General features: G+C 32.5%; 34 protein-coding genes, 2 tRNA genes and 1 pseudogene (1 of these 37 only partly in view). 8 read left to right on the plus strand and 29 right to left on the minus strand.

Features of this window, described 5'->3' with window-relative positions; translation table 11 throughout:
* The 6 genes in view from smpB to HMPREF1253_RS04525 are tightly spaced (at most 3 nt apart) and all read right to left on the minus strand, a layout consistent with a single transcriptional unit that may run on beyond the window.
* Positions 1–396, minus strand: the 5' portion of a protein-coding gene (gene smpB / locus HMPREF1253_RS04500; protein ID WP_023055601.1) for an SsrA-binding protein SmpB. The gene continues 60 nt to the left of window position 1, outside the view; 396 of the gene's 456 nt are visible here — the first part of the coding sequence; its start codon is at positions 394–396; its stop codon lies off the left edge, out of view.
* A 2-nt stretch (positions 397–398) separates the two neighbouring features.
* Positions 399–2483: a ribonuclease R gene (gene rnr / locus HMPREF1253_RS04505; protein WP_023055559.1), complete on the minus strand. Its 2085-nt coding sequence runs from the start codon at positions 2481–2483 to the stop codon at positions 399–401.
* A complete protein-coding gene (locus HMPREF1253_RS04510; RefSeq protein ID WP_023055478.1) occupies positions 2483–3655 on the minus strand; it encodes a D-alanine--D-alanine ligase family protein in 1173 nt (390 codons plus the stop codon). The genes rnr and HMPREF1253_RS04510 overlap by 1 nt, the downstream gene beginning before the upstream one ends.
* A 3-nt stretch (positions 3656–3658) precedes the next feature.
* Positions 3659–5182, minus strand: coding sequence for a UDP-N-acetylmuramoyl-tripeptide--D-alanyl-D-alanine ligase (murF, locus tag HMPREF1253_RS04515; RefSeq protein ID WP_023055576.1), 1524 nt, complete (start codon positions 5180–5182; stop codon positions 3659–3661).
* Positions 5179–5955, minus strand: a complete 777-nt coding sequence (locus HMPREF1253_RS04520) for an alpha/beta fold hydrolase (protein ID WP_023055539.1) — start codon at positions 5953–5955, stop codon at positions 5179–5181. The genes murF and HMPREF1253_RS04520 overlap by 4 nt, the downstream gene beginning before the upstream one ends.
* The gene (locus HMPREF1253_RS04525; protein WP_023055567.1) at positions 5952–6362 is read right to left on the minus strand and encodes a hypothetical protein; all 411 of its coding nucleotides are present in this window, start codon (positions 6360–6362) and stop codon (positions 5952–5954) included. The genes HMPREF1253_RS04520 and HMPREF1253_RS04525 overlap by 4 nt, the downstream gene beginning before the upstream one ends.
* Before the next feature lie 81 nt (positions 6363–6443).
* On the opposite strand from HMPREF1253_RS04525, the gene HMPREF1253_RS04530 reads away from it, so the two are divergent.
* The gene (locus HMPREF1253_RS04530) at positions 6444–6683 is read left to right on the plus strand and encodes a glutathione S-transferase N-terminal domain-containing protein (RefSeq protein WP_023055507.1); all 240 of its coding nucleotides are present in this window, start codon (positions 6444–6446) and stop codon (positions 6681–6683) included.
* Between the two features lie 41 nt (positions 6684–6724).
* Here HMPREF1253_RS04530 and HMPREF1253_RS04535 read toward each other — a convergent pair whose 3' ends face one another.
* The 3 genes from HMPREF1253_RS04535 to arcC all read right to left on the minus strand — a co-directional run bounded on the left by HMPREF1253_RS04535 (position 6725) and on the right by arcC (position 8778).
* Positions 6725–7264, minus strand: a complete 540-nt coding sequence (locus tag HMPREF1253_RS04535; RefSeq protein ID WP_036739417.1) for an amidase domain-containing protein — start codon at positions 7262–7264, stop codon at positions 6725–6727.
* Positions 7265–7483: 219 nt separating this feature from the next.
* A complete protein-coding gene (locus HMPREF1253_RS04545; RefSeq protein WP_023055487.1) occupies positions 7484–7717 on the minus strand; it encodes a hypothetical protein in 234 nt (77 codons plus the stop codon).
* A gap of 122 nt (positions 7718–7839) precedes the next feature.
* The gene (arcC, locus tag HMPREF1253_RS04550; RefSeq protein ID WP_023055616.1) at positions 7840–8778 is read right to left on the minus strand and encodes a carbamate kinase; all 939 of its coding nucleotides are present in this window, start codon (positions 8776–8778) and stop codon (positions 7840–7842) included.
* 299 nt (positions 8779–9077) lie between these two features.
* On the opposite strand from arcC, the gene HMPREF1253_RS04555 reads away from it, so the two are divergent.
* Positions 9078–9659: a DJ-1 family glyoxalase III gene (locus HMPREF1253_RS04555; RefSeq protein WP_023055482.1), complete on the plus strand. Its 582-nt coding sequence runs from the start codon at positions 9078–9080 to the stop codon at positions 9657–9659.
* Positions 9660–9689: 30 nt separating this feature from the next.
* On the opposite strand, the gene HMPREF1253_RS09905 is transcribed toward HMPREF1253_RS04555, so the two are convergent.
* The 18 genes from HMPREF1253_RS09905 to HMPREF1253_RS04645 form a co-directional block, all read right to left on the minus strand.
* Positions 9690–10601 carry a diacylglycerol kinase family protein gene (locus tag HMPREF1253_RS09905; protein ID WP_023055526.1) on the minus strand — a complete coding sequence of 304 codons (912 nt, stop codon included), beginning with the start codon at positions 10599–10601 and terminating at the stop codon, positions 9690–9692.
* Positions 10602–10609: 8 nt separating this feature from the next.
* A tRNA-Thr gene (locus tag HMPREF1253_RS04565) sits at positions 10610–10685 on the minus strand.
* A 146-nt stretch (positions 10686–10831) separates the two neighbouring features.
* Positions 10832–11083 carry a hypothetical protein gene (locus HMPREF1253_RS04570; RefSeq protein WP_036739424.1) on the minus strand — a complete coding sequence of 84 codons (252 nt, stop codon included), beginning with the start codon at positions 11081–11083 and terminating at the stop codon, positions 10832–10834.
* A gap of 32 nt (positions 11084–11115) precedes the next feature.
* Positions 11116–11511 carry a phosphodiester glycosidase family protein gene (locus tag HMPREF1253_RS04575; protein WP_036739426.1) on the minus strand — a complete coding sequence of 132 codons (396 nt, stop codon included), beginning with the start codon at positions 11509–11511 and terminating at the stop codon, positions 11116–11118.
* Between the two features lie 27 nt (positions 11512–11538).
* Positions 11539–12039, minus strand: a complete 501-nt coding sequence (locus HMPREF1253_RS04580) for a phage scaffolding protein (protein ID WP_023055572.1) — start codon at positions 12037–12039, stop codon at positions 11539–11541.
* A gap of 75 nt (positions 12040–12114) precedes the next feature.
* A tRNA-OTHER gene (locus HMPREF1253_RS04585) sits at positions 12115–12189 on the minus strand.
* A gap of 61 nt (positions 12190–12250) precedes the next feature.
* Complete coding sequence (locus HMPREF1253_RS04590; protein ID WP_023055499.1) at positions 12251–12502, minus strand: hypothetical protein; 252 nt, start codon at positions 12500–12502, stop codon at positions 12251–12253.
* 4 nt (positions 12503–12506) lie between these two features.
* Positions 12507–12971 (minus strand): ADP-ribosyltransferase, encoded by a 465-nt coding sequence (locus tag HMPREF1253_RS04595; protein ID WP_023055533.1) that lies wholly within the window; start codon positions 12969–12971, stop codon positions 12507–12509.
* A 190-nt stretch (positions 12972–13161) separates the two neighbouring features.
* Positions 13162–13776, minus strand: coding sequence for a pyroglutamyl-peptidase I (locus tag HMPREF1253_RS04600; RefSeq protein ID WP_023055486.1), 615 nt, complete (start codon positions 13774–13776; stop codon positions 13162–13164).
* Between the two features lie 10 nt (positions 13777–13786).
* Positions 13787–14731 carry a DUF979 domain-containing protein gene (locus HMPREF1253_RS04605; RefSeq protein WP_023055506.1) on the minus strand — a complete coding sequence of 315 codons (945 nt, stop codon included), beginning with the start codon at positions 14729–14731 and terminating at the stop codon, positions 13787–13789.
* Entirely contained in the window at positions 14728–15405 is a 678-nt protein-coding gene (locus HMPREF1253_RS04610) for a 5-oxoproline transporter, DUF969 family subunit (RefSeq protein WP_023055522.1), read from the minus strand. The genes HMPREF1253_RS04605 and HMPREF1253_RS04610 overlap by 4 nt, the downstream gene beginning before the upstream one ends.
* A complete protein-coding gene (locus HMPREF1253_RS04615; RefSeq protein ID WP_023055497.1) occupies positions 15402–18458 on the minus strand; it encodes a M14 family metallopeptidase in 3057 nt (1018 codons plus the stop codon). The genes HMPREF1253_RS04610 and HMPREF1253_RS04615 overlap by 4 nt, the downstream gene beginning before the upstream one ends.
* A complete protein-coding gene (locus tag HMPREF1253_RS04620; RefSeq protein WP_023055560.1) occupies positions 18449–18880 on the minus strand; it encodes a gamma-glutamylcyclotransferase family protein in 432 nt (143 codons plus the stop codon). The genes HMPREF1253_RS04615 and HMPREF1253_RS04620 overlap by 10 nt, the downstream gene beginning before the upstream one ends.
* Positions 18877–19479, minus strand: a complete 603-nt coding sequence (locus HMPREF1253_RS04625; RefSeq protein WP_023055491.1) for a peptidylprolyl isomerase — start codon at positions 19477–19479, stop codon at positions 18877–18879. The genes HMPREF1253_RS04620 and HMPREF1253_RS04625 overlap by 4 nt, the downstream gene beginning before the upstream one ends.
* An 8-nt stretch (positions 19480–19487) precedes the next feature.
* Positions 19488–20864: an MATE family efflux transporter gene (locus HMPREF1253_RS04630; RefSeq protein ID WP_023055569.1), complete on the minus strand. Its 1377-nt coding sequence runs from the start codon at positions 20862–20864 to the stop codon at positions 19488–19490.
* A gap of 2 nt (positions 20865–20866) precedes the next feature.
* Entirely contained in the window at positions 20867–21526 is a 660-nt protein-coding gene (locus tag HMPREF1253_RS04635; RefSeq protein WP_023055606.1) for a hemolysin III family protein, read from the minus strand.
* Positions 21513–22280: a type I methionyl aminopeptidase gene (gene map, locus HMPREF1253_RS04640; RefSeq protein WP_023055493.1), complete on the minus strand. Its 768-nt coding sequence runs from the start codon at positions 22278–22280 to the stop codon at positions 21513–21515. The genes HMPREF1253_RS04635 and map overlap by 14 nt, the downstream gene beginning before the upstream one ends.
* Complete coding sequence (locus HMPREF1253_RS04645; RefSeq protein ID WP_036739428.1) at positions 22274–23167, minus strand: lipopolysaccharide assembly protein LapB; 894 nt, start codon at positions 23165–23167, stop codon at positions 22274–22276. The genes map and HMPREF1253_RS04645 overlap by 7 nt, the downstream gene beginning before the upstream one ends.
* 59 nt (positions 23168–23226) lie before the next feature.
* Between HMPREF1253_RS04645 and HMPREF1253_RS04650 the strand changes: the two genes are divergently transcribed.
* The 6 genes from HMPREF1253_RS04650 to HMPREF1253_RS04675 are packed head-to-tail and all read left to right on the plus strand — an operon-like array spanning position 23227 to position 29163.
* On the plus strand, positions 23227–24135 hold the full coding sequence (locus tag HMPREF1253_RS04650) for a TIGR01212 family radical SAM protein (protein WP_023055481.1): 909 nt from the start codon (positions 23227–23229) through the stop codon (positions 24133–24135).
* A complete protein-coding gene (locus tag HMPREF1253_RS04655) occupies positions 24132–25637 on the plus strand; it encodes an ABC transporter substrate-binding protein (RefSeq protein WP_023055544.1) in 1506 nt (501 codons plus the stop codon). Before HMPREF1253_RS04650 ends, HMPREF1253_RS04655 begins: the two co-directional genes overlap by 4 nt.
* A 2-nt stretch (positions 25638–25639) precedes the next feature.
* Positions 25640–26584 (plus strand): ABC transporter permease, encoded by a 945-nt coding sequence (locus HMPREF1253_RS04660; protein ID WP_023055504.1) that lies wholly within the window; start codon positions 25640–25642, stop codon positions 26582–26584.
* Positions 26584–27396 carry an ABC transporter permease gene (locus tag HMPREF1253_RS04665; RefSeq protein WP_023055557.1) on the plus strand — a complete coding sequence of 271 codons (813 nt, stop codon included), beginning with the start codon at positions 26584–26586 and terminating at the stop codon, positions 27394–27396. The genes HMPREF1253_RS04660 and HMPREF1253_RS04665 overlap by 1 nt, the downstream gene beginning before the upstream one ends.
* Entirely contained in the window at positions 27393–28379 is a 987-nt protein-coding gene (locus HMPREF1253_RS04670; protein ID WP_023055621.1) for an ABC transporter ATP-binding protein, read from the plus strand. The genes HMPREF1253_RS04665 and HMPREF1253_RS04670 overlap by 4 nt, the downstream gene beginning before the upstream one ends.
* Positions 28372–29163 (plus strand): ABC transporter ATP-binding protein, encoded by a 792-nt coding sequence (locus tag HMPREF1253_RS04675; protein WP_023055529.1) that lies wholly within the window; start codon positions 28372–28374, stop codon positions 29161–29163. The genes HMPREF1253_RS04670 and HMPREF1253_RS04675 overlap by 8 nt, the downstream gene beginning before the upstream one ends.
* A 259-nt stretch (positions 29164–29422) precedes the next feature.
* On the opposite strand, the gene HMPREF1253_RS09910 is transcribed toward HMPREF1253_RS04675, so the two are convergent.
* The gene (locus tag HMPREF1253_RS09910; RefSeq protein WP_023055613.1) at positions 29423–38758 is read right to left on the minus strand and encodes an InlB B-repeat-containing protein; all 9336 of its coding nucleotides are present in this window, start codon (positions 38756–38758) and stop codon (positions 29423–29425) included.
* 1517 nt (positions 38759–40275) lie between these two features.
* Positions 40276–40633: pseudogene (locus HMPREF1253_RS04685) on the minus strand (elongation factor Tu); the annotation flags it as partial.

The following is a 40633-nucleotide window of genomic DNA, read 5'->3' on the forward strand; positions in this document are numbered from 1 at the left end:
TTTGTCGTAAAGTTTTTTACCTCTTGCTAAGGCTATCTCAACTTTTACCCTGCCTCTTACCAAATAAACTTTTGTTGGAATTATTGTGTAACCTTTTTGAGAAATTGCCCTGTCCAATTTTCTTATTTCACTTTTATTTAAAAGAAGTTTTCTTTCTCTTATTGGATCCACATTATAAATTCCCCCTTGTTCATAGGGGCTTATGTGCATATTTTCTATAAAAACTTCTCTATTTTTTATTTGGCAGTAGGCATCTTTTATATTACATTTTCCTTTTCTTATAGATTTAACTTCCGTTCCTACTAAAACTATTCCAGCTTCGTAAGTTTCATCTAAAAAATATTCATGTCTTGCTTTTCTATTTTGTGCAAGAAAATTTTCTTGTTCTTTTGCCATTTTTACTCCAATTCAAAGTCTATTGTCCCTGCAATCAAATCTGCTCCTAGACATTTTACTTTTACCTTATCTCCCATGTGGTAGCTTTTATTACTTTGTGTACTTTTTGCACAAAATTCATTTTCATCATATTCAAAGTACTCGTCCATGGACTGATAGGACACTAAGCCTTCAATTAAATTTTGAAGTTGGACAAATATTCCGAAGTTTGTAACAGATGAGATTATACCTTCAAAAGATTCTCCTATGTGATCTTTCATGTATTCAGCCATTTTAACTGCATCCACTTTTCTTTCGGCGCTTTGAGCAACTCTTTCCATCATTGAAGTTTTATCTGCTATTAAAGGCATTAGGGCTTCAAGACTTTTTATTCTTTTTTCAGAAAGTCTTCCATGAATTATATCTTTTATTACTCTATGAATTGTAAGGTCCGCATATCTTCTTATAGGTGATGTGAAGTGACAATAATATTTTGATGCAAGTCCAAAGTGTTTATCATTTACTTCCGAATATCTTGCCTTTTGCAAACTTCTAAGGGCAAGAGTTGAAACAAAAAGCTCTTCCGGACTTCCTTCCACTTTTTTTATAAGCTTTTGTATTTCTATAGGTTGCAGTTCTTGTGAAACTTTTACTTTTAAATCTAAATGTCTTATAGCTGCATTTAGGGTATCGATTTTTTCTTCTTCCGGTTCTTCGTGAATTCTGTATAAAAAGGGAACTTGCATCCAATAATAGGTTTCTGCAACTGTTTCATTGGCAAGTATCATAAATTCTTCTATAAGCTTATTGCCTATTCTTCTTTCGCTTATTTTTACTTCAAGAGGGTGGCCTTCCTCGTTAATGACAAACTCATTTTCTGGAAAGTCAAAATCTATAGCTCCCCTGTCTTCTCTTTTTTTCATTAAAATTTCAGCAAGTTCTTTTCCTAAATCCAGACTTTCATAAAGGCCTTCAAGACTTTCATGTTTTATTCCTTTTTCAAGATAGTCACTTACATTATCGTATACCAGTCTTCTTTTAGATTTTATTACAGATTCTTTTATTTCCGATTTTATTACTTTTCCTTTTTGATCCACTGTCATTAGACAAGATAAGGTGAGCCTTTCAACTCCTTCATTTAAAGAACAAATGCCATTGGAAAGTTCAACTGGAAGCATAGGAATTACTTTGTCTATAAGGTAATAGGAATTTCCTCTTTTAAAAGCTTCCTTATCAATATAAGAGGCTTCTTTTACATATTGACTTACATCTGCTATATGAACTCCCAAAAAATATGTCCCGTCTGTGTTTTTACAAACTTCTATAGCATCATCAAAGTCTTTTGAATCTTTTCCGTCTATTGTATAAATTGTATGGTCCCTAAAATCTGCCCTATCCTTTAAAGATTTTTCAGAAATTTCTTGGGGTATATATTTTGCTTCATTTAAAACTTTTTTCGGAAATTTTAAAGGTATATCAAAGCTTTGAGCTATGGAAAGTATATCTACTCCCGGCTCCCCCACATAACCTAAGATGCCCTTTATTTTTCCTTCAGGGTTTTTATTTTTTTCGGCCCATTTTGTTATTTTTACTACTACTTTTTGTCCGTCTTGAGCGCCATTTATTTCTTCTTTTGGTATATAAATATCACTACTATATTTAGGATCATCAGGTATTACAAAACCATAGTCTTTTGAGGCTTGAAGTACTCCTATTATTTTTTCTTCCCCTCTTTTTATTATTTTTAAAACTTTTCCTTCTGGTTTTTTATCTTTCTGATCCTTTTTTATTTTTACAAGGACAATATCCTTATTCATGGCAGAATTCATATCTTCTTTTGCAATATAAATGTCCTTTGCCATGTCAGATATTAAAAAGCCAAAACCTTTTTCGTTTCCCTGTATTTTTCCTCTTACATATTTAACTCCGTCTACTAAAAAAATCTTTTCATGCTTATCTATAAAAATCTTTCCATCTTTTTCAAGACCATCAATCATTTTTATAAATTCTTTTCTATTGTATTTATCTACTTGAAAGATTTTAGGAAGTTTTCCCAAACCAACGCCAGGATTTTCTTTAATATATTCTAAAATTTTATCTTCAATCATTATAATTTCGCCCCATAAGTGGTTTTATTAAATAGATCTGAATCATAAGAATAAATGTTTTTATTTCTTTGTCCATTTCTTTTCTTTCCAAACTCAATAAGTTTTGTTATGAGGTCTGTCATTTTTATTCCCATAGGTTCAAAAAGATAAAAAGAAATTGATCCAGGCAGGGTATTGATTTCATTTACATAAACCTTATCCTTATCAACTAAAAAATCCACTCTTGCAACGCCATTTCCGTCTATAGCACAAAATGCTTTTTTAGCAAGATTTTCTATTTCTTCCTTCATCTCTTGAGAAATTTTAGCCGGTAGATTTTTTTCTTGATTTTTCATTCCTCCACCGCTTTTAGTTTTTCCAGATCCCATATATTTATCTTGATAAGATAAAAAGTCCTTCCATCCTAAGGGTTCTTCACAAAGGGAAGTTATAAGGTCATTTTCATAACCTAAAACAGCACAGTTTATTTCTCTTGGGCTTTCTACAGCTTTTTCAACTAAGATTTTTCTATCATAATTTTTGGCAACTTCTATAGCTTCTATAAAAGAAGCTCTGTCCTTTGCCTTTGAAATTCCTACACTTGAGCCTAAGTTTGCAGGCTTTACAAAAAGAGGATAGCCTATTTTTTCAGCTTTTTCTATGATTTGGTCTTCATTAAAACCATCTCTGTAAAAATAAAAATAATCAGTCATGGGAATATTAAAAGAGCCGAAAACTTTTTTCATAAGAACCTTGTCCATACCCACTGCAGCTGCTGAAACTCCGCAACCTATATAGGGTATTCCAATAAGTTCAAAAAGTCCTTGGATGCATCCATCTTCTCCAAAAGTTCCGTGAAGGGCAATAAATACTCCGTCTATTTTTTTATAAATTTGAGTCGATTCAGTCTTTTTACTAAAAAGTCCTCCCTTTTCTTCCACTTGGGTATAAAGATTAAAATCTTTATAAATGGGCTTAAAAAATACTTCTTGAGTATTTTCAAATCTCTTATGTTTTATATTTCCGAAATCTTTAAGACCCTCTCCGCTTAAGAATTTACCGTCTTTTGTAATCAAAATAGGAATTGGATTAAATTTTGTCCTATCCATATTTTCCACAACTTGCATCCCCGTTATTACGGAAACTTCATGTTCTACGCTTCTTCCCCCAAAAATAACTGCAATATTTTCCATTTTTTACTCCTCATAAGTATCCGGCAAATCATTTTCAAAAAGCACAACATCATTTGGTCTTGTGATTTTTGAAAGCTCAGACATTGCTTGATTTAAATTCTTTACAACTATAATTTTATCACTTTCAACTCCCATTTCCTCGAGACCTCTTTTAATAGGAGCTGTTCTTTTTATACCAACAAGAATGGAATAGTCGCAGACATCAGCCATAACTTTTCCTATCTTATAATTTTCCTCTTCTTCCATATCTCCCAGTTCAACCATACCGGGAGTTATAATTATCTTTCGTCCATTTTTAAAGGCACCTAAGACTTTTAAAGCGGCACGAAAACCTACAGGGTTTGAATTAAAAGCATCATCTATAACTATTACTCCATTTCCTCCCCCTTCAATTAAATTAAGTCTATGTTCAACGGGTTCTACTTTTTTTATTCCATTCACAACTTCTTCAAGGCTCATTCCTAAAGTAAGAGCGGCTCCTGCAGCTCCCAGTAAATTTTGAATTGAATGTTCTCCCAAAAGTTTTGTTGTGCAAGGAAGAGATTTACCTTCATAGCTTAAATCAAAGCTTGAACCCCTTTCATCCAGGACTATATTTTCAGCCTTTAAACTTAATTTTTCATTGTCTTTTAAACCGTATCTTATAGTCTTTTTTAAAGTTTTATCTGCAAGAGGCTTTACATAGTCGTTGTCATAATTAAAAATTGCAGTCCCATCTTCCGGAAGATTTTCAATTAATTCATACTTTGTCTTTTGTATATTTTCAATGGTCTTGAAAGATTGCATGTGAGTAGGCCCTACTGCAGTTAAAATTCCAATATCAGGCATAACAAGTTTTGCACACTCATCTATTTCTCCAGGTTTATAGGCTCCCATTTCAGCAATAAAAATCTGACTTTCCTCTTCTAGGTCATTATTTATAACCTTTGAAAGTCCCATGGGGGTGTTGTAAGAAGAAGGTGAATTTTGTACCTTAAACTTTTCCCTTAAAATTGTTTCCAAATAAAATTTTACACTGGTCTTTCCAAAAGAACCTGTGATGCCCACTACTTTAAGACCATTTTTTTTATATTTTATTATTTTTTCCTGAGCGGATTTATAAAATCCCATATTAATTTTCTTTTCTAAAGGACTTCTTATTCCATTGGCAATTAAAAGAATTAAGGGTTGAATAAGAGCTATCAATAAAACAAGAACAATTATTACAAGACCTAAGTCATTGAATTTTGCAAATAAAAGACCCAAAACTCCTGCAAAAAGAACTGAATTTATAAATAAAAATAGTTTATATAACCTCTTTGCCCTGTCAGTCATCACAAGGGGAGTTTTTGCATCTGTAGTATTTGTAAAAGAAAAAACCTTATTTAAATTTTCTTTAAGCCATATAGCAAATTTAGAATTGTTATATTCTTCAATTTGCAACATATTAAGCATGTATCTTCCCCTTGCCAGGCATAATAAATAACCTAAAAAAACATATACCAAGTAAAGAGTAAGACGTAATATATCTAAAATTCCAAAATTCATTTAATTTCTCCTAAATAAGATCTAAGAACAGGACCGAAAGAATTAAAATCATCAAGATAAGAGTAGTGCCCCCCATCTAAAACCACAAGTCCTGAATTTTTTATTTTTTTATTAAAAACCTCCCCCATATAAAGAGGAGTTGCATCGTCATTTTTGCCCCATATTAAAAGAGTATCTGCCTTAATTTTTTCAAAATAAGACTCCGTAGACTCATTTACAACTTTTACAAAAATTTTTCTCATTATTCCCTGAGCCGCATTATAATCATCGGAACCGCGAGATTTTTTAAAACTTTCCAGTTTTTTTTCTCCAATAAAGGGTTTAAAAATCCTGTAAATATTTTTCATAAGCTTATAGGAATAAACTTTAAAATAATAGTCAAAAGTTCTCTTAGGTAAAACCCCTGAAGCATCAATTAAAACCAGCCCCTTAACTTTTTCCGGATACTTTGCGGCAAAAATGCTTAAAGTTTTTCCGCCAAAGGAATGACCTATAAAACTTGCAGATTTTAAATTTAACTTATCTAAAATTTTTTTTAAAAATTCACTATATTCATAAGTGCCCCAGACTTCATTAGGCGCATCAGAAGCCCCAAATCCAGGTGCATCATAAGCAAAGACATATCTATCTTCAATTAAATTAAAAATTGGCATTATAGACTCGATATAGGCGCCCCAGCCATGTAAAATTATAAGGGCATCATCTTTATTTTTATCTCCCTTATCAATATAGGCAATATTTATATCATCTATTTTTAAATTTTTCTTAATCATTTCAAATCTTCTTCATCAATGTAGATGTAGCTTTCTCTTTTATTTTCCTTATTGTAATTTTCTTCAAAGTGTTTGGAATTAACATCTAAGTTGTCGTCACTTATATCTGATTCCTGCATTGCCAATTTTAAAGAATTTTCAAGAGCCATTATTCTCGCAAGAATAGGTTCAATTTTAAGGGCAAGACCATCAAGATCAACTTCTTTATTATTATAAAACTTATCATAATAAAGTCTTCCCAATTCTTCATATGTATCTTTCAGTTTTTTTTCTTCTTTAACAATTTCCAAACGAATTTTACCGGTTTTCTTTATTTTTTTTGCATTATTTTTTAAATTCACACTTATTCCTTGAAGACTTTCAGTGATATCTCCCAAATTGTTAAAAAGTTCATCTAATAAACCCATAATTCACCTCTCTATCATTATATCAAAAATAAAACTTTTTAAAAATATTTAAGATGGGTATCATTAATTTAGGAGGTAATTATGGAAAATTTAAGATTATATGTAAGAACAGTTTGTCCTTTTTGCAGAAAGGTAGAAAAATTTCTTGAAGAAAAAAATATAAGTGCAGTTGAAATAATAAACATTGATGAAGATAAGGAAGCTGAAAAGTTTTTAGTTGAAAAGGGTGGCAAACGCCAAGTGCCTTGTCTTTTCATTGGAGATAAGCCCATGTATGAATCCATGGACATTATAAATTATTTAAAAGAAACTTTTGCTTAATTAAAAAACCCTAAAATACTAAAAAAATTTTAGGGTTTTTTTTAATTACTTTTTATTATGGGAGAATAAAATTTTACATCTAATTTTTCTGGGATTATCTCATTTAATTTTGCCAAGGTGTGGGCTGAATATTTTATTAAAATCGTGTCATTATAAGTTATTAATCCTACATGGGAAAAATTGTTCCAATATACAACTGAACCTTCCACTGCAAGAGATCTGTTTTTTATTAGGCCATGAATATTATTTTTTTCAAGATATTTAACCAAGCCTGTTTTTTCTCTTCCATAACCTGTAGAAATATAATTTATATGTTGAGGTTTAAAATCCTCATTTTCTTTAAGGCCTCCTGCAACTAAACATTGGGACACAAAATTTGCACAATCATTTTGGTATTGTGGCTCTCTATTCCAATTTTCTCTACAATATTTTACCGACTTATCCAAATTAAAGACTGGTTTTTTAAAATAAGCAAAGGATTTTACCGCCCTTTGACCCCTTTTATACAAAATATCATCATCTATTTTCAGATTTGTTATGGGCAGATAATCTTTATTTTTCTTAAGTTTTAAATCTTCCACCTTATTTTTTCCATAGGGCAAAAAGAAATTTATACTTGTTTCTTGATTTTTATTATAATTTTTATTTGCTAAGCTCAGAAGGTATTTTTTTATATTTTAAAAACTGGGGATCTTTTATTTTGCTGTCCTCTAAAGCTTTAAAAAATGGTAAGTCTTCCGGCTTTTTATTAAGGGTCATTTTAAAGTTTCCAGTAAAACTTATCCCTCCATCTTCTTCTTTTATTTTTTTATTTTTATATTTTTAAGGTCATAATAAGCCTTATAATTTTCTTTTAAATACTTTTCAAGAGGCTCTTTTAAATCTTTAAGGACTTTATGATTTTCTTTTCCTATATGTAAAAAATTTAAATTTCCTCTTTGTAAAAATCTTCCAGCATTTAAAATGAGAAAAATTAAAAATATTAAAAAGATTAATCTTATTATTGTTTTAAATATAAATTTTATAAATTTCATATTTTCCCTCCACAAATAATATAACTTAGAGAATTTAAATATTTGTGAATTAAATCTTAAGAAAATATAAAATCTTATTAAAAAAAAAGAAGGCTTTAAAAAACCTTCTTTTAAAAATTATATTAATTATTAACTATTGTTGTTCCTGTCTTGCCAGCAATTCCGTCTTTTGCAGATTCAAGGCTTGTGATTAGTGCCTTGTTTCCTTTTTTAGAGTTTACAAAGCTTAGTGCTGCTTCTACTTTTGGAAGCATTGAACCAGGTGCAAATTCTCCTGCTTCAATATATTTGTGTGCATCTGCTATTGTAAGTTCGTTTAACCATTCTTGATCTGGCTTTCCAAATCTTATGGCAACTTTTTCTACTGCTGTTAAAATTACAAGCATATCAGCATCTACAAGTTCTGCAAGTTTTGCTGATGTGAAGTCTTTGTCTATTACTGCTGCTACTCCTTCAAGTTGTCCGTCTTTTTTAATAACGGGGATTCCTCCTCCGCCACCGGCTATTACTACTTGATTTGCTTTTAAAATTGCATTTATTGATGCTTTTTCTACTATATCAACAGGCTTTGGTGATGCTACAACTCTTCTGTAACCTCTTCCTGCGTCTTCTTTAAAGGTATATCCTTTTTCAGCTACTATTTTATCAGCTTCTTCTTTTGAGTAGAATGATCCTATTGGTTTTGTAGGATTTGAAAAAGCAGGATCCTTTTCATCTACTAAAACTTGTGTTACTAAAGTTACTACAGATTTATCAACTTTTCTTTTTGCAAGTTCATTTTCAATTGCATTTTGAAGATGATAGCCAATGTATCCTTGACTCATTGCTCCACATTCAGGGAAAGGCATAGCAGGTGTTTTTGCTGCTGATTCGCTTGCTGCTGTCATTGCAAGATTAATCATACCTACTTGAGGACCGTTTCCATGTCCTATTACAACTTCATTTCCTGCTTCAATTAAATCTACTATTGATTCAGCAGTTATTTTTACTGCTTCTTTTTGTTCTTCAGGCGTATTTCCAAGTGCATTTCCGCCAAGTGCAAGTACTATTCTTTTGCCCATTTTATTCACCTCATATTATTTTTTAAAATGTAATAAACCGATTGAATTATTAATCGGTTTATTTTTATGAAAACATTTTAATTATCTTTTTTACATTTATATTATATTAAAAATATTAAAATTTTTCTTTCTTATTCTTTAAAATACTTATTGTTTGCAATTTTTTGGTATTAAATACAAAAATATTTTATGTTTTTCTCTGATTTTTTATTTTTTCCTAATTTTATTCTTAGGAAATCGTCTTTTTATTTTGTTTTAATTTTTTATTTTTGGATAAATTTATTACGAAAGGAGTTTTTATGAAAGATTTAATAATTTTACTTGCAGAAGGTTTTGAGGAAGTGGAAGCTCTCACTGTTTTAGACATGGCAAGAAGAGCAAATCTTATTTGTGATTTAGTTTCAACGGAAAAGGAACTTCTTGTTTTAAGCTCCCATAATGTTAAAATTAAGGCTGATAAGTTGTTGGAAGATATAAATCCCAATCATTACAGGGCTCTTTATATTCCTGGCGGTCTTCCTGGAGCTGTGAATTTATCAGAAAATAAAAAGGTCCTTAACTTAATAAAAGACTTTTATGAAGACGGAAAACTTGTTTGTGCAATTTGTGCCGGCCCTATTGCTTTAGATAAGGCAGGACTTTTAAAAGACAAAAGTTTTACATGTTTTCCCGGATTTCAAGAAAATTTAAGTATTAAAAATCCAAAAGATCTTCCAATCTGCATTGATGATAATATGGTAACTGCCATGGGCCCCGGTCTTGCAATTGCCATGGGAATGAAAATTGTTGAGCTTTTAAAAAATAAAGCTGAAATGGAAACGATGGCTCAGGGATTTTTAATTCCAAAGCTCCGTCAATTTATAAAAGACGATTTAATTTAAATTTAAAAAAATAATGCTTCAAATGAAGCATTATTTTATTTGGTTTTTATTTTTTAAATTTGCAAGGATAGCAAATTTTAAATTTTCTTTATTTAATTTTAAATTAAATTCTCTATCTTTTAAAAGCTCTCCATCAATATTTAAATTAATTTCTTCTGGGAGTTCAATTTTTACATTTTCCGCCTTAAAGATTTTAATTTTATCTTCATTAAAAATTTGACCTTTTTTATATTTAGGTATAAGTCTTATAATTTCAGGAACTTTTAAAAATTCCGCTAAGACTATTTCCATTTTACCGTCATTTAAAATACTATTAGGCGCAGGATTAAATCCTCCTCCATAATAAGATCCGTTACAAAAAGCACAAAGAGTATATGTCCCCTCAATTATTTTTTCATCTATAAACATTTTTATTTTTTGTCCCCTATTGTTAAACAATACTTTTAAAGTTGCAAGGTCATAAATCCTTTTTCCTAAAAATTTATATTTTTTTGCATATTCCCTTGCATATTCTAAAACTCTTGTATCCAGGCCCGTTGATGCAATATTTATAGATGTATGAGTTTTATTTATTTCTATTGTGTCTATTTTTTTTATTTGCGGATTTATTAAGTCGTCTAAGGTGAATTTTTCATAATCAAATATTTTCGAAAAATCATTTGCCGTTCCCATTGGTATAAGTCCCAAGGCTATATTTGTATTTTTTAAAACATTTGCTATTTCAGATAGGGTTCCATCTCCGCCGCAAGCATAAACTATTCCCTCTTTATTTTCAAGGGCAAATTTTTTTGCCGCCCTTCTTCCATGATTTTCATCTTCTGTAAAAACAAATTGGCAATTTTCTATTAAAGACTTTTTTATAAAAAAATCTTTAATTTCTCTATGGAACTTATTAAAATCATTTTTCCCGGCTTTTGTACTATATATAAATAAATATTTCATAACATTTTTGGAGCTGATGGGGGGACTCGAACCCCCGACCTGTGCATTACGAGTGCACTGCTCTACCATCTGAGCCACATCAGCATGTTCTAATTATAACATAAATGGGAGCTTTTATTTATTTTTATTTAAATATAACTTTTTGATTGAAATTTACACGTTTCTTTATTTTTGTATATCCAATCATATTTAATCATAATTAGGCTTCGGACAACAAATTGACAACAAAGCTAAAATTTTCTTCTATTAAAATACCTATCTTTTTTATCTAAGGATTTAAATTCTTCTTCAGTTAAAAGTCTTTTGACTGCAATTTTATAATTTTTATTATAAGGATATACCCAGCGATCAATTAAATTTCTGACTTTTAAAGCTTCTTGTTTTGTTCTCAAATGTGCATGTTGTTTATATTCTCCATCTTCACGGGCGATTAACCAAGGTCTTTCATCACAACGAGGTTTAAACTTAATTATTAGATTCATTTTCTTTGGCGCGTTTTAATGCAATTTCTCGTCTAAACATTTAAAAGCCTTATATGGTGATTTAGGGCCCTTACAGACGATATCAGCTTTTTGCCGCCAAAAGTCATCTGTGTTGAGCCTCCACCGTCTAAATTTATCAACCCATCAAAAGCAATTCGACTATTTAGTAAGCCTTTTCTAAAGTCATCTAATGTAAGACTTTTATCACTTGCTATTAAGTAGACCTTATTTCCTTTAAAGCCTATAGCGGTATGTTTCGTCGCTCTTAGTACATCGGCATATGCTCCGACAAACCCCTCCGACTTAGGATTATAGAATGGATAAAGTGAAATCCCACTTATTCCCCATTTGATTGGGTCTTTGATTTCAGTTTTTGCGTTATAGACCATGGCATGGTGTAAAGACTTCCGCATTAAAATATTTTGCATCAAAAATAGCTGGCATATTATTCCTCCTTAAATTTTAGCACCTGGATTCTTTTCTAAGTATTCCATCATTTGTGAATAAGTCATATCTTTAACATTAGGTTCATTTACAGAACCAGCACCACCTACTGAGCTTCCTTCAACTTCAAATAAATAATCATCTGATTTCTTGAGATTATTAATTTGAGTTTCTAAATCAACATCAAAATTTTTGGAATTCTTTAAAACTTCCATATCCAATAGTGCTTTAGCCGCTTTAGGATTCTTAACTTTAGATTTCATTAGAGAATTTTCAATAGAATGATTAAGCTTTAAATCAGAAATTTCATTTTTATATTTTTCTATTTCAGATTTGATTTCATCAACATTAATTTTTTCAAAATCAGAAATTTTATTATTTGCAACTTCGAGTTCAGACTTTAAATTGTCTCTTTCTGACTTAATAGAATTAATATCTTGACCATTTAACTTGAAAACTCCTTGAATCTGTTCTTCATTTAATCCTAATTCCAATAGTTCTTCTTTTTTCATTATTTCCTCCTCAGGTTAATTTTAAGTATCACCAATACTAATAGAGTTATGTAGGTTTAGGTCCTACAACCAAAATGGCGGGGATAACAGGATTTGAACCTGTGTTCATCAATAAAAGTTGATTGCTCTACCTAAATGAGCTATATTCCCACACAAAAAAGACCTTTTAAAGTCTTGTCCAGGACTAAAACAAAAGAGATTTTAAACAGTTTTACGACTTATTTAGGTCATTTAATTTTTTCTTATTGTCGTAACCAAATTTTTCCATTCCAATGGTTAATCGTTTTATTTCGTCTCCTGCTATAGAATCAGGTAAACTACAAAAATATTTTTCTTCTTCTTTTGATTTAAAATCAACATCATCACAAAATCTCGAATCAGCTAATTCCTTATTTGTTGCTTCAAATGGGGACTTTAATTTACTTTTTCTTTCAAAAAATTCTTTTACTGTTTCTTTTTTCATAAGATCACTCCTCAACTAATATCTTTAATATTAAATTATCATTTTCAAACTTAGCTTCTCTTAAATTAAATTTTACTCCAGTATTAAATATAATTTCACTTTCATAGTCATTAGGTGTTGCATAACAATGAGTTCCTTTTGGAACGTATAATTCTATTTTAATAGGTCTATCTGTAAACACGTTGTCTGTAGGTGTAACACTCGCAGAAATAAATCCTTTTTGTTGTTGTACATAACCAACATTCTTATTCAATTCTTCAGCAATATCCTCAAAAGCAATATTAGAATCAATACTTGAATCTGAAATAAAATTTTTGAGCCAATTTCCATCTACATATCTATCACAAATAAAATCTTTGTGAGTTGTATTAGAATTGATAACGTTCTTTAAAGTATTTATTGTTTTTAAATATTCTTCATCATTACCTTCAAATACAGATAAATCACCTGTTCTAAGATATTGATTCATTCTAAATGATCTCCAAGTACCAACATATCTAAATTCAGCATCATTAATTATAAAAGATTCCTCTGCCGAACATTGACCAAAATATTTCTGAGCTTCTTGAATCCCATTTTCAAGGTACTCATACTTATTTATATCATAATTCTTTTAAATTTATTAAAAAAATACCGGAGATACAAGTCTCCGGAATTTTTTATTTGTTTTCTTCTATTATTGTTTCAAGAGCTATTTCTATTGATTTTACAATATCTTCTTTGTTCATGAAAGGTGTTCCTGCAGGTTTATCTATTACTTGTTCTGCAATAAAAGGAACATGAATAAAGCCGCTCTTTAAACCCTTAAATTTTCTTTGACCTAAATATCTTATTGAATATAAAACGTCATTACATACATAAGCTCCTGCTGTGAAAGATACATAGGCAGGAAGTCCTGCTTTTTTTATATTTTCAACAATTTTAGGAACTGGTAGATTTGAAATATATCCGTCTTCTCCATCTTCATGTATCTTTTCATACATAGGTTCGTTTCCTTCGTTGTCAGGTATTCTTGCAACTCTTACGTTTACTCCTACATATTCAACGCTTACACAAGATCTACTTCCAGCTTGTCCTATGGATAAAACAACATCCGGATTTATTTCTTCTATCTTTTCTTCTATTTTTTTAGGTCCTTTACCAAATACTGTAGGTATTTGAAGTTTTACTATTTCAGATCCATTTATTTCATCTCTTACTTTTTTTACAGCTTCCCATGCAGGATTAATTTTTTCTCCTCCAAAGGGATCAAAGCCTGTTAATAATATTTTCATTCTTTTCTCCTTAACTAAACATTATCATATAGATAATTTGTACCGTCAGCATAATTAATGCAGGTACAACTTGATTTTTTATTACGCCGTTTTTATCTTTCATTTCAAGTATTGCAACTGGAACTATATTAAAGTTTGCAGCCATTGGTGTCATAAGTGTTCCGCAGTATCCGCAAGTTAGTGCCAACATTCCTATAAGAGTCGGGTTTGCTCCTTGAGCAAGTACAAAGGGAGCTCCTATTCCTACTGTCATAACTGTTATTGCAGCAAAAGCATTTCCCATTACCATTGTGAATAGTGCCATTCCTATTGCATATACAATTATTCCCACTACTATATTTCCTTCAGGAATTATATTTCCAACTATATCTGATACAACTTGTCCTACTCCAGCTTGAGTAAATACTGCTCCTAAAGATGCTAAAAACATAGGAAGCATACTTAGTGGTCCTACAATGTCTAAAAATCTTTTTGAGTCTTTTAAATAAATGTTAAGAGTATTGTCTTTGTTCATAAAATACAAAGTTATCATTGCTAAAGCAACTCCAACTCCAACTCCTACTAAAGCTCCAAGCTTTGTCATTGTTGCAAATATTACTGCTGTAAGTCCAATCATAAAAGCTGGAATAAATATCTTATATCCAAGTTTATCGCTTACTGCCTTTGTATATTCTTTTGTAGGTATGTCGTTTGTCTTGTATGAAACTTGATTAAATATTGCAGGAAGAGCCATTAATACTACTAAAACACCTACAACTTTTGCCGGTATCCATCTTCCTAGAGCTATTACTATTCCAAGTATTATCCAAAATATGGCTGTACCTATTCTTTTTTCATTTGCCTTGTCATTTAAATTTCTTATTCCTGTATTTAGAAGCAAAAGTCCAGTTATTATATAAAGGATTTCAAGAAGTTTTGCTCCTGTTGTTACTTCAGTTGATGTGAAAAAACTCATTTAATTTCCCCCTTTGCTCCGTTTTTTGAAAGTTTTTTATCTTTCAAAATATAATAAATTATTCCTACAATTGTAGCTATTAAAGCTACTGGTATTTCTACTTTTGCAAGATCTATAAGTTCTACATTATATCCAAGTTCTTTTAAAGTTCCTTGAACTAAAAGTCCTCCTGATCCACCAACGAAAAGTACTTGTCCGAAGAACCATGTTATGTTTTCCATACCTGCTGCCATTCCCTTTACTTCTTCAATGTGTTCTTCATGGTTGTCTGCAGGAACTTCTCTTACTGCCGCTTCAGCCATTGGCATTACTACAGGGCGAATAAAACCTGCAACTCCTCCGAAACCTGCGTTAAATGCTGCAAATATTACTCTCATTATTCCGTAAGATGCTATAATTTTTCCTGCACTTGCATTTTTTATTCTCGAAATAAATTTTGCAGCTGATTCTCTTAAGCCATTCCTTTCAAGAGTTCCCGTTACAAGCATTACTATTACAAATATCATCATAGCTCTGTTATTTACAAAGCTGGTACCCAAGGTTTCCAAAAAACCTTCTATACCCAAACCTCCTACAATTGCAGTTGCAATCATGGAAACAAATATTATAGCAATTGAGTTAAATTTTAGGGCAAAACCTATAATAAGAATTGCTATACCTATTAGTTTTATCATTGTGTCCTCCTCCTATCGCGGTAAATTCTTCCTCCGCTTTTTGTGTTAATTTTTCTATCATATAAAATTTCCTTTTGAGAAATGAATTTTATTGTGTCTAAATTATGAGCTGTATGAGCTTTTGAACATAATTTTAAAAATTCTCCGTCGGCAGATTCATCTATTACTTCACTGGTAAAACCTACCTTAGTTATTTCCGGATATCTTATAGAAAGATATCTGTGAGCCCTATTAGTGTCAAAACCTATCCAGTAAAAAATTATATCCTTGTAATAACCTGTAGGGAACATCTTTGGCATAAGGGCGTGAGCATATTTTTCAAATCTGTCCTGCATATCTAAATTCATTTTATGCATTAAATCATCTTTGTTTATAGAATCTGCAATTACATCTTGAAGTTCTTCACAAAGCTTAAAGTTTTCCTTATACTCTTCTTCTTTAGGATACCAAAAATATCCGTATATAAGAGATCTGGGAAGCCAAAAACCCTTATAGGCAGGAGCTGTATATCCTGAAAATGGTTGAGCCCATTCATGATGAGGTACTCCATGATTATCACAGTATATATCTGGAAGATGTCTATAAAACATTTGCACCATAGCCTCGGCTTCCGTATGAATAGAACCCTCCTTAAAATATTCCTGAGCAAACTCTTTTCCAAGAGCATTAAATCTTGCAATGTGGAATATCCAATTGGGATGCTCTTTTATAAGAAGGCTGTGAATATAAGAACCATCAGGATTTTCCATAGGTATTAAAACAACATTTACTTTTTTAAGAAGTTCTTTATCTTTCAAAAGCTTTTCAGTAAGTTCATAACATGAATTGGATGAAGAAACCTCATTTGCATGATGCCTTTCATTAATATACATAGTAGGCTTTTTCATTGTCCTTTTAAAAGTCGGAGTGAAATCTTCATCTACATTAAACTCTATAGACTCAATATCTCTTCCCATAAAACTTTTAGTAATATAATTTATTTTTAAATTTTTATTGGACCTTAAAGAATCATTTAAAGCACAAATATCTTCGTGATTTAAAACTTTCTCATCAAAAGCTGGTGCCTTTTCATGAAGCTTATATTTTTCTGCCACTTCATACTCTTTACCATTTATTATAAGAGCCTTAATATTTAAATCAGAAAATTTACTTAAACCCCTTTTTAAAATCTTAGAATAAATTTCAAGTTCTTCCCTATTTAAATCACATTCAATAATTAATTTTTGACCCTTATCATACCTGTAACCCAGTAATTTATAGTTAAGATTCATGTCAAGGTATTCTTTTTTTGAATCCCTTATTATAAAAGGTTTGGTATCTAAAAAGTTTCTAAGTTCAACTTCAAATTTAACATTACCCTTTCTATTATGGATAAAGGGTAAAATCAGTCCAGGACTGTCAAAAGTTCCGCCCTTCATTTTTTGACCCAAGGCCTTAAAATAATCAAGACCTACAAAATATAAATCTTCATGGAAGTGATCAATTGATGAAATCCTATCTTGTCTTACATTTAAATTTTTATCAGTTTCAGAAAGACTTATGTCCATAAAAAGTTCTGCAAAAAATGGTTGCGAATCTTCTTTAAGATTTTTGCCTTCAATGTCTTTTCCAATTTCAGATAAAATATTTTGATAGGTATCCCAAACATTTTCTAAGTCAGTTTTAAAAGTTTCTACAATCTTTTTGTCTCCACTGGTAATTTCAAAATATCCTGTTTGAGGATGAACAAGACCCATGCCCTTAAAATCATCTAAGTAAGGTCTTTCAGATAAAATAACCTTATAAGTATCTCTTAAAACTTCCTTGCCCTTTGATTTTGCAATAATTTCATAAGAATCTTCCATATCCTTGTTGATAAATTTAATTTTGTCCCTATTAATAGAAAGCTCTTTTGCTAAAATGTCATCAATGGGATAAAGCTCTTGTAAATATCTTATAGGAAGATCTAAAAATTTATTTTCATCTCCAGCACCTTGATTGCTATAGCTGGGAACTGCACCGGCTTCATCGGAAATATCCGCCCCCTTCATATAGGACCAATAAATTTCTATTTCATCAACTTCTTTTCCAATAAGGTCTGGTAAAATGTAATCCTCTATCCAAGAAAAACCGCCTTTATAGGAATCTATAACTTGAACTTTTCCCTTTACTGATTTTTTAAGCTCTTTTTCAAGCTCCTTTCTTACTTCAAGAGGTTCACTTATAGCACATCTTATAGAATCGATGTCTTTATAATTTTTTAATTTTTCCAGTAAAACATCTTTTTCCCAGGGAAATTCATATTCTTCTCTTTTAAAGACTTCCTTATTCTTAAAGCTTTCTATTTTTAAATCTTTAAACAAATCTTTATAAGCCTTTAAATTTGAATCATAAGTTGAATCTATATAAATTTCCTTTGACCTTGAAGCTCCCTTTGTAAGCTGCATTTCATAGGAATTTTCTCTAAAAGCTCTATTTGTAATAAATTCAGCTCTTTCTAAATTTTCATCTGTTAAAAGCTTAAAGAAAGTGTCAAAGTCCTTATAAAAAACTTTTGTCTTTTCTTCAAATAAAATTTCATCAAAATCAGCCTTTTCAAATTCAAAATCATTAGAAGCAAAACTTATATCAAGAGCATTAGTATCCATAGCTTTTCTTCTTACTATCTCACATAGGATTTTAAATTCTTCAAAACTTAAATCACTTGGATTGCAATTAATCCTTGTATATCTTTTAAGAAATTCATCTCTGTAGATAGTCTTATCTAAAAACATGGACTCTTCTTTTAAAACTTCTTTTTCTTCAATTTCAAAATCTTCATCTTGGTATGAAAAAATATTCATTGTAATCTTATTAAATGCCCTATCATAATCGCCCTCACTAATGGATATTTCTATTTTTTCCTTATTTTTATTAATGTTAAATTCTCCGTCTTCTAAGGAAAATTTCTCACAACTTTCAGTAGAAGTAATTATAGGATTTTTAATTGAATCTTCCTCAAGGCCTATAAAAGCTGCAAGTTTAAGGGCAAGTTTTCTAAGATGAATTTTATCTTCTTTAAGTCTTATTTGCATATTTCCTCCAAAGCATCTTCAACTGGTTTTTTGTCATAAGACATTTGCTCAAAGCCATCTAAAACTCTTTTTACATAAAAATCTTCCGGAGCTTTTTTAATGTCCTTAAACTCATCAGTCATAACATAAACCATGCCTTCTTCTATGCCCTTATCACCTAAAACTAAAATATTTTTTTTAACATAATAAGAAGGATATTCTTCATAATTATCAAGGGCCCTTTCATTTTCTTCACTTATGTTCCAAATGCTTACAGGAACTTTTCCATATCCCGGTCCCAGGACAAGATTTAAATAACCCTTACCTCTAAATAATAGCTTTGCATTTAATATATAACCGCTGCCTAATAATTCTGAACCAGGACAAGTTTCCTTCATCCATTCCACATTTATGTTCGAGCCGTAAGCTATATATTTTTTCATTTGAAAACCTCCAATCTTGCTTCTTTAATAATTACGTCCTCTTGAGGTCTATCCATAGCATTTGTAGGAAGAGAACTTATTTCATCAACAACTTCCATTCCTTCAAAAACTTGACCAAAAACCGTATGCTTTCCATCAAGCCAATAAGTACCTCCTAAATTTTCATAAGCATCAACAACTTCATCTGGATAGCCCTTTTCTTTTCCCAAATTTCTCATTTCTTTTATAATTTTTTCTCCAACAGGACCTGCTTGAACTATAAAAAATTGTGAGCCATTTGTATTCGGACCTGCATTTGCCATGGATAAAGCTCCTCTAAAGTTACGAAAATCTAAGCTGAACTCATCTTCAAAAGCCTTATCCCAAATGGATTTCCCTCCACGACCGGTTCCTGTAGGATCTCCTCCTTGAATCATAAAATTGTCAATTACTCTATGAAAAATCGTGTTATCATAATAGCCTTTTTTGCAAAGTTCCTTAAAATTTTTTCCTGCCTTTGGGGCAACATCTTCAAAAATTCTAAGTTTAATTTGTCCATGGTTTGTATCTAAAACTACTATTTCTTCGCCGCTTTTTGGCATTTTAAATTGTTCTAACATAAGACCTCCTAGTGCTTGCTAACATATTTTTCCATATCGTTTCTAAAACCGTCAGTTTTCTTACATAAATATTTATACCCAATTGTAATAATACTTCCTTTTAAAATTGAAGATAAACTCATTGCCATCCAAATTCCGTTTACTGCAAAAATTGGCATAAAAATTTTTGCAAAGGGTATTCTTAAAACATTTAATATTAATCCGTTATAGGCAGGAAGTCTTGTAAGACCTAAACCATTTAGCATACCAGTAGTTCCTATTTCCATAGTCATAAAAATTTCTGAAGGCCCTATTATTAAAAGATAATACATACCCCATTCAATTAGCTTTTCGTCACCTGGAACAAAAATTTTAAATAATTGCCTTGAAAAAACCATTAAAAATATCGTAGCAAAAAGTCCTATGGAATTTATAATTCTCATGCCGGATTTTCTTGCTTCTTCTATTCTTTCAAATCTTTTAGCTCCATAATTTTGTCCGAAAAAAGTTGTAAAAGCACTGGAAAAACCTTCAGCGCTCATCCAGGATATGCTTTCAATTTGAGATCCTATAGAATAAACTGCTATGGCAACACTTCCGAAACTTGCAGTATATTTATTTAAAATAAGTCCTACAAAAGCATGAACAAGAGCCTGAATAGAAGTAGGCACTCCCAAATTCAATATGCCCTTTATACTTTTTAATTTTACTTCTTTAAAATAATTTACCCTTACAAATAACTCCTTGGCCTTTATTCCCGTTATTATTGAAAGTAAAGTTTGAACTCCCTGAGCTATAACAGTTGCAAGGGCAGCTCCCCTTATGCCCATTTTAGGAAAAATCCAAAATCCAAATATTAATAGAGGGTCTAAAATTATATTTGTAAAAAGAGCAATAATTGCAATTTTAAAAGGGGTTACACTGTTACCCCTTGATAGAAAAGTTACAGATAAAATAGGATTTAAAAATGTAAAAACTAAACCTATTCCTACAATTTTAAAATAGGCCTTTGCCATGACAAATACTTCTTCTTCAAGCCTAAAAAATCCTAAAATGTTATTCATAAAAGTTAAGTATATAAAAATAAGGAGAGCACAAATAGTAAAATTAACTATTACTCCTGCTCTCATTACTTCTTTAAGCATAATCTTATCATTTTTACCATAGGCCTGGGAAAGCCCCACTCCAACCCCTGTCTTTCCTATAAGACAAAGGCCTTGGGCTATCCATATGAAAAATCCTACTGAGCCTACTGCTGCAACAGCTTCCGTTGAAAGTTTTCCAAGCCAAATTAAATCTACAAGCTGATAAGCTATTTGAACAAAGGCAGTGCCCATTAAGGGCATACTCATTTTTATCAAGGTTTTCTTTATGGGACCATCAAGCAAATTATATTCTTTTTTCATTTTTACCATCCTAAACAATAAGTAAAAAGAAGACCCAAATATTGTAAAACTGCCCCTGCTAAAACAAATAAATGCCAAATCCCATGATTAAAGGGAATTTTTTTTATTGCATAAAATATTGAACCTAAAGAGTATGCTAAGCCGCCTAAAACTAAAAATAAAATTAAAGTGTGAGAAGTATTAAAATAAAGGTGCTTAAGTAAAAATAAAGAAAGCCAACCAAAGCAGAGATAAAAGGCTAAGGAAAGTTTTTTGTACTTTTCAAATTTTCCATAAGTAAAGATTTTAAAAAGTATTCCACCTAAGACCAAAGCTCCCACTAAAAAGATTAAAATTATTCTCTCTCTTCCATCAAAAGAAAGCATTATTATTGGCACATAAGTGCCTCCTATAAAAAGGAAAATCGAAGAGTGATCAAATACCCTTAAAATTGATTTAGCCTTTTTATTTTGAATGGTGTGATAGAGGGCTGAAGATAAAAACATGGCAATGAAACATCCTCCATAAATAGAAAGAGAAGACATTTTTAAAGCTCCCTTTCCAAGACTTAAAACAATTAAAAATACAAGACCAACTATACCTGCAACGACTCCAATCCAATGGCTTATTGAATTCATAAGTTCTTCTGCAAAAGAATATTTAATAATTTCACCATTCTTCATTATTATCACCTTGATCAGTTATTATTATTGGACCGTCTTTTGTAATGGCAAGTTGATGCTCATATTGAGCACTCAATGAACCATCTTTAGTCCTTGCAGTCCATCCATTTTTATCAAGGGTAAGCTCATATCCTCCAACATTTATCATAGGTTCAATAGTAAATACCATTCCCTCTTGAATTCTAAGACCCCTTCCCGGTTTACCAAAATGTAAAACTTGAGGATCTTCGTGCATTTCTTTTCCTATCCCATGACCTACAAAATCACGAACAACAGAATAGCCTTTAGACTCTGCATAAGTTTGAATAGCATTACCTATATCTCCCAATCTGTTCCCGATCTTTGCTTCTTTTATTCCAAGATATAGACATTTTTTTGTAACATCCATAAGTTCCTGAGCTTCTTTTGAAATCTCTCCAACCTTATAAGTCCATGCACTATCTGCAAGCCAACCCTTATAATTTACAACCATGTCAATTGTAATAATATCTCCCTCTTTTAAAACATATTCAGAAGGGAAACCATGACAAATTTCATCATTAACCGATGCACAAATAGAATAGGGGAAACCCTCGTAACCCTTTTGCTCAGGGCTTGCATCATGGTCCTTTAAAAATTTTTCAACAAATCTATCCAAATCAATTGTTTTTACTCCAGGCTTAACTTGGTCCCTAAGAGCGTGATGGACAGCTGATAAAATTTTTCCAGCTTCAATCATTTTATTTATTTCTTCTTTTGTTTTTATAATTACCATTTTTCCTCCAATACAAGTTTTTTTAAATCTTTATCTTTTTTTGCCCATAAAAGGGCATCTTTATTTAACTTTATAGCTTCCCTTAAATGTTTCTTAGCATCTTGCCGTCTATTTAAATTTTCAAAAGTACAGGCAAGATTGTAGTGAAGATTTACAGAATTTGGATTTTCGCTTACACCTTCAAGAAGAATATCAGCAGATTTTTCAAAGTCCTTATTTTCAATATAAATTACGGAAATATTTAAGTAAATATCCTGATCGTTAGAATTATCCAAAGCAAGATAATAAGCCTTTAAAGCTTCTTCTTTATTTTTCATCTTTGAGAATACAACCCCCTTGTTATAGAGGGCTCTTCCATAAGAATTTGCAATTTCAAGACTTTTATTTATATAGAAAAGAGCTTTTTCATATTCTTTAGATTCTTCGTAAAAAGCTCCCAAGTCGCTATAAGAAACATAATCGTAAGGATCCAGTTCAATGCATATTTTAAGCTCCCTTATAGCCTCTTCTCTCATGTTTAAACGATCATAATCACAAGCTAAATAATAATGAGCCCTGTCATAAAAATAATCTATTTCTATAGCCTTTTTAAAATTTTCAATAGCGGAATTTAAATCATTTTTATAATCAAAACAAATGGCCTTTCCATAATATGCCCCTGTTTCCTTTTCATTAAGTTTAATGATTTGACAATATATTTCATAAGCCCTTTGGTATTCTGAATCCATAAGACATATATCAGCAACTTCATAAAGGGCGTCTATTTTTTCTTTATCAGTAAGAGCATAACAATATGCCTTTTCAAATGACTTTTGTGCAGAATCGTATTTTCCTTTATACAAAAAATCATTTGCCATTATTAGATAATTATTATACTTGCGGTTCATTTTATCACCAAAACTATTATAACACAGTTAAATTTGTTACAATAGTTGAGGTGAAATATATGAAACGTTATTTATCCTCTGATAATTTTTTTAAAAAAACTTTCGGAAAAAAGACAATTAGACTCTCTCTTTCTTCAGGCCTGTCCTGTCCCAACAGAGATGGAAAGCTTTCCTATGAGGGCTGCATTTTTTGCGGTAAGGCAGGAAGCGGAGAATTCGCTGCAGACAAAAATTTATCCATAAAAAAACAAATTGAAGAACAAATTAAATTTTTAAGCCCAAAATGGAAAACAGATTCTTATATAGCTTATTTTCAAAATTTTACAAATACTTACGCAGATCCCTCTTATCTTAAAAAAATTTTTGACCAGGCTATAGCCTATGATGGAGTTAAAGGTCTTGCTATTGCCACCAGGTGCGACTGCTTAAGTCCAGAAATTATTGAACTTTTAAAAGAATATGATAAAAAAACTTTTTTATTTCTTGAGTTGGGACTTCAATCTGTAAATGAAAATACAATAAATTTTATAAATAGAGGCTATAGTCAAAAATTTTTTGATGAAAAAGTTAATATTCTTAAAAATGAGGGTATAAGGTTTTTAACTCATATAATATTCGGCCTTCCTTACGAAAATAGAGAGGATTTTTTAAACACTGTAAACTATGTTTCAAAGATTCACCCTTTTGGAGTGAAGTTTCATTCTTTCTATATTCAAAAGGATGCAAGAATTTACAAAGAATTTCTTAAAAAACCCTTTCCATTATTGACCAAGGATGAGTATACTGATATTATATGTGACGCTTTGGAGATCTTGCCAAAAGATATTGTGATTCATCGTCTTACAGGTGATCCTAAAAAAGATCTTTTGTTAGCTCCAAAATGGACGTTAGATAAAGCGAAAGTTCTCTCTGGTATTGATCATGAACTTAAAATGAGAGATCTTCCGCTAATTAAGGAGGAAAAATGAAAACAAAAAAATTTTTAGTTGCAGCTCTTGCTTTAAGTTTGTTGACTGCTTGTGGTAACAGTGGAGATAAAAAAACTGCTGCAACTGAAAGTGACACTGTGCGCTTAGCAATGTATACGGAAATTGATTCACTGAGTCCTTTTAAAATGACTGCTGGTGATACTGAAACCGTAATGGACCAAGTTTTTGATGGTCTTTTTGATGCAGATGAAAAAGGAAATTTAGTTCCCGATCTTGCAGAATCTTACACCGTTTCCGATGATGGTACAGTTTACACTTTTAAATTAAAAGAAGGTGTAAAATTTCACAATGGAAAAGATTTTAAGGCTGAAGACGTGGCTTGGACTTATTCCAAACTTGCTGGTTTAGACGGAGAAGATGCTAAAAGCTCAAAATTTGAAATAATTAAATCTGTAAAAGCTATTGACGATTACACTGTTGAAGTTACTTTAAAGGAACGTAAAAATGAATTTATTTATTTAACTTTAAAGCCTATTATGCCTAAAGATTATGATAAGCAAGAAGAAGCACCCGTTGGTACAGGTCCTTTTAAATTTGTTTCTTATAGTCCAGGAGAAAAACTTGTTCTTGAAAGAAACGACGACTATCATAAAAAAGATCACACTCCTAAGTATAAAAACTTAGAAGTTATAAGAATCAAAGATACTCAAACAGTTCTTCTTGCAATAAAATCTGGAGAAATTGACATTGCTCCAAGACTTGCAGCTCAAGATGCAGAACAAATTAAAGACAATGCAAGTTTTATTTCAGGACCTCAAAACCTTGTTCAAACTTTCGGTCTTAATAATAACTATGGCCCTTTAAAAGACATAAGAGTAAGACAGGCTATTAACTATGCTATTGACAGAAATGCTCTAGTAAGTTCCTGTGCAAATGGAAAAGCTACAGTTTTGTATTCAAATTTCAGTCCCGCTCTTAAAGAATACTTTGCAGATTTAGGCGAATTTTATCCTCACGACATTGAGAAGGCAAAGGCTCTTTTGAAAGAAGCAGGCTTTGAAAAAGGTTTTGATTTAACTGTTACAGTTCCTTCAGATTACAAATACCACATGGATACTGCAGAAGTTTTGGAATCTCAATTAAAAGAAGTGGGAATAAATTTATCTATTGAACCCATTGAATTTTCAACTTGGCTTTCAAAAGTTTATACAGATAGAGATTTCCAATCAACTATTGTAGGTTTTATAGGCTATCTTGATCCCAACCAAATTTTAGGAAGATACACAAGTGACAACAAGAGAGACTATATTAACTACAAAAATCCTAAATTTGATGAAGCTATGAAAAAAGCTTCTTCTTCAGCAAGTAAAGAAGAACAAATCTCTTACTATAAAGAAGCACAAAAACTTCTTGCAGAAGATGCAGCCTCAGCATTTTTAGTTGATCCAGACACTATAACCGCTATGAGAAATGGAGTTGAAGGATTAAAGTTATATCCTATACAAAAATTAAATCTTGAGGATGTTACTTTTACCAAATAACTATGAAAGCTTTATTAAGTAAATTATTATCAGTCATACTCACCTTAATTTTGGTGAGTATGATGATATTTTTGGTTTTTCAAATTTTGCCGGGTAATCCCGCTCAAATAATCCTTGGCTCAGAAGCCGATGAAAAACAAGTTAAACAATTGGAAACGGAACTTGGAATTGATAAGCCCATGCCCGAAAGATATTTAAATTGGATGAAAGATCTTTTAAAGGGTGACATGGGAAAAAGTTTAAAATATAACGTAAATGTAAAAGACTTATTTATGGACAGGCTTCCTGTCACTCTTTTTTTAACTTCTTATTCTTTAATTCTTACTGTTTTAATAGGCATACCCCTTGGAATTTGGATTGCTTCAAAAGATGACAAATGGTATTCCACAATAATTGCAGGGATCACTCAACTTGGTATCTCCATACCCTCTTTTTGGCTTGCCTTTATTTTAATCTTAATTTTTTCCGTAAAGCTCAACATTTTTCCAACCTTCGGCTACAACGTTATGTCAGGAAACTTGTTGGATAAGCTCTACAAATTTTTTATACCTGCTTTTGCAATTTCCCTTTCAAACATTGCAACAATAGTAAGGTATTTACGTACGGCAATCTTAGACCAAATAAGAAAAAATTATGTAAGAACGGCAAGAGTAAAAGGTCTTGATATAAACAAAATCCTATACAGACATGTCCTTAGAAATGCACTTATACCTGTAATAACTATACTGGGAATTATACTTACATCAAGTATAGGGGGAAGTATTATTATTGAAAATGTCTTTGCCCTTCCGGGAATAGGCTCTCTTATTGTACAAAGTGTATCAAGTAGAGATTTTCCCCTTATTCAATCGGTTGTAGTAGTAATTGCGGCTATGGTTATTTTTATTAATTTTATAATAGACATCTGTTATAGAATAATTGACCCGAGAATAAGAGGTGGTGAATAATGAGAGTTAGAACAGTTTCCATGAAAATCGGAAAAATAATCATCTTTTTATTTCTTTTGATTTTTATTGTAAGTTTTTTTTGGACTCCCTATGATCCAAACCTTATGAACGAATCTATAAAATTTCAAGCTCCATCAGCAGCCCATTTATTTGGAACGGACAACTTTGGTCGAGATATACTCTCTCGCCTTATGGTAGGCTCTCAGACGGCCTTTATTCTATCAATTGGTAGTGTTGGTCTTGCCTTTGGTTTAGGCCTTATTATAGGGGGGCTGGCAGGCTATAGAGGAGGTCTTGTTGATGAAGTCTTTATGCGTATTATAGATGCCCTTATGGCATTTCCCGGAGTTTTATTTGCCATTATGCTTGTATCTGTTTTCGGACCGGGAATAAAAAATACAATACTTGCCCTGGGAGTTATGGGCGTTCCCTATTTCTCAAGGGTAACAAGATCAGGATTTTTGCAAGTGAAAAAAAATGACTTTGTAAGAAGTGCCCTTACAAAAGGTGCTGGAGGTCTACACATTGCAATTCACCATATTATTCCAAATATAAAAAATCAACTTATTGTAGCCATCACCCTCTCCATATCCACAACTATTCTTTCTGAGGCTGGTCTTTCCTATTTGGGCTTAGGCGTAAGACCTCCAAGACCAAGTTGGGGAAGAATGTTAAAAGAAGCCCAAGGATATTTTGTAAATGCACCCTGGTACTTTTTTTCAACAGGTATTGTCCTTTCCCTTATGGTGTTTGGCTTTACCCTATACGGTGACGGTTTAAGAGATAGACGTGTAAAGGAAACAGGACGATGAAAAAATTACTTGAAGTAAATGATTTAACTGTAAGCTTTAGCTTTAATGGTCAAAGAAAAAATGCCGTAAATCACATAAGCTTTGATATATTTGAAAGAGATTTCGTAGGCCTTGTAGGAGAATCAGGCTGCGGAAAAAGTGTGTGTGCTCAAACAATACTGGGAATTGAAAATCCCAATGCAAATGTAGAATCTGGGTCTGTAAAATTGGTAGGAAAAGAAATGATCCACCTAAAAGAAAAAGAATGGATAAAATTCAGAGGAAGAAATATTTCCATGGTTTTTCAAGAACCTATGAGCGCCCTTAACCCTCTTATGAAAGTGGGCAAGCAAATAGAAGAAGTGCTTAAAATACACTATAACTTTCCCAAGGAAAAAAATAGGCATTTAGTTCTTGAAACCATGAAAAAATGTGGACTTAAAGACGTAGAAAATTTATATGAAAGGTATCCCTATGAACTGTCAGGAGGAATGCAGCAAAGAATAGTAATATGTCTTGCCCTTATTGCAAACCCCAGAGTTTTAATAGCGGACGAACCTACCACCGCCCTTGACGCCACTATTCAAATGCAAATTCTATCTCTTTTCAGAGAAATTGAAACAATTTATGACGGAGGCATACTCTTTATAACTCATGACCTTACCCTTGTAAGTAGAATATGTAAGAGAATAATAGTTATGTATGCAGGTTGTATTGTTGAAGAAGGTCCCTCCGATGAACTTGTAGAAAATCCCAAACATCCCTACACTGTGGGACTTTTAAAAGCAATACCCTCCTATAAAAAACGTGGAGAAAAACTTTACAACATACCTGGTCATGTTCCGCCCCTTAAAATTCGTTCAAACCAAGGCTGTCCCTTTTTTGACAGATGCCAATACACAAAAGAAATTTGTAAAAAAACCTTTCCCTCAGGAAAAATGATTGAAAACAGGCTCGTTTACTGCCATCTTTACGATGATTCAGGTGATCTTAAAAATGAATGATATTTTAAAAATAGAAAATGTATCTAAAAAATTTTATACAAAGCAAAAAAAACTTTTTGCCCCTAAAAAAGAATTCACCGCCCTTGATAATGTGAGCTTTTCAGTAAAACAAGGAGAAATTTTCGGCCTCGTAGGAGAATCAGGAAGCGGCAAATCAACCCTGGGAAAAATTATTTTAAAACTTTTAAAACCCACTGAAGGAAAAGTTTTTTATAAAGACATGGATATTTCCAAATTTACAAAAGATCAGCTTAACGACTATAGAAAACAAGTGCAAATGGTCTTTCAAGACCCCTACTCCTCATTAAATCCTCATAAAAAAATTGGCTGGTCCCTAATGGAAATAATGATGATCCAAAAAGTTGGCACAAAAGAAGAAAGACTTAAAAGAGCAAAAGATATTTTAAACGATGTAGAAATGACTGAAGATGTCCTTGAACAATTTCCCAGTGAACTTTCAGGAGGTCAAAGGCAAAGAATAAGCATAGCCTCTGCCCTAATAATAAATCCACAACTTGTAATAATAGACGAAGGAGTCTCAGCCCTTGATGTTTCCATTCAAGCGCAAATTTTAAATCTTTTAAACGAATTGCAAGAAAAATATAACTTTACATCAATTTTTATTTCCCACGATTTAAATGTTATAGAATATCTTTGCGACAGGATTGCAGTCCTTCACAACGGAGTCCTTCAAGAAGTGTTTAAGGCTGAAGACCTCTACCAAGAAGGCAGAAAAGAATATACTAAAAAATTATTTAAAAGCGTAAAAGAAAAACTTAGATAAATAAGTTTTAAAATTTAGTGAAAAAATAAAATCAAAAAAATAATTTACCCTAGAGAGCATAAGCTCTCTATTTTTTTTATAAAATCAGACCAATTTTTGCAAAAATCACTTGATTTTATAAATTTAAAAAAGTTTTAGAGCCATATTTTTTGTAAAATCAGACCAATTTGACAAGCTTTGATAAATTTTACAAATTTAAAAAACAAAAAAAAAGAGAGACTTAATATTAAGTCTCTCTAAAATTTAAGATAACTATAACCTATCTTAGAGTCCTTTGAAATTTGCTTTGAAGAATTTCAAGTCCATCAATATTAACATTGAAAGTTACCTTATCATCCTTGATTCCATGAGCTCTGTAGTTTTTCTTGTCATGGATAAATGTGTTGCTTGCACAAAGAATATCTTGGTAAGCCCACATTGAAGGATTGATGTCCTTATAGTTAATAAGATTCTTATCATTTCTACTTATATAAACTCTATCGCAAACTCTGTTAAAAGCCCTATTACTTACAGCGGCAACTTCTTGTCTCGGAATGAACTCGTCAGCCTTAAAGTTTGCAAGACCGTCAGTATAGATCTTTAACCAACCTTCTTTATAAGCTCCCTCAATTTCTGCTAAAGCCCAATGGTCATTTCTCAAATTCATGTGATTTCCATTAACCTTGTCAATATTTTGGAATCTTCTTAAAGTTGCAATCCATTCAGCCCTTGTTATCTTGTCATAAGGTCTGAAGTAACCGTCGCTATATCCCATAAATACATTAGCTTGAGTGGTTATCTTAACAGCTTCGGTGTACCATTCATTTCCAATATCCTTATAATTTATCTTATAAGACAAATCATACTTATATCCGTCTTCCTTTAAAGCATTGGCAAGAATTTGAGCAGCTTCACATCTTCTTAGACCGTCCTTAGGTCTGAAATATCCTTGGAAGCCTTGCATATATCTTACTTCTTTAAAGAAATTGATTTTTGTAGGAACTTCAACAATCTTTTCCTTGTAGATGGTTTCATATCTTACTCCGCCACCAGACCAAATTGGTGGTTGCGGTTCTGGTTGTGGTTCATATTTTGCTTGTACAAATACGGTAAAACCTACAACATCTGTTTTGCCATCATCATAAGTTATTTCTACTGTTGCATCTGTAATGCCTGGTTTATCTACATTAGGTTGTTTGATAACTTTAATACCTTGAATTGTCTTTCCTTGAGGAACAGTAATTCTATCTTTATAATCTTCAGGTCTTGGATAAACTCCAACATCTGTCATTATAAGACCTGTACCCGGTGCCCTGTCGAAGTCTGCTACAATTATTGTTTCAGGTTGAGTAAACTTATAATCTTCTCCATTATATTCAGGTCTTGTTCCTTCTTCAATGTGCCATGCAATAAATTTTGCTCCATTTTGCGGATTTATAGCTGGTAAAGGAATTCCAATTTCCACTTCAGGATTTACATAGTAAATCCTTATTTGAGGATCGGCATTTAAAACTGTTGGATTAACTATTACTCTTACATAATTTGCCGGTGTTTCTGAAGTCCTTCCTCCGTCAGTATCTGCCGGATAGATATTAGGATTAACTTTAACAGGAACTTTTATAGTTTTTGTAGTTCCGTTTTTAAATTCTATTGTAACTTCAGCTTCACTCATTCCTGGTGTACTTACATCAGGCTTCTTTGTAATTTCAAATTTTGAAACATTGTTTTTAAAAGTTATTTCATCTTGTCCCAGTTGCATTTTTATAGCATTTTCATAATCTGAAGGTTCTGGTTGTCTTCCTGCATAGGTTTCAACAACTTTTGCATCAATTGTAGGTTCTGGTACCTTGCTTTCATATTTTGCCGTAATTATAGTTTCATCTTGGCTGAATGAATCAGTTAAAGGACTTGTCCAGCCCGTAAATACCCATTTTACTTCCTTACCAGAAGCATCTGTAACAGGATTTCCATGTTCATCTTTTACAACATCACCTGTTGGCGGATTAACTGGTATAGTTACTTGAGTATCTTTCTTAACCCAGAATGTTCTTTCAAATTTTGTAGCATCAGTTGCTTTTTCAATGTCATTTTCTGTTGTCTTTACAATAACTTTTACGAAGTCTTCTGGTACATCTGGTTTTTTATTTGGATCTGTTTGTTCAACTACATTTGATACATATTGAGCAACAAGAGTTATATCTTTTTCTACTTTTGACGTAGTTGGATCGAAGTCTTTTCCATCAACTTTCCAACCTGTGAAAGTATAATTTACTTTTTCTGGATTTGCTACTGCTCCAATTGTTTCATTATGCTTTATTTTCTTTGGTCCTATATAGGTACCACCATCTGTATTGAAATCTACATTGTGATAATCAGTTTCCCATACAGCTATTGCTTTTGTGTTTCCATTGATGGTAAATTTTGCACCTGGAGCATATTCTGTGCTATCTATATTCCATCCTTTTAAAACATAATTATCTTTTTTAAGATCATTTCCACCAGCTAAAGTGACAACCGTTCCAATGTCATAGGTTAATGCTGCTGGAACTGTTCCAGAAGTTTTATCATCAGCCACATAAGTTAAAGTTACTTTAGATAGTTTGAATAGCGCAATATATGTCTTATCGCTTTTAACAGGATTTGTTTGGTCAATCTCTGTAAACCATTTGTCAAACATATAATTTGTATTAGCATTAGTTTCAGGAATTGCTAGTTCAGTTGAACCTACTTTGATATTTTTATTAGGATTTACATAGTAAGTCTTGTTGCCACCAACAATTTGACCATTTTCTCCCGCTATAAATTCAACTTTCACATATCCTGGGTGATTTGTTGTATCAACAGATTTCAATTCTTTGAACTTATATTTAAAGGTTGCATTTTCTTTAAAAGTATCATTTAATTTTTTACTATTGTCATTTGACCAGCTTCCACCTATTTCTGTATAACCTAAATTAGGATTCTTGAAAATAGCATCTGCTTTAGATGTTAAGTCAACAGCTTTATCTGGATTTACATAGTAAGATGTCGTACCTATAAGCTTACCATTACCGTCACTTACAAATTCTACCTTTACATAACCATTAGGTTTAATTTTGTCACCTTCAATGATATCTTCTAAAGATTTGTATTCAGCCTTTATTGTATAAGTTTCTGAATTTGCAGGTAAGTTAACTGTTAATGAGTGATTCCAATTATTAAACTCATATCCTGTATTTGGATTTACTCTAGGTGCTGGCACTGTAACATCAACATCTGGTTTAACCCAGTAAGCTTGTGTTCCAGATAATTCGCCATGGTCTCCTTTATCAAATACAACTTTTACAAATCCTTGGACTTCTGTAACGCTAATATTATCCTTGTCGTAATATTGTGCTGTAATTCTGTCCTTATCTTTGAAAAATGTTTCTTTTTTCAAGTTTACATCCCAACGAGCAAATACATTGTTAGTTTTTGGTGTAATCTTTGGTTCATAACCATCTAAGATAACTGGTTTATTTGGATTTACATATACAATTTTTTCTGTATTAGTTGTTCCTTCAATAACTCCCTTAGTGGTTGTATCAAAGATAACTTGTACATATCCTGGAATTGGTGTTTCAGAAACAGAAGGAAGTTCCTTATATGTTGCTGTAACAGTTTTGTTTTCTTTTATTTGGAAAGTATTTTCTGTATCCCAGCCAGTAATCTTATATCCTGTGTCAGCTGTTACTGTTGGTTTTGTTATATCAGCTAAAGTTTTAGCTGGGTCAGCCTTTGGATTTACATAGTAAACTGTTTGACCTTCTATAGTTTTTCCGCCATTACCTTTTTCAAAGGTTAAGGTTACATAGCCATCTGGTTTAGCATTTGGCTTTCCTTGATCATCAGTTGCTGGAATTATATCATCAAGTTTATTGAAAGTTCCTTCAATAGTTGTTGGTTTTGTATATTTTTTTCCTACCGTTGGATCTGGTGACCAGGAAGCAAATTCATAACCTACATCAGCACTTGTTACAGGTGCATCTAGCGTTACATCCCTATTTGGATCAACGTAGTAAGTCCTAGTTTGTCCATCTAATATGGAACCACCTTGGCCTTTAATTACGAAGTCAACCCTTACATAGCCAGGTTTTTCTACCAATGACACTGCACCTATTTGAGTAAATGTGGCTGTAATTGTTGTGTCTTTCGTGTAATTTGTCTTTTGTGTAGAATTTTGTGACCATGATGCAAATTCATATCCAGTGTCTCCAATTGTTTTTGGTGGATTAAATGCAACATATTTTGTTGGGTTTACATAGTACTTTAGAACTCCATCAAGCTTGCCATGATCTACTGCTTCAAAAGTAACTGTTACATAGCCTTTTGGCGGATTTCCATCTGCGGGTATAAATGGGTCGAGTTCTTTAGATTCTGCTTTTACAACTATATCTGTGTCTTTAATTTCAGTTGTGTCGTCCTTATCCCATTTAACAAATTTATAACCAGTTTCAGCCTTTACTCCTGGTTTTGCAAGGTCAGTATTGCCAAGTTTTATCCCTGCATTCTTCTTTACATAGTAGTGTTTTACATTCTCTAACTCTAATCCTTTTTCTGCTACAAATGTTACCCTTACATATCCATCAGGTCTTGTTGTTGGATCTGTAACAGGATCATAAGGGATAATATTTTGTACTTCAGTATACTCTGCTGTAATAGTTGTATCTTTTGTAAATTTTCCCTTTATTCCACTTGTCCAAGTTCTTTCAGGATTTTCATTTGATTTCCAATCTTTGAAAGTGTAAGCCTTAGCTTGTTCTGTTTGTGTCTTTTCAATAGTCTTTCCTATTGGATTTGTAACTGGTATTGTTACTTCCTTATTAGGATTAACCCAGAATGTTTTTGTAAATTCACTTGTAGCCTTGTCTGTTGTCTTAACGATAACTTCTACATAGTCCTTTGGTACAGGTGGTTTTGTGTTTGGATCTGTTTGCTCAACTAGATCTTTTGTAAATCCTGGTTTGATGGTTGTTTCTTTATCAGTAAAATTATGACGCTTGTTAAAGTCAAATACACCATTTTCATTTTGCCCAGGCTTATCTGCTGACCAATGAGTGAAACCTAAGTTAGCTTTTTCTTCATCTGTCAATTTAATTTCAGGAATTTCTACCCAAGCCTTTGGATTTACATAATAAACTTTGCTGTCTTTATTACCTGGTTCTCCTGTTGGATTTACTGTAACTTTTACATAGTTTCCAGTTATATCTTTTAAATCTCCCTTTTCAGCTTCAGATAGGAATAATGGTTTTTCTCCTGTTGTTAAAGCTTCATAGACATTTTTGTAAACTGTAATTGGGATAGTTAGCTCTTGAGGAGTCTTTCCATCCTTAAATGTGACTTTAGCCTTAACATTTACTGTGCGAACAAGTTGTTCTTTGTCGGCTTTGTTCTTTTCGTTGACTAAAGCATATACTTGATCGTCTGTTGTTAATTCATTGCCTTCTTCATCAAATAATTGTATTGTAGTACCTTTTGGAAGATCTTTGACTTGGTCTTTTTCTTTCCATACTAATTGTGCTTTTAATTGATCAATAGTTGGAGCAAAGTTATTTGTCCAAGTGCCCTTCGGATCTGTAAAGGCTTCTGTTCTTACTAAGCCTGTTGCACTTAGTCCTGACCATTCGAACTTCGCAGTAAATACATAGAAGTCTTTTGTATCATTATCAACTATTGTATTTTTGTTTAATAGTGGCTTTTCATCCCATTTGATAAATTTCTTGCCAGTATCTGGTGTGATATAGTACTTGTCAACTTCTTTTTTGTCATCTTCTGTAGGATCTCCTGGTACTGGTAGCAAGTCTGATTTTAGTCCCTTTATTACATCGTAATTAAGTTCTGTAATATCTTTGCCATTTTTATCTTTACCAAAGGATCCGCCTTTTTCTGCCTTGAAAGTTACTCTGACATAGCCTTCTGGTGGGTCTGGAATTTTTTCTCCTTCTTTTGGAGTTGGTATTTCAATTACTCTTACGTCCTTATAATAGAAAGTAATTTCATCTTTACCTGTGCCGTTGATACCTTTAAATGCATTTGTATCTTCATCTACATCGAAGAATAGTTGTTGTTGTGGTTTTTCATCTTTGGCTAAAACCCAACCAGGTATTGGCCTATAGTTTCTTGCGTCAAAGTGACGGTTACCATTTTCAACAAGTTCTTGGTCTATAATAGCTCCATCTTTTTCGTTTTCTTTGCCTTTAAATCTTTCATCTATATAGTTAACCTTGTATTGACGGGTTCTAAATTTTTTGTAGAAGAATTTAAATACATTGTCTTCTACTTTAGGATTTGGAATTAATTTTCCACTGCCATTATCAATTTTTTCTGGCTCTACCTTGAATGTTTGGAAGAAGGAGTTGTTTAAGCCAACTCGGTTATTATATTCATTGTAGATGCTATAAACATCTGAGTTCTCTTTATGGGCTTCAAGCTCTTCATGTTGAACAAGTGTCCATTTATCATCTTGCTTGTCACCTGTTGTAGCAACTAGGTAGCCCGCTCTCTTGTCTGCAAGTGTAACTTTTTTAGGGTTTGGACTTACGCTTGTATCTATGTTAAAGTCCTTATCCAAGAAACAATGTTCTACTTTTACATTCACTCTGTTGTTTGGAGTCCAAATTGCCTTTAGATAGATAGGTGCTACAACATCGTTGCCAAAGGAATATAGTTCTGGAACTTTATATGTGTCTCTATAACTTGTGTCTATTTCGTCTGTATAGTCGCCTTTTTGATTCTTCTTATATCTAATTACTTCCCAGCCCATAAAGTCGTAGCCCTTTCTTGTAGGCTTCTTAGGTTCTACAAGCTTCTGTCTTTGAATAACTGTAAAGATTTGTTTATCGCCATCATTGGCTTCTTTTTTCGCATAGGTATTTATCTTTTCTTGACCAATGTCGCCTTCTTGGATTTTCTTGCGACTTTTAGTTAAATCTTCCTCCTTAATATTTCTTAAATTTCCACCGTTTGGATCAAAAGTTACCTTCCATTTATAATCCGGTTCGCCCCACTTAGCATATAGGTTTACTGGGTGGTTAGGCATGATTTCGCCTGGGTTCTCCCAAATAAGCTTAGTGCCTGCAGGGTCTAGTGCCCAGCCCTTAAAGACCATTTGGTTTGAAAGGTTGTCGGGACGCCTAACTTTTAATTTGTTATTGTCATTTGGGTCCTTAAAGACAAGGTCTGTAAGTTTTAATTTTAGTAAATTTTCTGGATTATCCAATAAGTTGGCTGGATTATCCTTAAAGTATTCTCTATCTGCTTTTGGTGTTTTATTATCAACTAAGTCGGGGCTTAGAACCTTTAGTGGAAATTCATAGAAGGTATCTAATGAGTTGGTTTTTCCAAACTCATTATCACCCTTAATCTTTGATGGGTCGTAGTTAAATCTTAGTGGGTACTTATTACGCTCGTATTCAAATTTAAGGTAGCCATTTGTGCCAAATCCGTCCCAGCCGTCAGGGTCGCCCCATTCATCGCCATTATTAAAGAAGGCCTTAATAAATGGCATCTTACCTAAAGGGCGTTCTCCATAAATGTCTGTATTTGTCTTAGCAGGGAATGGAGTTACATCTTTACGCTCATCGTTTTTAGCATCTATGCCATCTGAATCAAGATATTCCGGTGTTTCATTACCTCTCTTGCCAGTAAAGCCTTGAACCCTGGGGTATACAGGCGCATAAGTGTCAGAATTGGTATCTGCCTTATACCTGTATAGGTCGTAGCGGATAATTGTTTCGTCATTCTTAAAGCCATCCATCCAAAAGTCCATGTGGTGAGGCATAGAGTCTACGTCCTGCTTTATGCCAAAGGAAAGAATTTTATAATCGTACCACTTTAAATCTATCCTCGATCCATCACCCTTATCTATATTTTTCGTATAGCCGCCCCATTTATCGTAATTTTTTGGCAAGTCTAAGAATTGGTCGGCATTTAATCTATAAGGAGGTGTGTCCAAGTGAAACGGCCAATTTGGACTATTATAGTTTGATCCCCAGCCAAAGGATTGCATGTCTTTGCTAAAGCCTTTGGTTTGCATGGCATCGTTTGGCCAGTCTAACATTAGCTGGTTGAACCTTGCCTTGTAATGGTAAGGATTGCCAGGGCCGCCCTTCTTCACTAACTTGCCTTGACCATCATATCCCCAAATTTCAGGGTAGAAAGTATTTTCTTTAGGTAGGGCATTCGACTTAGTGAAGTAGAGCTCGTATTCTTGTCTGTCGTAGTAGATATTGTAGACAGTCTTACCTGTTGAATCAACAGGCTTAACTAGGTTTGCATTATCAGGGTCCTTGTTTTGCTCATGAGTTAGTTTTTGGTTATATACATAGAATTTATTTAGATAAAGATCTTTTCCACGATTAAATCTATCGCCCTTCCATATCTTGGCTAGACGATCTGGGTCTAAGTCTGGGAAGACTATGTCTTTTACAGGTTCATTATCTATGTCTGGTCTTGAGCCTGTCATTTGATCCTTATAGACACGAGTACCTATATAGTCATACTCACCTGCATGGTCTGCCTTTTCTGCCCAAAATTGGACAGCGTAGCCTGCCTTGTCCTTGTCCTTCCACACAGCTGTGAAAGTAAGATTATTTGCTGGCATAAGCAAATTAGCAGCAAGATTTTTGATAGCTTGACCGGTTCCAACTTTAATTATTTCATTTGCATTATATGTTTTTCCATCCTTTGTACTTAAATCAACCGATGGCTTCCAGCCTTGGAATTCGCCGCCGACTTTTGTAGGAATATCTGCATCGGCAATTTTAGGAATCACTTGTCCATAATAAAGTGTACGAGCCGGAAGGGCTGTGCCACCTGCAGTGTCAAATGTCACATCGTAATGGGCACGGTTGTAACGGTATTCCAATATAAAGTTCGTGGCATTTTCTGGAACTTGCATTGTGATAGATTCAGCTTCTGGAACAAAGCCTTTTCTATTTGGATGACCTTCAGTTAAAGGACTGACTTCCATGGTAGACCCAGTATTACCTTGTTGGGTGGTAATAAGCTCTCCTTCTTCTCCAACGCTTCCGTTCGGATTTGTATACTTAGTAAAATCTTCTAAGTCTTGGAAGACGTGTTTGATTTTAATGCTATTACTTTTAGCAGCGTATTTAAACTCTTGCTCGGCACTGTATCTGTCACCATTAATTTTGTCCTCAGATTTAATGCCTGCTTTTGCCTTATTCACAATTGTGTCATAGTCAATTGTAAAATTATCTTGCGGCTCGTCATAACCAGCAAGTTTTGGCATGTCAATAGTCTTATTGACCTTATCTTTTTCTGCTTGTGTTGCATCTGCACCTACACTTGCGATATAAGGCTGGTAGCTTATATCGTACTTTTCACCCTTTTGGGTTTTAAAGTCTGTGTGCAGGGTGTAGATGTCCGGCTGAACCGGATTTTTTATAAAATCTGTCGCACTTTGTCCACTGTCCAGTTTTACCGGATTTATGGGTATTTTTTCATTGTTGATGAATTTTGCCTTGCTCTCTGATAGGTCATCATGGTTAACTGAAGCAAAAACCTCCAAAGGACCTGATAATAACATGGTTAAAATTAACATCCAAACACATAATTTTTTAAAGCAATCTCTCATATTTTTTTCTCCTTACCCCACTTTACTGTTTTATTTCAAGTTTTAAGTCTTCATTTTTTAATTACTAAGTTTATACTCTATAAATTTGGTAAAATTTACATAAGACCGTTAATTTTCATACTTCATTATACCATAATAAGTTTGCAAAATCAGCTTAAATAATAATTTAGAGCCCTTTCTATTATTATATTTTTTTAATTATTATTTATATTTATTCTATTTTTATTTTTTATTTTATTTATTTCGACTCAGCCTCCGGACCAATAAATTGGTCCCTACATTGGGTTGTGTTTTCAATTGAAATTTTATTTGTATTTACATTTTTTCATTTTTTGTTTTATTTCACTCGCCTTGCGGCGCTATTTACTGCTACCGGTCCGTGTGTGCAGGGTGAGAGAAAAAACTCCACATTTTTTATAAAATTTATTTTTCATTTTTGTTTTGTTTCTATTTTTTCAATTCATCTTTTTCTATATCAATTTTTTTGTTTTATTTCACTCGCCTTACGCCGCCGGACCAATAAATTGGTCCCTAGATTGGGTTGTGTTTTCAATTGAAATTTTATTTGTATTTATTCTATTTTTATTTTTTATTTTATTTATTTCGGCTTCGCCGCCGGACCAATAAATTGGTCCCTACATTGGGTTGTGTTTTCAATTGAAATTTTATTTGTATTTACATTTTTTCATTTTTTGTTTTATTTCACTCGCCTTGCGGCGCCGGACCAATAAATTGGTCCCTACATTGGGTTGTGTTTTCAATTGAAATTTTATTTGTATTTACATTTTTTCATTTTTTGTTTTATTTCACTCGCCTTGCGGCGCTATTTACTGCTACCGGTCCGTGTGTGCAGGGTGGGAGAAAAAACTCCGCATTTTTTATAAAATTTATTTTTCATTTTTGTTTTGTTTCTATTTTTTCAATTCATCTTTTTCTATATCAATTTTTTTGTTTTATTTCACTCGCCTTACGCCGCCGGACCAATAAATTGGTCCCTACATTGGGTTGTGTTTTCAATTAAAATTTTATTTGTATTTACATTTTTTCATTTTTTGTTTTATTTCACTCGCCTTGCGGCGCCGGACCAATAAATTGGTCCCTACATTTGGTTGTGTTTTCAATTGAAATTTTAGTGAACTGTAGGGACCGGTTTACCGGTCCGTGTGTGCAGGGTGGGAGAAAAAACTCCGCATTTTTTATAAAATTTATTTTTCATTTTTGTTTTGTTTCTATTTTTTCAATTCATCTTTTTCTATATCAATTTTTTTGTTTTATTTCACTCGCCTTACGGCGCCGGACCAATAAATTGGTCCCTACATTGGGTTGTGTTTTCAATTGAAATTTTATTTGTATTTACATTTTTCATTTTTTGTTTTATTTCACTCGCCTTAGACCGCCGGACCAATAAATTGGTCCCTAGATTGGGTTGTGTTTTCAATTAAAATTTTATTTGTATTTACATTTTTTATTTTTGCAATAAAAAAAGCTCTCATAAAATGAGAGCTTTTATTTTATTTTTAGTCTAATAATTTTGATACAACGCCTGATGCTACTGTTCTTCCACCTTCTCTTATGGCGAATCTTAATCCTTCATCCATTGCGATTGGTGTTATTAGTTCTACTGTGAATGTTGCGTTGTCTCCTGGCATTACCATTTCTACTCCTTCTGGTAGTTCAATGTTGCCTGTTACGTCTGTTGTTCTGAAGTAGAATTGTGGTCTGTATCCGTTAAAGAATGGGGTGTGTCTTCCGCCTTCTTCTTTTGTTAGTACGTATACTTCTCCTTGGAATTTCTTGTGAGGATGTATTGTGCCTGGTTTTGCTAATACTTGGCCTCTTTCGATTTCGTTTCTTTGTACTCCTCTTAGTAATAGT

It is taken from the genome of Peptoniphilus sp. BV3C26 (assembly GCF_000478985.1).
GTDB classification, from domain to species: Bacteria; Bacillota; Clostridia; order Tissierellales; family Peptoniphilaceae; genus Peptoniphilus_B; species Peptoniphilus_B koenoeneniae.

What these genes read in the sequence shown, in the direction of transcription:
- rnr (WP_023055559.1), bottom strand. Translation starts at nt 2,483, where the DNA reads ATGATTGAAGATAAAATTTTAGAATATATTAAAGAAAATCCTGGCGTT.
- HMPREF1253_RS04650 (WP_023055481.1), top strand. Translation starts at nt 23,227, where the DNA reads ATGAAACGTTATTTATCCTCTGATAATTTTTTTAAAAAAACTTTCGGA.
- HMPREF1253_RS09905 (WP_023055526.1), bottom strand. Translation starts at nt 10,601, where the DNA reads ATGAAATATTTATTTATATATAGTACAAAAGCCGGGAAAAATGATTTT.
- HMPREF1253_RS04655 (WP_023055544.1), top strand. Translation starts at nt 24,132, where the DNA reads ATGAAAACAAAAAAATTTTTAGTTGCAGCTCTTGCTTTAAGTTTGTTG.
- HMPREF1253_RS04630 (WP_023055569.1), bottom strand. Translation starts at nt 20,864, where the DNA reads ATGAAAAAAGAATATAATTTGCTTGATGGTCCCATAAAGAAAACCTTG.
- HMPREF1253_RS04665 (WP_023055557.1), top strand. Translation starts at nt 26,584, where the DNA reads ATGAGAGTTAGAACAGTTTCCATGAAAATCGGAAAAATAATCATCTTT.
- HMPREF1253_RS04600 (WP_023055486.1), bottom strand. Translation starts at nt 13,776, where the DNA reads ATGAAAATATTATTAACAGGCTTTGATCCCTTTGGAGGAGAAAAAATT.
- HMPREF1253_RS04620 (WP_023055560.1), bottom strand. Translation starts at nt 18,880, where the DNA reads ATGAAAAAATATATAGCTTACGGCTCGAACATAAATGTGGAATGGATG.
- HMPREF1253_RS04625 (WP_023055491.1), bottom strand. Translation starts at nt 19,479, where the DNA reads ATGTTAGAACAATTTAAAATGCCAAAAAGCGGCGAAGAAATAGTAGTT.
- HMPREF1253_RS04510 (WP_023055478.1), bottom strand. Translation starts at nt 3,655, where the DNA reads ATGGAAAATATTGCAGTTATTTTTGGGGGAAGAAGCGTAGAACATGAA.
- HMPREF1253_RS04580 (WP_023055572.1), bottom strand. Translation starts at nt 12,039, where the DNA reads ATGAAAAAAGAAGAACTATTGGAATTAGGATTAAATGAAGAACAGATT.
- HMPREF1253_RS04595 (WP_023055533.1), bottom strand. Translation starts at nt 12,971, where the DNA reads ATGAATCAATATCTTAGAACAGGTGATTTATCTGTATTTGAAGGTAAT.
- HMPREF1253_RS04525 (WP_023055567.1), bottom strand. Translation starts at nt 6,362, where the DNA reads ATGGGTTTATTAGATGAACTTTTTAACAATTTGGGAGATATCACTGAA.
- HMPREF1253_RS04520 (WP_023055539.1), bottom strand. Translation starts at nt 5,955, where the DNA reads ATGATTAAGAAAAATTTAAAAATAGATGATATAAATATTGCCTATATT.
- HMPREF1253_RS04635 (WP_023055606.1), bottom strand. Translation starts at nt 21,526, where the DNA reads ATGAAGAATGGTGAAATTATTAAATATTCTTTTGCAGAAGAACTTATG.
- HMPREF1253_RS04645 (WP_036739428.1), bottom strand. Translation starts at nt 23,167, where the DNA reads ATGAACCGCAAGTATAATAATTATCTAATAATGGCAAATGATTTTTTG.
- HMPREF1253_RS04610 (WP_023055522.1), bottom strand. Translation starts at nt 15,405, where the DNA reads ATGATAAAACTAATAGGTATAGCAATTCTTATTATAGGTTTTGCCCTA.
- murF (WP_023055576.1), bottom strand. Translation starts at nt 5,182, where the DNA reads ATGAATTTTGGAATTTTAGATATATTACGTCTTACTCTTTACTTGGTA.
- HMPREF1253_RS04615 (WP_023055497.1), bottom strand. Translation starts at nt 18,458, where the DNA reads ATGCAAATAAGACTTAAAGAAGATAAAATTCATCTTAGAAAACTTGCC.
- HMPREF1253_RS04555 (WP_023055482.1), top strand. Translation starts at nt 9,078, where the DNA reads ATGAAAGATTTAATAATTTTACTTGCAGAAGGTTTTGAGGAAGTGGAA.
- HMPREF1253_RS04570 (WP_036739424.1), bottom strand. Translation starts at nt 11,083, where the DNA reads ATGAATCTAATAATTAAGTTTAAACCTCGTTGTGATGAAAGACCTTGG.
- HMPREF1253_RS04670 (WP_023055621.1), top strand. Translation starts at nt 27,393, where the DNA reads ATGAAAAAATTACTTGAAGTAAATGATTTAACTGTAAGCTTTAGCTTT.
- HMPREF1253_RS04575 (WP_036739426.1), bottom strand. Translation starts at nt 11,511, where the DNA reads ATGCAAAATATTTTAATGCGGAAGTCTTTACACCATGCCATGGTCTAT.
- arcC (WP_023055616.1), bottom strand. Translation starts at nt 8,778, where the DNA reads ATGGGCAAAAGAATAGTACTTGCACTTGGCGGAAATGCACTTGGAAAT.
- HMPREF1253_RS04660 (WP_023055504.1), top strand. Translation starts at nt 25,640, where the DNA reads ATGAAAGCTTTATTAAGTAAATTATTATCAGTCATACTCACCTTAATT.
- HMPREF1253_RS04530 (WP_023055507.1), top strand. Translation starts at nt 6,444, where the DNA reads ATGGAAAATTTAAGATTATATGTAAGAACAGTTTGTCCTTTTTGCAGA.
- map (WP_023055493.1), bottom strand. Translation starts at nt 22,280, where the DNA reads ATGGTAATTATAAAAACAAAAGAAGAAATAAATAAAATGATTGAAGCT.
- HMPREF1253_RS04545 (WP_023055487.1), bottom strand. Translation starts at nt 7,717, where the DNA reads ATGAAATTTATAAAATTTATATTTAAAACAATAATAAGATTAATCTTT.
- HMPREF1253_RS04605 (WP_023055506.1), bottom strand. Translation starts at nt 14,731, where the DNA reads ATGAGTTTTTTCACATCAACTGAAGTAACAACAGGAGCAAAACTTCTT.
- HMPREF1253_RS09910 (WP_023055613.1), bottom strand. Translation starts at nt 38,758, where the DNA reads ATGAGAGATTGCTTTAAAAAATTATGTGTTTGGATGTTAATTTTAACC.
- HMPREF1253_RS04675 (WP_023055529.1), top strand. Translation starts at nt 28,372, where the DNA reads ATGAATGATATTTTAAAAATAGAAAATGTATCTAAAAAATTTTATACA.
- HMPREF1253_RS04590 (WP_023055499.1), bottom strand. Translation starts at nt 12,502, where the DNA reads ATGAAAAAAGAAACAGTAAAAGAATTTTTTGAAAGAAAAAGTAAATTA.